Below are 57,405 nucleotides of genomic sequence, written 5' to 3'. Positions count from 1 at the left end.
CTGTCACACGAGAGCGGGTTGAACAGCAACAACACGAAGTACGTGAAGGACACTGTCAACTCGCTGATCAGTACCGTCGTCAACTGGGACTACCTTGCTGCGGACCGCTCGACGGTGTGGAAGGCGTCGGGCCTGCTCGCGGGCGCCGAGCTCGAGCAATCGGTGCTGAAGTACAGCTTCTCCGACCAGATTCGCAGCGAACTGCTCAATCCCGAAATCTACGCGCTCATCGATATGCGGATCGCGCGCGAGTTTCGGCGCTCGCACTCGCTTGCCCTTTGGGAAAACACGGTGCGCTACGAGGGGATCGGCATCACGGCCAAGATTCCGCTGCCGAAATTCCGTGATCTCATTCTCGGTCAGGACAAAGCGTCGCAGTCGTACAAGGAATACAAGCTCTTCAAGAGCAAGGTCCTGGTGCCGTGCATTCAGGAGGTGAACGAAGTTTCCGACCATACGCTCGAGCTGATCGAACACAAGTCAGGTCGTAGCGTGGAGGCCGTGCAGTTCAAGGTGACCCGCAAGCAGAGCGCGGATACGGTCGAGGAAGGCGACGTCAAGAACGAAGCCCTCGTCGACGAGGTCGCCAAGTTCGGTATCCCGCGCTCGGAAGCGCGGCGGTTGATCACGCAATATGGTGTGCAGCGCATCAAGGCGGCAATTGCCTATACGCTCAATCGGACTACGAAGAAGAACGCAGCGCCGGTCGACAATGTGGCCGCGTATTTCCGCAAGGCTCTCACGCACGGGTATACGTTGGCCGATGGGCAGGGGACCGAAACGGCCGCGCCGGCAAAGGAATCCGCGCAGAGCAAGCAGGAACAGATTCGCGACAAATATCTGGCGGCCAAGGTCGATGAGGCCGGCGCGTATTTCCGCGAGCTGGAGATCGACGACCAGACCAAGCTGATCGAGCGCTACAACGAAACGGTGGCCGGTTCGAAAGATCTCACGCTGTCGCCGAAGAAGAAGGCGAGCAAGCTGGCGCAAACCAGCTTCTTCCGGTGGCTGGCGCTCGACACCTGGGGTGAACCGACCTCGGACGACTTGCTGGAATTCCTGCTGAAGAGCAGCCTCGCGACCAACTGATCGAGGCCTCGCTGCCTGCCACGCGGCGTGCACCGGTCTTTGTCCGGCGGCATGCCACCATGCAGGTGCGAGGCTTTGTTTTGGACCCCTTCCTTTACTTCTGTGCCGCTCCCGCCAGTTCGGCGACATAGGCGTCGATCACGGTCTTGAGTCGGTCGGCGAGCGCTTCCTGTTGGGACGCATCGACTCCCTTCAGTTGCAGATCGAGCCGCCCGTCCGGATAAGTCTTCAACTGACCGATCGCGCGTGATTCGAGCGTGAAATCGTGGCGAACGCTGTAACGCGTACGCCCCGTCTTCTTGTTGCCCTCGCTCTGCGCGCGCAGGAAGTTCTCTAGATCGCGTACCGATTTTTTCCGGTCGATCACTGCCGTGAGCAGACGGTCGGCCGCCGGTTCGCCCAGGCGCTCGAAAATCAGTTTCAGGAAGTACGCGGCCTGCAGCCCGACCACATCGTTTGCGCTCGCCATCCGTTCGAGCAGCGTGTTCGGCAGTGCGTTCAGCGACAGCGTCTTGCTGATCGACGCCTTGTCCTTGCCGATTTTCTCCGCGAGCGTGTTCTGGTCAGGGAAGACCTTTTCGTCGAGGAGACGCTTCCACGCGACCGCATCGTCGAAGATGGTCTGACGTTCGTGGTCGTGGTTGGCGCGATACGCGATCGTATAGAGCTGCTCGGGGGTGTGATCCGTTCGGAATGTCGCGTTGATCGTTTCGTCGCCGTTGATGCTCGTCGCACGCAAGCGGCGTTGTCCGTCGATCACGACGAGCTTGCCCGGAAATTCCGGCAGGCGCGTGACCTTGATCGGCTCGATCTGCCCTTCCCGCTTCAGCGTCAGTGCGAGCTCGTGCAAGCTCGACTCGGAATAGAACACGCGCGGGTTGAACGGGTTCGGGATGCAGTCCTTGACCGCAACCTTCTGCGGAGCGCCGAGATCGAGGGCGTCGGCGGGCGTGGCAGTGGCCGGGGCGACGGCAGTCGTGGCTTCGGCCGCAGGATTGGTCGTGGCCGCCGGCTCGGGCAGGCGCGTTTCCAGCGCCGCGTTTTCCTGTGCGAGCCCGCGCAGCAAGCCCGCTGCGAGATGCAGGTTGCCGGTCGGCTTCTTCTCTTTCGATGTGTCCTTAGCCATGAGCGGTTCCGGTAGCGCGCGTCGACGCGATGTATTGGGCCATTTCGGTGACCAGCCTCTCGATTTCCGCACGGGCTTCCTTCAGCCCCTTCAGATATCGATTGTGATGATGAATCGTGGTGCCGAGCGCGAACGTCTGCCGATAGACCTCACGTTGCGCGATCTGGCTGTCAAGCAGATGCTCCCCTATTTCTTCTGCTTTTAGAATTTTTAAAATTTCTTCTCGCATTTTAGTTTTTCCATTGACGCTATTCAGCATCAGCGCAGAAGATAAATTCGGGTTACGAACGGCACGCATCGACTCGATCATGCGAATCATCGCGACCGTGCTGTACAGGTCGGCCGGCGACGGCGACAGCGGCACGAGACAGAAATCGGCGACTTCGAGCACGGACGCGATACGGGGGTCTTCGAGGTTGCCGGGGCAGTCGACCACGATTACATCGAAGTTCGCATCCTGCTTCTTGATCTCGCCGCCGATACCGCGGCCGGCGGGCGCCAATGAAAGAACCGTCATCGGAAGCGTATTTTCGCCGCTCGTCACCCATCTGACCGATGTGCCTTGGGGGTCGGCATCAATCAAGGCAACTTTGTTACCGCCGGCTTCAAATGCCGCAGCGATATTGACGGAGATAGTGGTCTTTCCAGTACCACCTTTTTGATTGCTAACGGCGATCTTGAAAGCCATTAAATTCCTCCAACGAGTTTTCGTAAATATAGGGAGTTATCGCGCGAAAGTCCAGAAAAGTGTGATATGGCGAGACTGTTTTTTCCTGGATGTTGTTGTCACGTGACAAACTGGGAGCGGCTGCGGCAAGTTCTTTGAATTGACGATAAGAGAAATATAAGCAGATGGAATTTTGTTCGGGGCCAGCCGCACAGATGAGGTGCTGAGGACTTCGCCGTCGCATGCGACCTTGGGGCACTGAGCTTCGCGCGAAAAGGAGTCCGTTGTCGCGGGCAATTTCGCGTAATTTGGTGATCAGCTCGGAATTCGGCGTGGGCCACGACACCGGTTGTCACGTGACAAGTCGATCGAGTGGCCAGGATTCGACTGCTTTGGCGCGCAGATTGGGCGCGCGACGGTAACGGAGATGATGGTTTCTTCGTGGACGGTTAGTACGATGAGGTGCGTTCACAAATTGCGGTTGCCATTGCAATCGATGCCTGTTGTTACGTGACAACCAGCCGATGCGTCAGCTCCGAACATAGCCCACTGTCTCAATACGGCCGCTGGACAAGCAGAAATGTGAAGAATTGCAGGCAGCACGCGAAGTGATTATTGTTGCTTGCGACTGAACGCTGAAATACAAGTCGAGGCGTCGTTGTCACGTGACAACCAATGCGACTCTGTGGCGGAGGAGTGTTTTGATATTGGCGCGGCTTCTCTGCAACGATTTGGTGACGACGGAGAGGACGTGTCGGCGAGCCGAAATAGAGGGCCGTTATGTCGTCCGCGCAGACTTATATCGTGCGCATACTCCGCGGCGCAGCGTGCGCGCTCAATATCCAATGGCGGCAGGTATCTATGAGAATGATGTGGCCCTAATAAATGGGCCCCTATCTACCGGCGCTCGCGATGGGAAGGGAAGGGGGGCGAGATATTGATTTCGGAGTACCGCTGGCCAGCCGATGGTTCAAGTAGCAGCATCGCCTGATACAGGCTTGATGGGTTTAGGGGACTCAGATTCCGCCACATCGACGATGTGAGACGGGCAAATCAGCCCGCGTGAAACAATTCTTCTAAAACGCTAGGTGCTCGGAAACCCTTGCTGGGCAATGAGTTACGCCACTTTCTTCATGTTGTTTCACGCCAGTCAGGCACTTGCGCTCCGCGAAATAGGGGTCATGACGCCGACGACCGCTATTGGCTCACGGCGGTGACGGTTTGATCACTTTTCGTATCATATGAAACGTGTTTCGTGGTGATTGATACGCTTTAAGTGGCGGCGGGCTGTCGGGTCGAGGTGCTCAGGATCTAAAGACTTGTTCGGGGCAGGGCGGAATTCAACGGAGGCAGCGTACTCTTCGTCGCCAGTTGTCACGTGACAACGCCTCGCGCCAACAGCATCGGAATGCAAACTGCAGATGTCACGAGAAACCGAATCGTGCGCTAGGTCGACACCGAATCTACAAGCCCGCCAAAGGCAAGATTGCGCTAAGGCGAATTTGTGGACGACCGCAGATCGCCTTCGATGAATTTAACGCGTGTGCACCACAGCGCGGACGGAGCGGAAAATGCAGACTACCGGTCGAGCGGCTGATGCGCATCGCCGAAATCGTAGCGATTGTGTATCGCTCAGTCTTCGCCCGCCGTCCGCTACCCGGCGCGATTGAGCATCATTGCCGATCATCCGCGCAAAGAGCGCGCCACCAGGCCCGTTACCACGACGAAAATTCGATACTGCGGCGCCTCCTACAGGGCGCCGCCGTGGCCTGCGAACCTACTTCGTCGCCTGCGATGCGCACAATTGCAGCCACCGGCGCGTCTTCGTTGCAGGCTCCTTTACTGGCGCGTCGACCGTTCGCCACCAAGGTTCACCGCGATGCGGCACATCCAGATCGAGTCGCTCGCCCATCCGCGGTGTCGACAGTTCGACGCCGCGTACCATTGCCAGCGCCGTGACGCGCTCGAATGGTTCTTGCCAACGGTGCATCGCGAGATCGAACGTACCGTTATGAATCGGCACCAGCGTGCGACCGCGCAAATCGATGTGCGCTTGAACGGTTTCTTCCGGCTGCATGTGCACGTAGGGCCATTGCGGGTCATATGCCCCGGTCTCGATCAGCGTCACGTCGAAGGGCCCAAGCCGTTCGCCGATTGCCCGGAAACCATCGAAATAGCCGGTGTCGCCACTGAAGAACACCCGGAGATCGTCGTCGGCGATTACCCATGACGCCCAAAGCGTGCTGTTGCCGTCGAACAGGCTGCGTCCGGAGAAGTGCTGTGCCGGTGTCGCGGTCAGCGTCAGGCCATCGACGTCGACACTCTGCCACCAGTCGAGCTGACGTACTTTTTTCGCGTCGATACCCCATTCGATCAGGCGGTCGCCGACGCCCAGCGTCGTGACGAACACGCTGGTGGTGGCCGCAAGCGTTAGCACCGTGTCGCGGTCGAGGTGATCGTAGTGATCGTGCGACAGGATCACGCCACGCAACGGCGGGAGGTCCTCGAGCGTGATCGGCGGTGCATGGAAACGCTTCGGGCCGACGCGCCGGAACGGCGATGCGCGTTCTGCAAATACCGGGTCGGTCAGCCAGAATTCGCCGCGTAGTTTCAGTAGCAGCGTGGAGTGCCCCAGCCGATACAGGCTGCGATCGGGCGCCGCGTCGAGCTGCTCGCGAGTCAGTGAATCGATAGGCAATGCGCCCGTCGGAACCGTGTTGCTTGGTTTGTTGACCAGCATGTTCCACGCGATGCTGAGCGTCTTGCCGAAACCTTCGGCAGGCCGCGGCGCAACGTTGCTGAAGCGCATGCCGTTGTGCTGCGGCGACTCGCCGGACAATGTGCGGCCGCGCCTGGCGGCGGCGAAACCCAATACGCGGTGAAGAAATACGAGAGGCGAAGCCATGTCGATTCGTCCGGAAGAGAAAGTACACCGGGCAGTGTAGTTTATCCGTGGGAAAAGTAAACTGACGGGTGTAAAATTTTTCAATGGACACGAGCACTTCCCCTCAACGGCTGACCGACCGAAAGCGTGCGGCGATACTCGCCGCGGCGATCGACGAATTCCTCGCGGCCGGCTACGACGCGACCAGCATGGACCGCATCGCCGCGCGTGCGGACGTATCGAAGCGCACCGTCTACAACCACTTCGCAGGAAAGGAGGCGTTGTTCGCGGCAATCCTGCATCAGCTATGGGACACAACGCTGACCGCCGCCGCGCCGGCCTTCCGTGCCGACGTGCCGCTGCGCGACCAACTGCTTGCACTACTGGACCGCAAGTTGCGGTTGCTGAGCGACGAAGCGTTTCTTGCACTCGCCCGCGTTGCGATCGGTGCAGTCATCCACTCGCCGGAACGCGCACGCGACATGGTCGAGCGCATGGGCGAGCGCGAAGAAGACGTGACGATCTGGATTCGTGCGGCCGCGGCGGCTGGCCGATTGTCGGTGACCGATCCCGTATTCGCCGCGCATCAACTGCATGGGCTCGTGAAGGCATTCGCGTTCTGGCCGCAGGTGACGATGGGCCAGCCACCACTCGGGGCCCAGGAACAACGGAAGGTCGCGGAAACGGCTGCCGACATGTTTCTTGCGTACTACGCGCGCGCCGATCACGCTGGTATGCCGCGTATCGCGCAGGACTGATGGCGCGTCGTGCGAGGCGCGACGCAGAACAGTTGTCGACATCCGTAGCACGAGCCCATCCTCTCCCTCGAAAAAGCGCCGCACTTGCACACACGTCGACGTAGCCGGATTGAACCGTACCGACGCGTGTGGCAAGTGCAAATCAAACCGACCGCGAGCGAAAACCGATGAAGACGTTGTTGATCGTCTATCACACTATGACCGGAGGCACGCAGCAGATGGCCGAAGCGGCTGCGGATGCCGCGCGCGAGCAACCCGGCGTCGACGTCAGGTTGCAATGCGCAGATGCGACCAGCGCGGACGACGTGCTAGCCGCCGACGCCTACCTGTTCGCTACGCCGGAAAATCTCGCTGCGATGTCCGGGCTGATGAAGGACTTCTTCGATCGCTGTTACTACGCCGCGCTCGATCGCGTGAACGGTCGCCCTTATGCGGCGATGATTTGTGCCGGCAGCGATGGACAGAACGCGCTGCGCCAGATCGACAGGATCGCGACCGGATGGCGGCTCAAGAATGTGGCGCCGGGCCTGATCGTCTGCACCCATGCGCAAACCCCTGAGCGGATCCTCGCGCCGAAGACTATCGGCAGCGACGATCTCGCGCGTTGCGCGGAGGTCGGAGCAGGGCTTGCTGCGGGTCTTGCGCTCGGCGTGTTTTGACTGCCGGTAATCAAGCCGACCGAAGCCGAGCCGCGGACGTGCACAATGACCGGAGCGCGACACTCGTCGTGCGGCACCTGATTGCAGTGAATTTCGGAGCACACACTGTTCGATTCGGCGCCGATGCGCGGCCCGCCGATCGCCCAAAGCGTGTCGCCGCCTCACGAACATCGTGCATAAGGGCGCGGCTTGATGAACCTGGATACCGTCCCGCAGGCATGTCGGTGTCGAAGACCAGCGTCGCGCGGAGGTTGTGATAACGGTTGTACGATCGACGATAGATGTGGACGCAACTAATAGAATGCGCGACGGCAATCGAGCAAACCTGCCACGCCGCACGAATCGTATGTGCGAGCCGGAACTCTCGGAGATGCGGGCAGCGCATATCGCGTCTTCGCTATCCGCGTCCATTGCTTACCATTTCGTACTGTGGAACAACCGACGCGTCGCGTGATCGGTGCAGGATGGCCGAAATCCCGCCATTAACGACACTACGTAACGCGACGGTCGATGCACCGCGAAAACGCAGCGATAATGCGCAGCACGACCGCGCGGACGCATTGCGGTTGCCCCGGATTCGTCAAATGCGAACCGGTGAGTCAGCCGACGGCCGCGCGTACCGGTATACTTCCACTCCTGCCTTTGTCCGGCATCGTGGCCGGTGCCTGAAACAGTGGTGGTGGCGATGCGGCCCCGCAATGATCCGCGTCGGTGGCAGACGAGCCGCAGGCGATGCGGCAAACGCCGATGTGCGGAATGGCTGCACGAACCACACCTTATATTCCTGGTGGATTGAATTTATGGGTTTTGAACAACTTGCCGAATTGCGGGCGCAGCTCGCAGCAAAGGCCAAGCAGGAGCGCAACGCGAAGCGACCGGCTACGCAACCGGAAGCGGGCGCGAAGCCGAAGTCCGGCGATCGGCCCGCTCGCGGGGCCAAACCGGCGGCGGCGGCCAAGGCGTCGTCCGGCGCGAAGCCCGCTTCGACGAAGCCGTCGACACCGGTCGATCCGGTCATCGTCGCGATCGGCAAACTGCAGCGCCGCTTCCCGCGTGCGTTCCCGAAGAATCCGGCCCCGAAGGTGCCGCTGAAGGTCGGTATCTGGGACGACCTCGCGCGCGAGGCACAAGCCATCGGCCTGAGCGAGGCCGAACTGCGCGACGCGATGTCGACGTGGTGCCGCGGCAATCGTTACTGGTCGTGTCTGGTCGAAGACGCGGTGCGGGTCGATCTGCAAGGTAATGAAGCGGGACGCGTGACGCACGATGACGCGGCGCGTGCGCGCCGGCTGAAGTCGCGCCGTCCGGGCAACAAGGGCGGTGCGCAGGCGGCGAAGGGTGCACCGCAGCAGCCGAAGGCGGAAACGCCGGCCGACGCAGCGCCGTCGCAGCCGGCGACGGCGGAAGCACCGGCCGACGCAGCACCGCAGTCCGAGCAGCAAACGGCCGCGAGCGAGTAATACGCGATGTGTCGCCGCGCGACGCGTGGCGACGGCCTGCCTGCACCATGCATGCAGCGCATCCCATGACAGACCGACCAGTCCTCCGGGACAGGTCGGGACTGCCTCCGCTGGCGGCACAGCCAGTCAGCCTCACGAAATCCCCTCGAACTGCCGATCGAACTCCACGACGAAAGCATGTCGGCGGATGCCGTGTGTGCAAGGTATCGTCCAGCGGGTATGCATGGCGACGGCATATCGATCAGGGGCGGCATGCATCCCGACGAACGTTGCGTAGACCAGCGTCGAGCACGGCTGCGCATCGACGCTTGCGCGTGGCTGGCCGACGCGTGTGTCATTGTGTCGGCGGTCCAGTCAATTCGCCCTTCTTTCGCCGCAGTAATTCGTATTCCTAATGTAGCTGGATGTCAGATGGAACCCGGATTCGCACCCGCGATTGCCACCTCCGTTGGCGGCCCGTGACACACACGCGATAATCTCACCAGCACGCATCGTCGGGCCGGCACATTGGCGGTAACGCATGACGCGACGGGAACCAGAACGCCAGCGCGATTCACCCGACATTCAGCGAATTTGAAAGGCACTGCACCGGCAAAAACCGAACGCGTTACCGCATCACACGAAGCCTGCCGATTCCGTACGCACAACGCACAACGCACAACGCACAACGCACAACGCACAACGCACAACGCACAACGCACAACGCACAACGCACAACGCACAACGCACAACGCACAACGCACAACGCACAACGCATAGACCGCATCATGAACCCGAGAAATGGCGCGATTCTCGTCGCACTCACCGCCGCTGCGCTGTTCGGTGCCGCGACGCCGCTGGCGAAGGTACTGATCGGCGCGATGTCGCCGTTCATGGTTGCCGGCCTGTTCTATCTCGGCAGCGGGATCGGCCTCGGCGTCGGGATCCTGCTGCGCGGGTTGCGTCGCGCCCGCAAGCCAGCCGCGGACGCCGCCCCGCTGCAACGCTCCGACCTGCCGTGGCTCGCCGGCGCGATCGCGGCCGGCGGCGTCGCGGGACCAGCGCTGCTGATGCTCGGGCTGTCGAGTACACCGGCTGCAACGAGTGCGTTGCTGCTCAATCTCGAAGGCATGCTGACGGCGGTCATCGCGTGGGTCGTGTTTCGCGAGAACGTGGATCTCCAGGTGTTTCTCGGCATGGGCGCGATCGTCGCGGGCGGCACGCTGCTGTCGTGGAGCCCGGGGCACGCGGGCTTGCCGGTCGGCGCGTTGCTGATTGCCGGCGCATGCCTGTGCTGGGCCATCGACAACAACCTGACCCGCAAGGTCGCCGCGAACGATGCGATGGTCATCGCGTGCGCGAAAGGCCTCGTGGCCGGCCCCGTGAACATCGGTATCGCGCTCGCGACCGGCGCAACGCTGCCTGCTGTTCCGGCCATGGCCGCCGCGATGTTGACAGGCCTCGGTGGCTACGGGATCAGTCTCGTGTTGTTCGTCGTCGCGCTGCGCCATCTCGGCAGTGCGCGCACGGGCGCATATTTTTCGGTGGCGCCGCTGTTCGGCGTCGTGCTGTCGTTGCTGATCTGGCCGGCGCTGCCGTCCGTCACGTTCTGGATCGCGGCCGCGCTGATGGCGTGCGGTATCTGGCTGCATGTGCGCGAACGGCACGAACACGAGCACGCGCATGAACGGCTCGAGCATACGCACCGGCATCGGCACGATGAACATCATCAGCACGCGCACGATTTTCCGTACGACGGCGAAGAGCCGCACTCGCATCCTCACGTGCATCTGCCGATCACGCACAGTCACGCACATTTCCCGGACATTCATCACCGCCATCGTCATTGACCGCGCGGCGCAAGGCGTACGACGGACAGCCGTTGCAATGTGCGTCGCAAGGTATCCGTTTATGGGGCGTCGTTTCGTATTTGCCGCAACCTCGCGGTACGGGGCGCTTCAGTCGTCCGTCTGGATCAATCGAATCAAAGAGCCGTCCGGGTCAATCAGCGCGCCGACGCTGCCGCCCCATGCTTCGCGTTTCGGCCGATGTGCGCGCGGCCAACCGGTCGCCTGCTCCGGCACGCCGGCCGCGATTACCTCGTCGAAGAACGCGGCGACGTCGGCGAGCCGGAAACAACAGCTGAACCAGCTCGTGGCCGGGTCGAGGCCGGGATGCGGAAAGAATTCCAGCAACAGGTCGCCGCGTCGCAGGATCATCCAGCCATCGTCGCGCCACGTTTCGACGAAGCCGAGCTTCGCGTAGAACAGCGACGTGGTTTCGAAATCGCGCGAGGGGAGATTGGGACTCGCGAAGTCAGCCACGGTTGTGTCTCCGGTGAGCGTTGACGATTGAATGAAGGCGCGGACAGGTGTCACGCATGATCGGTCAAACGATGCGTGCCCGCAAGCCACACACGCCGCCGTCGTCAATATTGTTGCCGGGGGAAGCAGAATCCGAAGTCCTCGCAGCCGGGACATCCCGGCGCGGGCCCGGCGGGCAGGCCGAGCGATGCAGCGACTTGCTGCGCGAGGAATTTCTTCCAGCGCAACTGCGCGACATTGCGCGCGGCGAGCGCGGGGAAATAGCGTTCGAGCATCGCGGATACCGCGTCGCGTCCATCGAGGCCGAGATCGCGCCACAGGTGATCGGGGCGCAGGCACGCATGCGAGATGATCGTCGCGACGCAGTCGGCATCGTCCGGTGAGACGGCGGGGTGCGCATTCCGCATCAGCAGCGCGTGCAGTGTCGCAACGAACTGCGCGTGCGCGGCCGGCAGCGGCGCGACGGCGGCAGCGGCCGATGCGAGCGCGGCGGCCTCGGTGGAATGCAAGCGCGGAAACTGGCGAGCGAGCAGACCGCTCAACCGTACGGAAGACAGGCCGAGCAGCGCAAGTTCGTTGCGGCATGCGCGTGCCGCGATCAGCGCGCCGAACAGACGCGCATCCGCGCAATCGGCATCGGTCGCTCCGGCCAGCAGCGATTGAAACATGCGTTGATGCGCGTGCTCCAGCGCGGACGTCATCGTGCGCGCCTGCACGCAGTGCGAGCGTTGCGCGCGTTGCGCGGGCGCGGCGAACGACGGGGCGACATTGCAATCACCTGCACGGTCGGTCGATCATTCGACGCCGATGATCACGCTCGATGCCTTGAAGATCGCGGACGCCGGCTTGCCGCTCGCGAGGCCGAGACGATCGACGCTGTCGTTGGTGACGATCGCGACGATTTCCGCACCGCCCGCAGCCTTGACCACGACTTCCGAATTGACCGCGCCCTTCGCGATCGACGACACGGTGGCCGCGACGCAGTTGCGCGCCGACACCTTGCTGCTGTCGACGTCGACCATCACGATCACCGACGATGCCTTGACGAGCGCGAATGCCTTCGTGCCGGCAGCGAGACCGAGCGATGCGGCGCTCCCATGCGTGATCACGGCGACGATGTCGAGGCCGTCTTGCGTGCGCAGCGTGATTTCGTCGTTGACGGCACCGGGCTTGACGGCGCCGATCTGGCCGACGAATTGATTGCGGGCGCTGGTGCGCATGATGATTCTCCAGGAAATGGGCCGCCGGCGGGTGGCCGGCGAACGACGGAAACCGCGGATGAGTTTACCGGCAATGCAGGTGAAGCGCGACGTCGGCAGCGACATACCGCACATGTGAAACGACGTACGATGCTGCGCGACAGCAGGGGCGTCGTGCACGCCGTGCCGCCGCGATCGCGCTTACTTTGCAGCCGCCGACGCAGCAGCCGGTACGCCCGCCGCCGTCTTCTGCTGCGTCGCAGCGGCCTTCATATCGCTTTCCCATCCGCCGCCGAGCGCGAGGAACAACTTCACCTGGTCGGCGGCGACCTGGCCTTCGGCCGCAGCGACTTGCGCACGCACGCTCGTCAGCGTGCGCGTCGCATCGAGATCCGAAATGAACGACTCGCGGCCGGCCATGTAGAGGCGATGCGTTTCGTCAGCGGAACTGCGCGCCGATTCGTAGGCCGTGTGCAGCGCGTCGGTGCGCTGCACGTCGGCTGCATAGGTCGCGAGGCTCGACTGCGTTTCGCGCAGCGCGTTCAGCACGACGCCGTCGAAGTGCGCGAGCGCACCACCGGTCGCCGCTTCCGCTTCGCGCACGCGCGCGCGCTGGCCGTTGACGGGGAATGACCAGCTGATCAGTGGTCCGAACGACCAGCGATTCGTGGTGGAAGAGAACAGGTCGGCCGCGACGCCGACCGACCCGGCGGACGCGCCGATGCTGATCGACGGATAAAGCGCGGCGGTCGCGACGCCGATCCGTGCGGTCGACGCGGCGAGCTGACGCTCGGCTTCGCGAATGTCGGGCCGGCGGCGCAGCAGCGCGGCACCGTCGCCGATCGGAATCGGCTGGCGCAGCTTCGGCAGGCGTTCGCATTCGGCGACCGCTTTCGGCAGGTCGGCGGGCGAACGCGCGAGCAGCGCGGCGAGCTGGTATTGCGCAATCTTGCGGCGGCTTTCGAAGCGCGGGATGTCGGCCGCGAGCGTGCGCACCTGCGTGACGCCGCGCGTGACGTCGGTCTGGTTGCCGCGTCCCGCATCGCGCAGGCGCTGCGACAGTTTCACACGCTGCTGTTGCAGCGCGAGCGACTGCTTCGCGATCGCGAGTTCGTCCCCAGCCGAGCATGATTCGACGTACGCACGCACGACGTCCGCGACGACGGTGATGCGCGCGAGATCGGCCGCCGCCTGCACGGCTTCGCTGTCCGCGCGCGCGGCCTCGACGCCGCGCCGCAGCTTGCCGAACAGATCGAGCTCGTATGACACGCTGATGCCCACCATCCCTTCGTTGACGACGGGCAGCTTGTTTTCGAGCAGATATTGCTCGGCCGACTCCTGCGCGCGCTGCACGGCTGCTTCCGCGCTGCCGGAGAAGCCGCCCTGTTCATTCGCCACTTCGAGCGCCGCGCGCGAACGTGCGAGGTTGGCCGCGGCGACGCGCAGGTCGGTGTTGGATTTGAGCGCACTGCGCACGAGTTCGTCGAGCACGGGATCGTCGTACAGCTGCCACCAGTTGCCGGGCACCGCATCGCGCGACACGAGCGAGCCGTTTGCGTCGTCGAACGCATGGTTCGCGAGCGGCGCATTCACGTACGCCTGCTGCGGCAGCTTGTAGTCGGGGCCGACGGATTTGCACGCGCCGAGTGCGAACGCGAGCGGCGCCAGTGCCGCCGCGAGGCGCAGGCCGTGCCGCTTCATTGCGATGCTCCCGTCGCGCTGCCCGCCAAAGCTGCGGAGGTTGCGGGCGGCACGGCTGCCGTGGAGGCACCGGCGGCCGGCTTCGCATTGTCGTTGCGGCGCGTGTCGCTGCGTACCGCGACGGTCGCGGTGCGCCCGGCGATCATCCGGAAGTCGTCGGGCACCTCGTCGAGCACGACACGCACCGGCACGCGCTGCGCGAGCCGCACCCAGCTGAATGCCGGATTCACGTTCGGCAGCAGGTTCGCGCCCTGCGTGCGGTCGCGATCCTCGATCGCGGCGACGATGCTCTGGACATGGCCGCGCAGCGGATGCGGCTCGCCCATCACGACGATGTCGACCGGCTGGCCGATATGGATGCCGCGCAGCTTGGTTTCCTCGAAGTAGCCGTCGACGCGGAACGAATTGCGGTCGACGACCGACAGCACCGCGCGGCCGGCCGGCACGTATTCGCCGACGCGCGGCGCGCGGTCGTTCAGGTAGCCGTCGACGGGGCTCACGATCGTCGTGCGCTGCAGATTGAGCTTCGCGGTGTCGAGCGATACCTGCGCATCGGCGACAGCGGCTTCGCCCTGCTCGACGCGCGTGCGGCTTTCCTCGACCTGCTCGCTGGCGACCAGATTGCCGAGCTGCAGGTTGCGCGCATATTCGCGCCTGGCCTGGGCGAGCGTCGCGCGGCGCTGTGCGAGCGTGGCTTCGGCCAGCCGTTCCGCGAGCGTGTAGCGCGCCTGGTCGATGACGAACAGCACCTGGCCGCGCTTCACCTCCTGGTTGTCGGCGACCTGCACCGCGGTGATGAGGCCCGACACGTCGGGCGCGACCTGGATCACGTCGGCACGCACGTGGCCGTCGCGTGTCCACGGCGAGAACATGTAGTAGTTGATGATCCGCCACAGGACGAGGGCGGCCACGACGACGACGATCAGGGTGAGCAGGATCTGACCTGCCGAGAGCCAGGTTTTTTTCACGGTTAGCTAGCCACGAGATGGTGAGACACGATGACGACGGCGGCAAGCACGAACACGTAGATGCCGAGGTCGAAGATCGAACGGTGCCAGACGAGGCGGTAAAAGCCGACGCGTTCGAGCAGCGCGCGCACGACGATGTTGATCAGGTAGGCGATCAGCATCAGCACGAGCGGAGCCGGCACGAATACGCCGAAGATGTCGATTTCGCCGATCATGGTCGCGGTCGGAAAGACGGGTTGGAAAGCGGGATCATGCACGCGCGCCGTCCGGTGCGGCATGCGGCGGCTGCGCGGACGCAGCCGGGTACAGCGACAGGCGCAGACCGACGAGCGCATGCAGCGTATCGCGCAGCCAGCGGTGTGTCGCGGGCGTGGCTGGTGCCGCGGGAGCGGCTTGCGCGGCGCCGCCGTCCGCGGATGTGGCGGACGTGCCGGGCAGGTTGCGGCCGGCCACGCGCTGCAGCGCGTCGTCGATCGATGCGAGCAGCGCCGGCGGCACAGGCTGTCGCGCATTCGCGGCCGCGCAGCGCGTGTAGTGCTCGGTGACACCGGCCAGCACGCGGTCGATCGCGTCGGGCACGTCGCCCGTCAGCTTGCGGCGCGAGCGGCGCAGATCGAGCGCGTTCAGCGCGATGCGCAGGTCGCGGAAGCTCTCGATCGACGGATGACGATGATCGTCCGACGCGCCGAGGCGCGGCAGCAGTTGCGTGACGCGATCGAGCATGCGCGATGCGTGGTTGCGCTGGTCGTCGAGCGGCTGCGTCGACGCGGAGCGTGCGACGTCCTCCCAGCCCGAGCGCAGCAGGCGCCGCACCGCGAGTTCCGCGCCGAACGGACGCGTCGCGCGCGTCCACACGTACGCGAACAGCAGCCCGGCGACGCCGGCGAGGTTGCTGTTCAGGAACACGAAGAAATCGGCGTCGTACGCGCTCTGGATGCTGATGAAGGTGGCGGTGTTCACCGCGACGAGCATCGTCACCATGTTGAACTGCGGACGCGGCAGCAGCGTGCCGATCAGCACGAACGGCCCCGCGAACATCAGCACGAGCATCGGGAAGTCGTGCACGTGCGGCAGCACGACGAACAGGTACAGCCCGGCGAACACGACACTCGCGGCCGTCGACAGGAAGAACTTGAACACCAGCGGTGCCGGTTCGTCGAGCGCGGCGAAGAAGCTGCACGACACGGCTACGAGCGTGACGGCCGCGGCGCCGTCGTGCCAACCCGACGAGATCCACAGCCAGCACGCGAACACGATCGCGAGCACGACGGTCAGCGTCGAGAACAGCATCATCCCGCGATCGAAGAAGCGTTCGGTGCCGCCGAGCCGCCAGTGCCGGTAGCGCGGCTGCCAGATGCCCGACTCGTTCGCGATCAGCGCGCGCAGCGAGCGGCAGTCCTGCCAGATGTCGATGACCTGACGCAGCCGCCACAGTGCGTTCGACAGCAGCGCGCCGTCCCAGCTCGCGAGCGCACTGTCGGACGGCTGCAGCGACGCGATGCGCTCACGCAGATCGTCGGCGACCGGATCGTGCGCCATCTCGCCGTCGTTGTCTGCCTTCACGGTCGGCAACGGCGCGTCGAACCACTTTGCCGCGTCGGCGAGCAGCGCGTCGAGTGCCGGCGGTCGCACGTGCAGGTCGCGCATCAGTGCGATCAGCGGATCGGCGAGCGACGACATCAGCGGCAGGAACAGCTGCATGCGGCCTGCGAGCGCCTGCGCACGGGCGAGCACACGCGGGTGCGCATGATCGTAGCTCAGCTGGCTCAGCAGGAATTCGAGGCCGGTGATGGTCGCGGCGAGACGTTGCCGGCATGCCGACAGCGCCTTGCCCGCGATGTGCCCCGACAGCGTTTCGCGGCCGTAGAACGCCGCGTCCTTGAACCAGGCGTCGGTGCGCTCGATCAGCGTCGGCGCGAGCCGGTTCGGGAACACCGCGCTGCCGACCACGCTCGCGCACACGATGCCGAGCACGATTTCCTCGGTTCGCGCGATCGCGACGTCGAAGATCGTCGACGGATCGGTCACCGTCGGCAGCGCGACCAGCGGCATCGTATAGCCGGCAAGCATGAACACGTAGCTGCGCGCGGTGCGGTCGGAGATCGCGAGGTAGAGCAGCGTGCCGCACCACGTCGCGACGATGACGCTGAACAGGAACGGCGTCTCGACGAACGGCGGGACGAACAGGATCGCCGCGGCGGCGCCAAGCGCGGTGCCGAGTGCGCGATACAGCGCCTTGGAGCGCGTCGCGCCGACGAATGGGTTCGACACGATGTAGACGCTCGCCATCGCCCAGTAAGGGCGCGGCAACTGGAAATACAGGCCGAGGTACAACGCCAGCATCGACGCGGCGAAGGTCTTGCCCGAGAACAGCCAGTCGCGAAGGCTCGGATAGGTCATGACGCGGGCCCGGCGGAGTGAGGCGGACGCGGCGCCGGATGTTGCGCATCGGCCGCGTTGAACGCGTTCAGTACGCGCAGCGTCGCTTCGAGATCGGCGCGCGTGACGCCCTTGAGCACCTCGGCGCGCAGCGCGCGCAGGTCTTCCTCCATCTTCGCGGTGACGGCGCGACCGGCGGCCGTCAGCGAGATCGTCTTCGCGCGGCGGTCGTGCGGATCCTCGTCGCGGCGAGCGAGGCCGGCCGCGCACAGCTGGTCGAGCAGGCGCACGAGCGACGGCCCCTCGATGCCGACGTGCTCGGCGAGCGTGCCCTGGCGCACGCCTTCGCCGAGGCGGCCGGCAATCAGCAACGGCGTCGCGCAGGCTTCGGATACGTTGTACGCGGTCAGCACGGCATCGCTCGTGCGGCGCCATTTGCGCGCGGTGAGCACCAGCTGGCTGCTGACGGCGAGACGGAGGTCGTGCAGGTTGGTCATGGGCGAGATGATAGGGGCAAAAACATTTGGTAGCAAACTATCGTTTTTGTCACCCGCATGTCATGTCGCACACTGGAGCATCGCCCTGCAACGAGCAATTTAGGTGGTCGATCCGGGGCTGGTCAAGCCGTCAGGGGGCGGCGTGCGGCCGATCCCTATACATATATGGCGTGCAATCCGGCCCGAACGCAGCGATCACACGTGGCGGCTCGGTGGTCAGCGGAAGGATTGCAGGGAGGTTGTAAGAAATAGCCGCTCTGCATGAGCGCGTACTCGGCCATGCCGACCGATCGGACCGCAACGCGCGCCGCAGCGTCCTGGTTCCGCACGCGATTGCACTAGGACAATAATTTCCGGGTGTCTTTCTGAGCGACCATGTGGAAGCAACGACGGAGACATCGAGATGGGACGGACCGAGGTATCGGCGCGCTGGCACGACGCGATCGGCGCGGTGCACGGCATCGAGTCGAAATACAAGCGGCTCGTGAAGGCGATCGCCGCCGACATCGACAGCGGCGCGCTCGCACCAGGCGCGCGGCTCGCGCCGCAACGCGACGTGGCGTCGAGCCTCGGTGTGAGCGTGCAGACCGTCACCAATGCCTACAAGGAACTCGAAAGACAGGGCCTGATCCGCTGCGAAGTCGGGCGCGGCAGTTTCGTGGCCGCGCGCGTGACCGAATCGATGTCGAACTACATTCTCGACACGGCCGAGCGCGAGCTCGTCGACTTCTCGATCGCGCGCATCGTGCACACGCCGGAGCACGACGCCGCGTGGCGGGCCGTGTGCGCGGCGCTCGCCGCTGCCGACGACCAGCCGTGGATTCGCTCGTTCCGTCCGATCGCGGGGCTCGATGCGCATCGCGAGGCCGGCGCCGCGTGGCTCGCGTCGCTGAATCTGCCGGTCCATCCCGAATCGCTGCTGATCACGAACGGTGCCGCGCACGGCATCTTTCTCGCGCTCGCGTCGATCGTCGGGCCGGGCGATACCGTGCTGTGCGAGAGCCTGACCGACCACGGCGTGATCGGCTCCGCGAACGTGCTCGGGTTTACGCTCAAGGGGCTCGAGATGGACGAACACGGGATCCGTCCCGAACATTTCGAGGAAATGTGCGACGGCGAGCGAATCAGTGCGCTTGTCTGCACGCCGACCCTCAATAACCCGACCGTATCGATGATGTCGGATTCGCGCCGCAAGTCGATCGCGCGCATTGCGTCGCGCTACGGCGTGTACGTGATCGAGGACGACGTATACGGCCCGCTGCCCGCGAAGACGGCAACGCCGATCGCGAGCCTGATTCCGGAGCTCGGCTTCTATTGCACGAGCATGACGAAATCGGTGCTGACCGGGCTGCGCACCGGCTATCTCGCGATGCCGAGGCGGCTCGCGCTGCGCGTGGAAAGCGTGCTGCGCGTGAGCAGCTGGATGGCGACGTCGCCGATCGCGGAGATCGCGACGCGCTGGATCGCGGACGGCACCGCGCGACGGCTCGTCGAATTGCAGCGGCAACGGCTCGCGGTGCGCCAGGACATGGTGAAGGCCACGCTCGGCCCCTACGTGCTGGGTGCGCATCCGAATGCGCTGTCGGCGTGGCTGCGCGTGCCCGACTACTGGCAGGCCGACCGGCTCGTGCGCGAATTGCGCACCCGCAAGATCGCGGTGACGTCGCCCGATCCGTTCCTCGTGGGCGGCACGGAGCGGCCGAATGCGGTGCGTGTGTGCATCGGCGCGGAGACGACCGATGCCGCGTGCAACGCCGCGCTCGCGACGATCGCGCGCGTATTCGAGCAATATCCGCACGTGCACGATTTTCACTGAAGCGCAGCGCGCGTCGTACCGGCGGCGCACAATGTATCAGGACATTCGAAAGCGCAATTTGGGACATTAGACTGGATCGCACTACATCAATGATGAGGCGTGCGATTCATGTCCTTCCTGTCGCTGTCCGACGTCTACCGCGCACGCCGATGCATCGCAGGGCATGCGTGCGTCACGCCGCTGGTCGCGTCGGCCGCGTTGTCCGCGCGGGCCGGCGCCGCCGTCCATCTGAAACTCGAAACGCTGCAGCCGACCGGCAGCTTCAAGCTGCGCGGCGCGACGAATGCGCTCGCCGAACTGGCGGCACGGCGCGTGACGCGCGTCGTCACCGCATCGACCGGCAATCACGGCCGAGCGGTCGCGTATGCGGCGCGCGCGTTCGGCATCGAGGCTGCAGTCTGCATGTCGTCGCTCGTGCCGGCGAACAAGGTGGATGCGGTCGCCGCGCTCGGTGCGCGGGTCGTGATCGCCGGCGACAGCCAGGACGACGCGCAGGCCGAGGCGCGGCGCCTCGTGCGCGACGAAGGCTATGCGTATGTGCCGCCGTTCGACGACCCGCGCATCATCGCGGGGCAGGCGACGATCGGCGTCGAGGTTCTCGAGGCGTTGCCCGATACGTCCACGCTCGTCGTGCCGCTGTCCGGCGGCGGGTTGTTCAGCGGCGTCGCGTTTGCAGCGAAGGCGATCCGGCCCGCGATCGAGGTAATCGGTGTGTCGATGGCGCGTGGTGCCGCGATGCACGCGAGCCTCGCGGCCGGACGACCGATCGACATCGACGAACAGCCGACGCTCGCCGATTCGCTCGGCGGCGGCATCGGCCTGGACAACCGCCATACGTTCGACATGACGCGCACACTGGCCGACGACGTCGTGCTGCTCGACGAGCCGGCGATCGCGCGCGGCATCGCGCACGCGTACCGCGAAGAGCGTCTGGTCGTGGAAGGCGCGGGTGCGGTCGGCATCGCCGCATTGCTGGACGAACGGATCGCGCGCCGCGATCGCGACGGCCCGATCGTCGTGATCGTCAGCGGCGCGAACATCGACATGGCCGTGCATCGCCGGCTCGTTTCGGAGAACTGACGTGGCCCATCCCGTCATGCTGCTCGGGCAGGCGCAACTGCGCGCGCTGGTCCCGCTCGATCTGGCCGCAATCGATCAGGTCGAGGCCGCGTTCGCTTCGCTCGCGACCGACGCGGTCGTCATGCCGCCGATCCTCAACCTCGCACTGCCCGCCCGTCACGGCGAGGTCGACGTGAAGACTGCTTACCTGCCGCGCTTCGACAGCTTCGCGATCAAGGTGAGCCCCGGCTTCTTCGACAACCCGTCGCTCGGGCTGCCGAGCCTGAACGGACTGATGCTCGTGCTGTCCGCGCGCACCGGCCTCACCGAAGCCGTGCTGCTCGACAACGGCTACCTGACGGCCGTGCGCACCGCCGCGGCCGGTGCGGTGGCCGCGCGCCGGCTCGCGCGCGCCGATGCACGTCGCGCGGCGATCATCGGCGCCGGCGAACAGGCGCGACTTCAGCTCGATGCGCTGACGCTGGTGCGCGACATCGAGCACGTGACCGTATGGGCGCGCAACGCCGAGCGTGCGGCGCGATTCGCGGCCGACGTGCGCGCCGCGCACGGGATCGATGCGATCGTCGCGCGTTCGGTGCATGCGGCGCTTGCCGACGCGGACGTCGCGGTCACGACCACGCCCAGCCGCGAGCCGCTCGTGCATGCCGAGGATCTGCGTCCGGGGCTGCACGTGACGGCAATGGGCGCCGACGCCGACTACAAGACCGAGCTCGCGCCGTCGGTGTTCGGCGCCGCGCGCTACTTCTGCGACCGGCTGCAGCAGACCCGCGTGGCCGGTGAACTCGCGCATGCGATCGCCGCCGGTGCGGTCGCGCCCGATGCCGTGTTCCCCGAGCTCGGCGAGGTGATCGCCGGGCAGCGCGAAGGCCGCACGCACCGCGACGACATCACGATCTGCGATCTGACCGGGACCGGCGCGCAAGACACCGCCATTGCCGTGCTCGCGCTGCAGCGCGCCCGCGCGGCCGAGGTGGGCACGATTTTTCACAACGACCTCACGACTTGAGAGGAGACAGATGGCCGCAGTCATCGAAACCCACGAAGCCGTGCCGCGTCTCGCGTTCGAGCGCAGCGAATACGCTGCGCGCATCGCGAAGACGCGCACGGCGATGCAGCAGGCCGGCATCGACCTGCTGATCGTCACCGACCCGACCAACATGGCCTGGCTTACCGGCTATGACGGCTGGTCGTTCTACGTGCACCAGTGCGTGCTGCTGCCGATGGACGGCGAGCCTGTCTGGTACGGACGCGGCCAGGACGCGAACGGCGCGAAGCGCACCGTGTTCATGGCGCACGACAACATCGTCGGCTATCCGGATCACTACGTGCAGTCGACGGCGCGTCACCCGATGGACTACCTGTCGACCGAGGTGATTGCCGCACGCGGCTGGAGCACGCTGCGCATCGGTGTCGAACTCGACAACTACTACTTCAGCGCCGCGGCGTACGCATCGCTTCGGAAGCATCTGCCGGCGGCGCGCTGGATCGATGCGACGGCGCTCGTGAACTGGCAGCGTGCGGTGAAATCGCCGCGCGAAATCGAGTACATGCGCGTCGCCGCGCGGATCGTCGAGCGCATGCACGCGCACATCGTCGACACCATCGAGCCGGGCATGAAGAAGAGCGATCTCGTCGCGCAGATCTATGCGACCGGGATCGGCGGCGCGGACGGCTTCGGCGGCGACTATCCGGCGATCGTGCCGCTGCTGCCGACGGGCGCCGACGCAGCTGCGCCGCATCTGACCTGGGACGATTCGGTGTTCGCGCGCGGCGCGGGCACCTTCTTCGAGATCGCCGGGTGCTACCGCCGCTATCACTGTCCGCTGTCGCGCACCGTCTATCTCGGCAAGCCGCCCGCCCACTTCATCGAAGGCGAGCGCGCGGTGGTCGAGGGGATCGAGGCGGGGCTCGCGGCCGCGAAGCCCGGCAACGTATGCGAGGACATCGCGAATGCATTTTTTGCGGTGCTGCGCCGCGCGGGCATCGACAAGGACAGCCGCTGCGGCTACCCGATCGGCGCGAGCTATCCGCCGGACTGGGGCGAGCGCACGATGAGCCTGCGCCCGGGCGACCGCACGGTGCTCGAACCCGGCATGACGTTCCATTTTATGCCGGGCCTGTGGCTCGACGACTGGGGGCTGGAGATCACCGAAAGCATCCTGATCACCGAAACCGGCGTGGAGACGTTCTGCAACGTGCCGCGCAAGCTGTTCGTGAAGGAGTAGGACGATGCGTGCTTCTCCGATCACGCCGACCGTCGACTTCGACGCGGACGGCGAACAGCATGGCTTCCTGAAGCTGCCTTACTCGCGCGACGATTCCGCGTGGGGCGCGATCATGATTCCGGTGACCGTCGTCAAGCGCGGCGACGGGCCGACGGTCTTGCTCACCGGCGGCAACCACGGCGACGAATACGAAGGGCCGGTCGCGCTGTCGAAGCTCGCCGGCTCGCTGAAGGCGGCCGACGTGACCGGCCGCGTGATCGTCGTGCCGTTCATGAACTACCCGGCGTTTCGCGCCGGCTGCCGCACGTCGCCGATCGATGCAGGCAATCTGAATCGCGCCTTTCCCGGGCGCCCGGACGGCACCGTCACCGAGAAGATCGCCGACTACTTCCAGCGGCATCTGCTTCCGCTCGCGACGCACGTGCTCGACATTCACGCGGGCGGCCGCACGCTTGATTTCGTGCCGTTCGCGGCGATCCACGTGCTCGACGACCGCGATCAGCAGGCACGCTGCGAGCGCGCGATGCGTGCGTTCGGCGCGCCGTACTCGATGCGCATGCTCGAACTCGACAACGTGGGTCTTTTCGACACCGCGGCGGAGGAAGCCGGCAAGGTGTTCGTGTCGACCGAGCTCGGCGGCGGCGGTTCGTCGACGGCCGCGAGCGTCGCGATCGCCGAGCGTGGCGTGTATGGATTTCTCGCGCATGCCGGGGTGATCGCGAAGGACGTGATCGACGGCAACGCGCCGCGCACGACGACGTTGCTCGACATGCCGGACGGGTCGTGCTTCACGACCAGCGAGCATCGCGGGCTGCTCGAGATGTGCCGCGATCTCGGCAGCGAGGTGAACGCCGGCGACGTGCTGGCGCGCGTGCACGACATCGACCGCACGGGTGTCGCACCGGTCGAATACGTCGCACGGCGTCGCGGGCTGCTCGCGGCCCGCCACTTCCCGGGCATCGTGCAGGCCGGCGACACGATCGCGGTGGTCGCCGACATCGTCGAGCGCAACATTCCGGTGTCCGCTTAAGGACGCGCCGCATCGTGATCAAGCTCGACCGATACGACCTCGCGATCCTGCGAATCCTCGAGCGCGACGGGCGCATCACGAAGTCGAAGCTCGCGGAGGCCGTGAACCTGTCGATTTCGCCCGCGTGGGAGCGCGTGCGCAAGCTCGAGGAAAGCGGCGTGATCCGCGGCTATCGCGCGGACGTCGACTGGATCGGTGCAGTTTCCGGCAGCCGCATCGTCGTCGAGGTGACGCTGTCGCGTCATACCGCACCCGACATGCGGCGCTTCGAGGAGCGCGTGAGCGCGGCGCCCGAAGTCGCGCAGTGCTACGCCACCGGTGGTGGCGTCGACTACGTGCTGCACGTGATCGCGCGCGACATCGATCACTACCAGCGCTTCATCGACACGTTGCTGATGGAGGATCTCGGCATCGAGCGCTACTTCACGTACATCGTGACGAAGGTCGTGAAATGCGAATCCGGCGGCGCGCCGGACTGGCTCTGAAACTTCGCGCGAACGCACGGCAATACGGAAAAAGACGCAAGAAGCGCGCGCGGAAACAGAAATTTCCGCACCCGCCGGCACGACAGAATGAAGCTCGTGCCCACCCAAACGAGGAGACGCAGGATGTTGCCCGGACACCCCGTTCTGTTCAAGTCGACGTGCTATGTCGACGGTCGCTGGATCCACAGCGACAGTGCCGCGACGGTCGCCGTCGTGAACCCCGCCGATCAGGCCGTGATCGGCCACGTGCCGATGCTCGAGCGCGCCCAGATCGTCGGCGCCGTCGACGCCGCGCAGCGAGCATTCGGCACGTGGCGCTGGACGTCGCAAGACGTGCGTAGCGCGGCGCTATCGCGCTGGCATGCGCTGATCCTGCGGCATCTCGACGATCTCGCTGCGCTCCTGTCGCTCGAACAGGGCAAGCCGCTCGCCGAATCGCGCGGGGAGATCCGCTATGCGGCGAGCTTCATCGAATGGTTCGCGAACGAGGCGAAGCGCGTCGCGGGCCGCACGATCCCGACGCACATCGACGGCGCGCATCTCGGCACGGTGATGGAGCCGGTCGGAGTCGCCGCGCTGATCACGCCGTGGAATTTCCCGGCGGCGATGATCACGCGCAAGGCGGCGGCCGCGATCGCCGTGGGCTGCACGGTGGTCGTGAAGCCCGCGCACGAAACACCGTTTTCGGCGCTCGCGCTCGCGCAGCTTGCCGACGAGGCGGGCTTTCCGGCCGGCGTGTTCAACGTCGTGCTCGGCGAACCGCAGATGGCGATGGAGACGCTCGTCGGCGATGCGCGCGTGCGTGCGGTGAGCTTCACCGGATCGACGCGCGTCGGGCGGCTCGTCACCGAAACCGCCGCGAAGGCCGGCATTCGCAAGATCGCGCTCGAACTGGGCGGGAACGCACCGTTCATCGTGACCGAGGACGCGAATCTCGAACAGGCGGTGCGGATTGCCGTCGGCGCGAAGTTCCAGACTTCCGGCCAGGACTGTTGCGCCGCGAACCGGATCTTCGTTGCGCGCCCGCTCTATGAAGCATTCGTCAGCCGCTACGCGAACGCGGTGCGTGAACTGAAGACCGGCCCCGCGTTCGAGCCGGACGTTGACGTCGGTCCCCTGATGCACCAGGCCGCGTTCGACGCGACGGTGGCACGCGTCGACGACGCACGCGTACGCGGGGCCCGGATCGTCGCGGGCGGCCGGCCGCATGCGCTCGGCGGCTGGTTCTACGAACCCACCGTGATCGCGGACGCCGCACCCGGCATGCGCGTGTACGACGAGGAGAACTTTGCGCCGATCTCGGCGGTGTGCGCGTTCGACACGCTCGACGAAGCGGTCGACAAGGCCAACGACACCGAGTACGGCCTCGCCGCCTACGTGTGCGCGACGCGCATCGACACGATCTTCCAGCTCGTGCGGCGGCTCGAGTTCGCGATGGTGTCGGTCAACGGCGTGAAATTCACCGGTGCGCCGATCCCGTTCGGCGGAATGAAGGCGTCGGGCCTCGGGCGCGAAGGCGGCGCCGAAGGGTTCGAACCGTTCACCGAAACCAAGTACTTCTGCCTCGGCAATCTCGGCCTGCCCGTCGCCGCGACGGCCTGACCACCCATTCAAAGGAGCCATCATGAAACAATCGATCGACGCACTGCTGCGCGAGGACCGCGCCCACTTCATGCATCCGTCGACTCACGCATACGACCACGAGACCGGTGCGCTGCCCGGCAAGATCGTGCGCGGCGCGCAAGGCATCCGCATCGAGGATCACGAGGGCAAGCGCTATATCGACGCGTTCGCCGGCCTCTACTGCGTGAACATCGGCTACGGCCGCACCGAAGTTGCCGAAGCGATGTACGAACAGGCGAAGCAGCTCGCGTACTACCACACGTATGTCGGCCACTCGTCGGACGCGATCATCGAGCTGTCGTCACGCATCATCGACTGGGTGCCGGCGGGGATGAAGAAGGTCTACTACGGGATGTCGGGTTCCGACGCGAACGAGACGCAGGTCAAGATCGTCTGGTACTACAACAACGTGCTCGGCCGCCCGAACAAGAAGAAGATCATCTCGCGCGAGCGCGGCTATCACGGCTCGGGCATCGTGACGGGCAGTCTCACGGGCCTGCCGAGCTTCCACCAGCATTTCGACTTGCCGATCGATCGCGTGAAGCACACGGTGTGTCCGCACTGGTATCGCAAGGCACCGGCCGGAATGAGCGAAGCGCAGTTTGTCGCGCATTGCGTCGACGAGCTCGAGAAGCTGGTCGCACGCGAAGGCGCCGACACGATCGCCGCGTTCATCGCGGAGCCGGTGATGGGCACGGGCGGCATCATCGAGCCGCCGGCCGGCTACTGGCCCGCGATTCAGGCCGTGCTGCGCAAGCACGACATCCTGCTGATCTCGGATGAAGTCGTCTGCGGATTCGGGCGCCTGGGCGCGAAGATGGGCGCGCAGCACTTCGGGATCGCCCCCGATCTCATTACGGTCGCGAAAGGGCTGACGAGCGCGTATGCGCCGCTGTCGGGCGTGATCGTCGGCGAGAAAGTCTGGGACGTGATTGCGCGCGGCTCGCAGGAGCATGGGCCGATGGGGCACGGCTGGACGTATTCGGGCCACCCTGTGTGCGCGGCCGCCGCACTCGCGAACCTTGCGATTCTCGAGCGCGAGAACCTCGTCGGCAATGCTGCCGAGGTTGGCGCGTATTTCGGCGCGAAGCTGCGTGACGCGTTCGGCGCGCATCCGCTCGTCGGCGAGGTGCGCAGTGTCGGGATGCTGGCGGCGCTCGAATTCATGGCGGACAAGGACGCGCGCACGCCGTTCGATCCGGCTTTGAAGATCGGCGCGCAGGTGTCGGCCGCGGCGCTGCAGCGTGGCGTGATCGCACGGGCAATGCCGCACGGTGACATTCTGGGTTTTGCGCCGCCGCTGGTGATGACGCGGGCGGAAGCCGACGAGATCGTCGGTATCGTGAAGGAAGCGGTGGACGAGGTCGCGGAGCGCAATCTGTCGAGCGTCGCCTGAATTTCCTGCGGGCCCGATGCGCGCGCAAGCGCGCGAAGTGACGCCGTCGCACGGGAGTGCGGCGGCGTTTTTTGCTTCACGGGGGACCTTTCGCGACAGCGGTGCCACCTGCCACGACGCATCACCATCGCTGCAAGAACTGCGGCGATTGCTCGAACATCGTCAATACGGCTCGCGTGTCGCCCGCTGCGTGCCCCGGATCGATCAGTAGTCCCACACGACCGGGACGAAGCGGAAGCCGTCGCCGTCCCTTGCAATGTGGCCTATCGACGGGAACGCGACATGCGCGGCGGCCAGCATCGCGCCGGTGTCGGCGGCTTCGTTGAACAGTGCGAGCCGGACGTCGGTGGCCGCTTGCGGGTCGTGCTCGAAGCCGTTTTGCCAGTCAGGATGGTCGAAGTTCACTTCGAAGATCGCGTCGCCCGCGAACGTCAGTCGTTCGCCGTTCGATGCGATATCGACCACGCAGTGTCCCGGCGTATGGCCGCCGGTCACGCGCACCGATACGCCGGCCGCAACTTCCACGGTGCGGTCGAACGGCACGATGTGCTCGCGATACAGCTCCACGAATCGCGCCGCGGCCTTGCGTAGCGCGGGCGGGACTGTTTCCGGCATCACCGTCTTGCTGAAGTCCGGATTCTTCCAGAACGCCAGTTCCGCGGCCGACACGTGAATGCGCACGTCGGGATTCAGCCGCGCCTTGACGCCGTCGACGTTCAGCCCGCCGACGTGATCCATATGCATGTGGGTGATCACGATGTCGGTGATCGCGGCGAGATCGATGCCCGCGGACTCGAGACGCATCACCGACCGTCCCGCGCGCGTGAAGTATTCGAAGCCGTCGCCCACGCCCGAGTCGATGAGGATCAGGCGTTCGGCGCTGCGCACCAGCGCGATATTCAGCGCCCAGTCGAACGTGTCGCGTTGCAGGAAGCGTCCGTCGAACCATTCGTTGCGGTCCGCTTCGCTCACGTTGGTGGACATCGTGGATGTCGGCAGCGGCAGGACGCCGTCGCTGATCAGCACGACGTCGACGTCGCCGATGCGCACCGCGTAGCGGGATGGAACGAGTTCACCAGCCGCTTCCTTGCCAAGGCGGGTCGTTACCGGCCGCACGTTGTGGATTGATCCGTTCATGTTGAATCGTCCTTTCATCGAGTTGGGGGTTCTCCGCGCTGCGCAGCACGGTTCGCGCGCGACCGTGCACGACGCGCCTTTCGTATCGCGTGCATGCCGATCGAGCATGTCGGCGATTGTAGGGAGGCCCGGCGAACGCCTGAAGCACCGCACCTGCGAACATCGTGTTGTCCTCGCGACAACAATCCGCCGGCCGGTTCACGGTACCGAAATGCACATCGCCCGCGGTCCGTTTCCGGACCGCGGGCGATGCAAGGGTTGCCGTTCATGGGGCGACGAGTGCCGCCCCGGTTGGCGTCAGCCCGGTTGTCCCGGCACGGTTTCGCCGCGCAGCGAGCATCCGCGCGTCTCGATCACGGCGGACAGCGCGACCAACCCGACCGCGCAGGCCGCCATCATGTAGTACGCAGGAATCATCGCGTTGCCGGTCTTGCCGATCAACCAGTCGTTGACGATCGGCGCGGTGCCGCCGAACAGCGACGTCGACACGTTGTATGCGATCGCCATGCCCGCATAGCGCACATGAGTCGGGAACATCGCGGGGAACATCGCGGAAATGGTCGCCAACTGCGGCACGTACAGCAGGCCGAGCACCGCGAAGCCGACGAATGCGCCGAGCACGCCGTGCGTCATCAACGCGAACATCGGGACGGCGGCGACGAACAACCCGACGAGCGAGATCCACCACATTGCCTTGCGGCCGACGCGGTCCGACAGCCAGCCGGCGAACGGCAACAGCACCATCATCGCGAGCATGCCGATCAGCGGAATCAGCAACGACATATTCTCGCTGACGCCGAGTTCCTTGTGCATGTAGGTCGGCATGTACGCGAGCAGCACGTAGTTGACGACGTTCAGCGCGACGACGAGCCCGCCGAGCAGCAACAGTGGCCGCGCATAGCGCACCAGCAGCTGACCGATCGGCAGCGCCGCGGCGGCGGTGCTCTGCTCGCGCCGCTGCGCCTGCTCCTCGAGTTCGCGGAACACGGGCGTTTCCTCGAGGCGCGAACGCAGATAGAAGCCGATCAGCCCGAGCGGTGCCGCGACGAGGAACGGCAGGCGCCATCCCCACGCATGCATCGCGGTGTCGCCGAGCAGCAGCGCGAAGCCGAGCATCAGCAGCGCGCCGAGCGAGAAGCCGGCGAGGGTCGCGAATTCGAGGAAGCTGCCGCACAGGCCACGTCGCGAATCCGGTGCGTATTCGGCGATGAAGGTCGCCGCGCCGCCGTATTCGCCGCCGGTCGAGAAGCCCTGCACCATGCGCAGCACGATCAGCGCGGCCGGCGCGAGCCAGCCGGCGCTCGCGTAGGTCGGCAGCACGCCGACGAGCAGGGTCGCGCCCGACATCGTGAGGACGGTCAGCGCAAGCACGCGCTTGCGGCCGAGGCGGTCGCCGAGCGGACCCCAGAACAGGCCGCCGAGCGGACGGATCAGGAACGAGATCGCGAAGGTGCCGAGTGCGAACAGCGTCGCGCTGGCCGTGTTGCCGGGAAACAGCGCGGCGGAGATGTAGGCGAGTCCGTACGCGTAAATGCCGTAATCGAACCATTCTGTTGCATTGCCGAGGGCCGCAGCCGCGATCGCTACCCGAGGCAGGCAGTGCGGCTCGTCGCCGCGGGAAGCCGTCTCGTCCGGAACGGACGGGGCGGCGGAAACGGAAGTCCACGATGGCACGTATCGCATGAGGGATCCTCGCTATCAGCATGCGCCCGGGCGGGCGCCGACGAGGATCAAAGTAATCCCGCCAATTACCGGCGCCCGATGTCATAGGACGATGTGGGGATCGGGGTTTTCCCGTGCCGTCCAAAGGTGGCCGGCGGAGCCCGCCGCCTCGCTCGCCGACGCACCGGCCGGCAAACGGCTGTAAGCTGCGCGCTGCCACGCGGAATTCATCGGGCCGGGCAGCGTGGCGTCCCCTTTTTCGCAATTCATCAGGAGCGCATATCGTGGCGACCTACATCGTTTTCACACGGGAAAGCACGCAGGACCAGCATGAGCTCGACGTCTACTCGAGCCAGGTCGGCGCGACCCTTGCCGGCCATCCGGTGAAGGTGCTCGCAGCATATGGGCCGCAGGAAATCCTCGAGGGTGAAGGCCCGGAAGGCGTCGTGATCGTCGAGTTCCCGTCGAAGGAGGCCGCGCACGCGTGGTATCACGGCCCCGAATACCAGAAGGTCGTCCAGCACCGGTTCAAGGGTGCCCGCTATCGCGCGGTGCTGGTCGAGGGAGTCTGAGCGCGGCCGTTATCGAATGTGCGGCAGCAACGCACGAAGCCAGTACGTGACCGCCACCGCGCCGCCGTCGGGCGTGCCGATCGCGCGTTCGCCGAGATAACTCGCTCGCCCCGCGCGCGGTGCCATGCCGGCCGTTCGTTGCGCGCCGTGTTCCGCCGCCTCGACGACTTGCGCCCACGCGTCGGCGGGGGCGCGCCCATCATCCAGCGCGCGATCGAACGCATCGGCGGCCGGCACCAGCGCATCGAGCATCGTGCGATCGCCGGCGCGTGCGCCGCCCAGTTCGGAGATCGCATCGACCGCGCAGCGCAATGCCGCGGCCCAGTCGCGTGCCGACGGCGCGACGGGGTCAGCGGCCTCGGCGACGCGCCGCGATGCGCGCAGCAGCGCGGTCGCATAGAACGGTCCCGAGCTGCCCGCGATCGCGCGGCGCAATGCGGTGCCCAGTGCCGCGAGCGCACCGGCCGGCGCGCCGTACGCGGCTTCCGGCAACGCGAGGATCGCCTGCGCGGCGCGATGCATGCTCGCGCCCAGATCGCCGTCGCCGGCGGCCGTGTCGAGTTCCGTGAGCGTCGCTTCGTTGTCGATCAACGCTTGCGCGACCGCGTGCAGCGCCGGCTGCAGGCGTGCTGCCGACGCGCGGCCGGCCGCATCGAGCGGCGCCGGCGGCTGGTCGGGCACGGCTGGCGCGGCCACCTGGATGTGCGTGTTGACCGCGCCGCCGCCGGGCCACGCGCGCGCCTGCGTCGGCGCATCGAGCAGCGCGGCGCGTTCGTCGTTCAGCCTGAGCAGCGAGATCGAGCAGCCGGGCATGTCCAGCGCCGACAGGAACGTGCCGGCCCATGCGCGCGCGACGACGATGCCGCGCCGGCTCAGGTTGTCGTACGCGGCGCGCAGCACGATCGCCAGTTCCATGTCAGGCGTCGCGCCAAGACCGTTGACGAACAGTGCGACGCGTTCGCCGCGATCCAGCACGAGGTCCGCGACGATGCTCGACAGCAGCGTCTCGACGAGCGCGTCGGCCGGCAGCGGTGCCGTGCGTTCGACGCCTTTCTCGCCGTGGATGCCGAGGCCGAGCTCGATCTCGTGATCGGCGAGGCTGAAACCCGACTTCTTGGCGCCGGGGATCGTGCAGCCGTCGAGCGCGACGCCCATCGTGCCGAGTTCGGCGGCCGCATCGCGCGCGATAGCGGCGACGCGGGCTAGCGGCAACCCGCGCGCCGCGGCCGCGCCGGCCAGCTTGTGGATCAGCACGGTGCCGGCGATCCCGCGTCGCTGCCCGCGCTCGACGCGGCCGCGCAGCGACACGTCGTCGGCCACGATCACGGTTTCCACCGGAATGCCCTCGGCGCGTGCAAGTTCGGCGGCCAACCCGAAATTGAGCCGGTCGCCGGTGTAGTTCTTCACGACGAGCAGCGCGCCGTTCGGGCCGGCGCACGCGCGGATCGCGGCGAGCACGGCATCGGTCGGCGGCGACGTGAACACCTCGCCGCAGACGGCGGCGCTCAGCATCCCTTCACCGACGAAGCCGCCGTGCGCGGGCTCGTGACCGCTGCCGCCGCCGGACAGGATCGCGACGGGGCGCTGCGATGGCTCGGGCAGCGGCTGGCGCACGAGCACCTGCTCATCGCCGAGAATCGCGACATGCGGCGACTGCCGCGCGATACCTTCGAGCATTTCGCGCACGACGTCGGACGGGTGGTTCACGAGCTTCTTCATGGCAGCGGGTTCCTGACGATGGGACGAAGCCCGGCGGCACGCATGCAGCGCCGCCGGCTTCGTACTGTGGATGGTAGGCGGCGCGCTGCGGAAAGCGGCGCGCCGCGCGGCCGGCGTTACGTAACATCGAGGCATTCGTAGCACGAATGTAACGAAAACAGCGCCGCTCGGGGGCCGAAACGTATCGATCGCGATCGCGGGGCACGCGCTCGCGCGGGTGCGCGGATGCTGGCGCGGCGGCGGGAACGCGTGTTCGCCTGGCGGCAATGGCATGGAAAATGCTGTTTCTTGTCCGGTCCTCAATCGAACATTCCATCGCCCGGACCGCGAGGAGACCACCATGTATCGAACCCGCATTGTCACGTCCGCGGCGTTGTTCGCCGCCGCCGGCATGCTGGCCGCCTGCGGCGGCACCGACGTCGCCGCGCCGGCGAGCGCCGCCGCCGCGAGCACCAGCGGCACATCCGTCTCCGGCAACACGCCCGGCAGCAACACGTCGGACGGGGGCTGGGGCACCAGCGGCACACCCGGCACGCGCGGCGTCGTGAGCACCGCCGGCGCGCTCGCGGTCGGCGTCGGCTCGACCGTCAGCGCGATGTCGCTGCCGGTACTCGGCAATACCGTGACGCGCAGCGCGGGCGACGCGATCTCGAGCATCAGCACGATTTCGCGCGCCGCGGCCGATGCGCTCAGCGACGGGCTCGGCAAGACCGGTTCGACGCCCAATCCGGTCGGTACGACGGTCGCCGGCCTCGGTGAAGTGGTCGGCGCGACCGCGAATCCGGTCGAGGGCCTTGCGCAGACCATCCGCGCGCTCGGCTTGGGGCCGCTGGCGCCGCTCGCGCCGGTGACGACACCCGTCGGCGCAGCGCTCGATACCGTGGCCGGCGGACTCGGCGCGGCAGGCAACACGGTCGGCGCGACGCTGGCGTCGGGCGCCGTCCAACAGGTCACGCAGCCGCTCAGTTCGGCCGTCACGCCGCTCGTCATCACGGCTGGCCAGACAACGCAGCAGATCGGGGCGACCACGGGCCTCGGTCAGCCGGTGGCCGGCCTGCTCGGACAGGTCGGCACCGCACTCGCGACGACGGGCTCGCGGATGGGCTCCGTTTCGTCGCAACCGGCCGTCGGCGCGGTGGGGGCGGTCGTCGGCGCGCTCGGCAATACCGTCACGAACGCGGGTGGACTCGTCAACTACAACGGCCCGAACGGCGTCGCGCCGATTCCCGGGATGATCGTGAGCCTCGCGGGCGCTTCCGTCGCCACCGTGCAGAACGGTCCGTCGAGTGGCTCGAGCGCGTCCGGCCCGCTCGGCGGCGTGCTGTCGGGGCTCGGGTCGACGCCGCTCGGGTCGCTGACCGGCGCACTCGGCGGCACGACCGGTGCCGGTGCGGCGAGCCCACTCGCGCCGGTGACGAACCTCGTGTCGACGGTTACCGGCACGCTCGGCGGCGCGGCGGGAGGCGGCGGTTCCTCGGCGAATCCGCTCGCGCCGGTGACATCGTTGCTCGGCGGCGTGACGGGCGGCGTCGGGAAATAACGGCGTACCGTACGGCACGCGGCTCGACGACGCGCCGCGTGCCGTCGCGCAGGCGAGCAGCGCATCGGCATCGCCCGTTCATGCCGTCGGTGAATTGCGACGAGCCGACGCGCGGCACCGCTTGCGGCCGCGCGATCGCGTTTCTTATTTGACCGCCGCGATCGCCTTCGCGCGAATCAGCCGCGCACGCAGCACGTTCCGGCTGATGCCGAGCAGGCGTGCGGCCTGGACCTGGTTGCGGTGACAGAAGTCGAACGCGACCCGCATCACGGTGTTCTCGATGCGTTCGAACAGGTTCTCGTGCGGCTCGTCGAACAGCGCGCACAGTGCGAGTTCGAGCGCTTCCTGACCGGGCACGCGGTCCGCCGCTTCCCGCACGCCGACAGCCACCGCCGGCACGCATGACGACGACAGGTTCAGGTCGGTGTCCTGCAGCGCATCGTGGCGGCTCACCAGCAGCGCGTGATGGATCACGTTTTCCAGTTCGCGGATATTGCCGGGCCACGAATGCGCTTCGAGCAGGCGCGCCGCGCGCGGATCGATGCTGCGCGGCCCATGGCCGACGCGGGTGCGGTATTCGTCGAAGAAGTGGCGCGCGAGCGGCAGGATGTCGCGCGGCCGTTCGCGCAACGGCGGCACGTCGAGCCGCACGACATTGAGCCGGTAGAACAGGTCGCCGCGAAACCGGCCGTCCACCACGGCCTGCTGCAGGTCGACATTCGTCGCGGCCACCACGCGCACGTCGATCGGGATGCCCGTGCGCGAGCCGAGTCGCACGACCTCGCGTTCCTGCAGCACGCGCAGCAGCTTGACCTGCATCGGCGGCGGCAGGTCGCCGATCTCGTCGAGAAACAGCGTGCCGCCGTTCGCGGCCTCGAACCAGCCGGGCTTCGTGCCGAGCGCACCCGTGAAGGCCCCTTTCTCGTGACCGAACAGTTCGCTGTCGACGAGCGTGTCGCAGAGCGCGCCGCAGTTCACGGCGACGAACGGGCCGCCGCCGCGATGGCTGGCGTCGTGCACATGGCGCGCGATCAACTCCTTGCCGGTGCCGGTCTCGCCGACGATCAGCACGTTCGCGTCGCTCGGCGCGACGCGCCGCACGCGTTCGAGCAACGCGAGCGAACGCGGATCGGCGAACACGGGCGCGCGGGCGCGGGGCGGCGCGTGGTGGGCGGGGAATGCGAGAACGGCCGCGCCGCGCGATTCATCCGGCTGCGCGGTGACGACTCGAGAACGGACCGGGTGCGGCGTTGCAGACAGGGTGGTCATGGCGATGAAAGCGTGAGTCGATCGAACGGTCGAACCAGCGCCGAGGGGCGTCGCGGTCCGGTTGCTGCCTGGTCAGCAGAGTGTTCCGCGTTTTGCTCCGTACGGGAAACATCGATTTCTGATAACGAAAGCCGGATTGCTGCGCAGGATGAAACGGCGGCGACGCTCGCTGCTGCGACAACGGATTCAACGTCATCGCGTTCGATGCGACGGCGTCCGAACCCGGCGATCCGACGAACGGAGCGCGCGAAACTGCTGATCGAGCAGCAGGCCATCAGCAATGTTGTTTCCGTCGGTTCATCTCGCCGTGGAATATCGATCCGACGCTAGTAGAGAAACGCTTTCCATTGCCAGAAATTTGGCCGCGGAAGCCATATCCGCCGGGCGATCGAAGGAAGGTTCGGGATCCAGATGATCCGCGCGATCGCTCATCCGTCGGCTATGGCACGCCCCTTGCGAACCCGACACGATACCGGCGCGGCGACGCACGGCCCGACAACGGAACGCAAGGAGCGAGCGACACCGTCGGCGTGGTCGTTCGTTTGCCCATGCTTGCCGACGTGGTCGCGCAGCCCGCCTTTCGTCTTCTCCTTCGATCAGGATTCCTCATGAGCATTCACGAACCTTCAACCGACGGTGTCAAATTCGCGTACTGGGTGCCCAACGTCAGCGGCGGTCTCGTCGTCAGCACGATCGAGCAGCGTACCGACTGGAGCCTCGAGTACAACCAGAAGCTTGCGCGCACGGCCGAGGCGGCCGGCTTCGACTACGCGCTGAGCCAGATACGCTTCACGGCCGGCTACGGCGCCGAATACCAGCACGAGTCGGTCTCGTTCAGCCATGCGCTGCTGCACGCAACGACGAAACTGAAGGTGATCGCGGCGATCCTGCCGGGGCCGTGGCATCCGGCCGTGGTCGCGAAGCAGCTCGCGACGATCGATCATGTTTCGAACGGACGCATCGCGATCAACGTCGTCAGCGGCTGGTTCAAGGGCGAATTCACGGCGATCGGCGAGCCGTGGCTCGAGCACGACGAACGCTATCGGCGCTCGAAGGAATTCATCCAGGCGCTGAAAGGCATCTGGACGCAGGACAACTTCACGTTCAAGGGCGACTTCTACCGCTTCAACGACTACACGCTCAGCCCGAAGCCCGTGCAGAAGCCGCACCCGGAGATCTTCCAGGGCGGCAGTTCGCGCGCGGCGCGCGACAACGCGGCAAGTGTGTCGGACTGGTACTTCACGAACGGCAATACGCCGGAGAACCTGAAGGCGCAGATCGACGACATCCGCGCGAAGGCCGCCGCGAACGGCCATCGCGTGCGGATCGGCGTGAACGCGTTCGTGATCGCGCGCGACACCGAGGAAGAGGCGCGGGCCGTGCTCGACGACATCGTCCGGCACGCGCACGTCGAGGCCGTGCATGCGTTCGGCGACGCGGTGAAGGAGGCCGGCAAGGCGTCACCGGAAGGCGAAGGCAACTGGGCGACCTCCACGTTCGAGGATCTCGTGCAGTACAACGACGGCTTCCGCACGAACCTGATCGGCACGCCGCAACAGATCGCCGAGCGGATCGTCGCGCTGAAGGCGGTCGGCGTCGATCTCGTGCTCGCCGGGTTCCTGCATTTCATCGAGGAAGTCGAGTACTTCGGCAAGCGCGTACTGCCGCTCGTGCGCGAGCTCGAAGCGCAGCGGCAGGCGGTTGCCGCGTGACGCATGCGCGCGCGGGCGAACGGTTGCGATCGTGAACGCCCGCGCGATCGCATGAACATCTGAACGCCTAAACGTCGCGGCCGGCGCCGGGTGCCGCCGGCCATCCAGGATCGCTGCGTCGCGAAGCGCGGCGCGGGCCGGGTGTTACCGCCTCATCGGCGCCGAGACTTGTCGAAGGCGTCACGCCATACCCGCCGTTCTCGACGCCTCGACGAGCATCTGCACGCCGAGGCCGCCGAGCACCGCGCCCATCGCCCAGCGCTGCGCGAGCAACAGCGCCGGCCGTCCATGCAGGAATTGCGCGATGCCGCTCGAGCAGATCGCGACCAGCCCGTTCGCCGACGCGAACGCCGTGATCAACAACGAACCGAGAAAGAGCGACTGGCCGAACACGCTGCCGTGCCGGTAATTGATGAACTGCGGCAGCAGCGACACGAACAGCATCGCGAGCTTCGGATTCAGCACGCTCGTCGTCGCCCCCATCGCGAGCAGGCGCAGCGGCTGCTCGTTCGGCAACGTCTTCAGCTCGAACGGCGAACGGCCGCCGGGCCGGACGGCCTGCCATGCGAGATAGAGCAGATACGCGGCGCCCACGACGCCGAGCGCGGTGCCCGCGTACGGCACGCTCATGAACAGCGTCGTGATTCCGAACGCGGCGCCGAACATGTAGAACAGATAGCCCACCATCACGCCCGCCAGCGAAATCAGGCCGGCGGTGCGCCCCTGCGCGATCGAGCGCGACATCACGTAGACCATGTTCGGCCCCGGCGTGATCGCGAGCATGCCGCCGATGACCAGAAATCCGTAGAGCGAGCCGGTGGTATGCATGATTGCTGCTTCCCGCGATGAAATCGATGGCATTCATTGTCCGGCGATGGAGGTGAACAGTAAAACGGGATAAACTGAATCGATTAATCAGATTTTCTGAATACCATGAAAAAGCTCGACCTCGATGTGCTGGCGATGGTGGTGGCCGTGACGGAGTCCGGTTCGTTCGCGCAGGGCGCGCAAGCGGTGCACCGGTCGCCGTCGGCGGTGAGCATGCAGATCAAGGCGCTTGAGGATGCGCTCGGCAAGCCGCTGTTCATTCGCGACACGCGCAATGTGACGGCCACCGACGAGGGCCGCATGCTCGCCGACTACGGCCGCCGGATGCTGGCGATGCGCGACGAGGCGTGGGCGTCGGTGGTGCGTCCGGAGATTCGCGGGCGCGTGACGATCGGCGTGCCGGACGACTACATCTCGTCGCTACTGCCGCAGGTGCTCGGCAAGTTCGCCGCGATGCATCCGCGGGTGGAAGTGCGTGTGATCGGCCAGCCGAGCAGCGCGCTCGTGCCGATGCTGAAGGACAACACGATCGACCTCGCATGCCTCACGCGCATCAAGGGCGTGACGGGCGAGCTGGTGCGGCTCGAACCGATCGTGTGGACGGGTTCCCCCAAGCGCAACGTATGGGAAGAGCGCCCGTTGCCGGTCGCGCTCTTCACGCATGGCAGCATGGCGCGCGATCACGCGATCAAGGCGCTGAACCGGCAGAAGATTCCGTTCCGGATGTCGTACGAAAGCCCGAGCTTCCTCGGGCTGATCAGCATGGTCGAGGCCGGCCTTGCGGTCGCGCCGCTCGCACGCTGCTGCATTCCCGAACATCTCGTCCAGTTGTCGCAGAACGAAGGGCTGCCGCCGCTGGATGCGCTCGAGGTCGTGCTGGCGCGCAGCGCGCAGTCGGCGCGACCGCCTTGCGATTACCTCGCCGAACAGATTCTCAATGAATGGCGCGCGTGAGCGCGCGTTCCATCCGGTCGCCCGTCAGCCCGTTAGCTCGTCAGCACGATTTCAGCAGCCATTCCCGAAACGCCACGAGCGACGGCAGCGTGTCGTTTTCCGGCGGATACACGAGGTAGTAGCTGCGCTCGCTGGTGATCGCGTCGCCGATCGACACGAGTTCGTTGCGGCTCAGCTCGTCCTCCACCAGCACCTTCGGCACGAGGCCGATTCCCATCCCGGCCCGCACGGCCTGGATCAGATGCGACGTCAGCTCGAAACTGGGGCCGATGCGCATCTCGCGATGATCGAGACCGGAACGCGAGAACCATTCGGCCCACGCATGCTGATTGCTCGTCACGCCCAGCAGCGTCTGCCCGACCGCCCACGCCGGCGCGCGCGGGCCGGCCTTGCGGCGCCCGGCCGTGTCGGGGCTCGCGATCGCGATCAGGAACTCGTTGTACAGCCGGTGCGCGCGCAGGCCGGGCCAGTCGCCCGCGCCGACGGTGATGGCCGCGTCGAGGTCGTCGGTATGGAAGTCGATGCCGCCGATCCGCGAATGCAGGTGCACGGTCACGCCCGGATGCGCGGCATAGAAATCATGCAGGTGCGGCAGCAGCCATTTCGAACCGAAGGTCGGCAAGGTCGCGAGCCGCAGCGTGCCGGCGCCGGCCTGATGCGACATCGCTTGCAGCGTCGCACCGCGGATGCGCCCGAGCGCGCCGCTCAGCTCGACGAAGTAGCGCCGCCCGACTTCCGTCAGCTTCACGGAGCGGCCCTCGCGCCGGAACAGCGCCACGCCGAGCTGATCCTCAAGTGTCTGAACCTGCCGGCTGATCGCGCTTTGGCTCAGCGACAGCTCGTCGGCCGCGCGCGTGTAGCTCTCGTGGCGCGCCGCAGCCTCGAACGCCAGCAGCAACGACATCGACGGGGTCAGGCGACGGTAATTCATGAGTTTTATGCAAGTGTTGCCGGGGAAGAATTCGTTTGTTTCTTGCGCTGATCCGCAAGATACTGGATTTCCGGCTCGCATGGAATCTTGCTGAAAACTCATGATTCTGCGCGAGGCCGAGTACCGGCTCCACCTACACCGTGCTTTTATCTCATGTCGATCGCTCCGTTGCCCCGTCCCGCCAGCCCGCCAGAGGCCCGTTATCGCGACTTCCTCGCCGCACTTCGGGCGGCCGGATTCGCAGGTGAAATCCGTGCGGACCATGCGAACCGGACCGTGCAGGCGACCGACAATTCGATCTACCAGCGCTTGCCTCAGGCGGTGGTTTGCCCCGCGCATGCGCAGGACGTGCGGCTGCTCGCGCGGCTGCTGGCCGAGCCCGCGCACCGCGACGTCGCGGTGGCGGCGCGCGGCGGCGGCACGGGCACCAACGGGCAGTCGCTGACCGACGGCGTGGTCGTCGATCTGTCGCGCAACATGAACCGGGTCCTGGAAATCAACGCGGACGAGCGCTGGGTGCGCGTGCAGGCGGGCGTCGTCAAGGATCAGCTCAACGCCGCGCTGAAGCCGCACGGGCTCTTTTTCGCGCCCGAGCTGTCGACGTCGAACCGCGCGACGGTCGGTGGGATGATCAATACCGATGCGAGCGGGCAGGGCAGTTGCACGTACGGGAAGACACGCGACCACGTGCTCGCGCTCGACTTCGTGCTGATGGGCGGCGAGCAGTTGCACAGCGACGCGCTCGCGGACGACGAGCTGGAACGCCGCTGCGCACGGCAGGACCGGATCGGCAAGGTCTATCGCACCGCGCGCCGCATCAGCGACGAAAAGGCCGCGCTGATCGACGCGAAGTTTCCGAAGCTCAATCGCTGCCTGACCGGCTACGATCTCGCGCACCTGCGCGAGGCGGACGGCCGCTTCAATCTGAACAGCGTGCTGTGCGGCGCCGAGGGCTCGCTCGGCTTCGTCGTCGAGGCGAAGCTGAACGTGCTGCCGATCCCGAAGTATTCGGTGCTCGTCAACGTGCGCTACGCCGGCTTCATGGACGCGCTGCGCGATGCGCGTGCGCTGCTCGAACTCAAGCCGCTGTCGATCGAGACGGTCGACTCGAAGGTGCTGATGCTCGCGATGAAGGATTTCGTGTGGAGCAGCGTGGCCGAGTATTTTCCGCAGGACGATGCGCGTCCGACGCTCGGCATCAACCTGATCGAATTCAGCGGCGACGATGCCGACGACGTCGATGCGCGCGTGCGAGCATTCATCGAGCATTTGCGCACCGACACGAGCGTCGAGCGGCTGGGCCACACGCTCGCGGCCGGCGACGATGCGGTGAAGCGCGTGTACGCGATGCGCAAGCGTGCGGTCGGCCTGCTCGGCAACGTGCAGGGCGAGGCGCGTCCGCAGCCGTTCGTCGAGGACACCGCGGTGCCGCCCGAAAATCTCGCCGCATACATCGCCGAATTTCGCGCGCTGCTCGATAGCCACGGGCTGCAGTACGGGATGTTCGGTCACGTCGACGCGGGCGTGCTGCACGTGCGCCCGGCGCTCGATATGAAGGATCCGAAGCAGGCCGCGCTGGTGCGGCCGGTGTCGGACGCCGTGGCCGAACTCACGCGGCGGCATGGTGGCCTGTTATGGGGCGAACACGGCAAGGGCGTGCGTTCCGAATATGCGCCGGCGTTCTTCGGCGAGTTGTATCCGTCGCTGCAACAGCTGAAGGCCGCGTTCGATCCGCACAACCAGTTCAACCCGGGCAAGATCGCGACGCCACCGGACAACACGCTGCGGCTGCTGAAGATCGACGAAGTGCCGACGCGCGGCGACCACGACCGGCAGATCGACGAGCGCGTGTGGCAGAGCTACGGCACGGCGATGCACTGCAACGGCAACGGCGCGTGCTACAACTTCGATCCGGACGACGCAATGTGCCCGTCGTGGAAGGCGACCCGCGAACGCGTGCAGTCGCCGAAGGGGCGCGCGTCGTTGATGCGCGAATGGTTGCGTCTGCAAGGACAGGCGGGCATCGACGTGGTCGCGGCGGCGCGCGCGCCGCAGCCGTTCATGCGAGGCCTCGTGACCCGCTGGCGCAACAGCCGTGCCGCGCGTGACGGCGAAACCGACTTCTCGCACGAGGTGTACGACGCGATGGCCGGCTGCCTCGCATGCAAGTCGTGTGCGGGGCAGTGCCCGGTCAAGGTCAACGTGCCCGAATTCCGCTCGCGCTTTCTCGAGCTGTATCACCAGCGCTACCTGCGCCCGCTGCGCGACTATCTGATCGGCTCGCTCGAATTCACGATGCCGTGGATGGCGCGCGTGCCCGCGCTGTACAACGGCCTGATGCGCGCCGGCTGGGTTCGCACGCTGCTCGAGCGGCACGTCGGCATGGTCGACAGCCCGCTGCTCAGCCGCTTCGACCTCGCGGCCGTGACGCGGCAGTGGAACGTGCGGCCGGCCGATCCGCGCGCGCTCGCCGCGCTGAGCGATGCGCAGCGCGCGCGCAGCGTCGTGATCGTGCAGGACACGTTCACGCGCTATTTCGACACCGAGCAACTGGCGACGCTGATCGAGCTGGCCGCGCGCATCGGCTTCCAGGTATGGCTCGCGCCACTCGCGCCGAACGGGAAGGCGCTGCATGTGCAGGGTTTCCTCCGAGCGTTCGAGCGGGCGGCGATTCGCAACGCGACGCAACTGGCCGCGCTCGCGCGCTCGGGTGTCGCGCTGGTCGGCCTCGATCCGGCAATGACGCTGACGTATCGGCAGGAATACCTGAAGGTGACGGGGCTCGCCGACGTGCCGAAGGTTGCGCTGCCGCAGGAGTGGTTGTTGCAGGCGCTGCCCGAAGCGGATGCGGGGGCGGAGGCGGTGGTTGCGTCATACCGGTTGCTTTTGCACTGCACGGAGAAAACCAACGCGCCGGATAGCGGCAAGCAATGGGCGCAGGTATTCGCGCGGCGCGGGCTGCGATTGAAGGTGCAGGCGACCGGGTGTTGCGGAATGTCGGGGACCTACGGGCACGAGGCGCGCAACCTGCAGACGTCGCGGACGATCTACACGCAATCGTGGGCCGCGCATGTCGATGCGCCGGAAGCGGAAGGTGAAGCACTCGCGACCGGGTATTCGTGCCGCAGCCAGGTGAAGCGGATGGCGTCGCGCCAGGTGCGCCACCCGCTGCAGGCGCTGCTCGATCACGTGCGGGCGGCGGCCTGACGGGCCGGCTGAGCGTGTCGCGCGGCAGCGTGCGTGACGGTATCGAGCGTGCGCCGGAGCGAACGGCACGTGCGGTGCCTGGCCCGGCGCCCGCGCTGGTTCAGGAACCGGCTTTCGTGGTCTTGCTCGCGCGCGGCTTGCGCGCCGCGGGAAACGCGCCGACGCCGCGCGGCCGTTTCGGCTCGATGCCCGTTTTACCGATCACGCGCCGAAAATCGATCTCATGCGCGGCCAGCGCGCCGATCAGCGTCGCGATGACCGCGAGGTGGGAGGGGACGGTGCCCTTGCTCGAATAGTTCGTGATGGAACTTTCGTTCATCCGGATCAAACGGGCGAATTCTCGCGCCGTCAACTGCGCTTTCTTCAACTCCTGTTGAAATTCCGCATACGCCATTGCACACATGTCGCTTCGTCTCCGCAAAACTTGAATCGGCACCGCGCGGCGCCGGCGCCGACGGGTGGCGTTCCCGTCGTGCCGGCGTCGTGGGGCGTTACATCTTCACCTGGTCGAGGAACGTCTTCTTGCCGCTCTTGTAGCCGTAGATCGAGATGATCCCGTGCGTCAGGTCGCCCTTCGCGTCGAACGTCGTCGTGCCGATCACGCCTTCGTACTTCGTCGACGGCATCGCCGCGAGGATCTTCGCCGGGTCCGTCGAGTTCGCGCGCTTCATCGCGTCGACCGCGATATAGACCGCGTCGTACGCAAACGGTGCATCGAACTTGATGCCCTGGTTGAAGCGCTTCTGGTACTTGGCGAGGAACGCTGCGCCGCCCGGCATCTTCTCGAGCGCCGCGCCGGCCTGCGAGCACAGCACGTTGTCGGCCGCCGGGCCGGCCAATTCGGCCAGCGAGTCGGTGCACACGCCGTCGCCGGACAGGATCTTCGCGCGCAGGCCGAGCTGCTTCGCCTGCTTCGCGAGCGGGCCGCCGGTGGCATCCATGCCGCCGTACATGATCGCGTCCGGGTTCTCGCCCTTCACCTTCGTCAGGATCGCGCGGAAGTCGACGGCCTTGTCGTTGGTCGCGTCGTGCGACAGCACCTTCAGGCCGAGCGCCTTCGCCTTCTTCTCGAATTCGTTCGCGAGGCCCTGGCCGTACGCGGTCGAATCGTCGATCACCGCGACGCTCTTCACGCCCTTCGACTGCGCGTAGCTCGCGAGCGCCGGGCCTTGCTGCGCATCGGTGGCGACCACGCGATACGTGGTCTTGAAGCCCTGCTGCGTGTAGGTCGGGTTCGTGGCCGACGGCGAGATCTGCACGATGCCCGCGTCGCTGTAGATCTTCGATGCCGGGATCGACGTGCCCGAGTTCAGGTGGCCGATGACGGCGACGACTTTGTCGTCGACGAGTTTCTGTGCAACCTGCGTGGCCTGGCGCGGGTCGGCTGCGTCGTCCTGCGCGTCGAGCTGCAGCGTGATCTTCTTGCCGCCGATCGTCAGGCCCTTCGCATTGATTTCCTCGACCGCGAGGCGTGCGCCGTTCTCGTTGTCCTTGCCGAGGTGCGAAATGCCACCCGTCGTCGGTTCGACGCTGCCGATCTTCACGACCTGGTCGGCCATCGCGCCCGACGCGGCCACAAATGCGGCGGCTGCCAGTGCGACGGTTGCCAGGGGTTTGCAGCGCATGCCGACAATGCTTCGTTCCATCTGCCATCTCCGTTGATTGATATTTCTAATGTCGTCCGGTGCGCGGCGCGCCCTCGTGAGGTGCTCGACGTACGTGCCGGACGCGTCTCCGACCCGTGACGGGTTCGGCTTGCGTGTCGCCTGTTGTCGAGGCCGGCGAGCGACGCCTGCGCCACGCAGTGTCCGAGCGAGCGGACGATTTCGTCTGACGACACGCAATTGGTATGAATATATCCGAACCCGTTTGTGCCCGCTTCCGCGAATTGCCCAGCCTTGCGCAAATGTGATGCGACTGCGTGGTCTCTCGTGCAGACGTGATCCTTGTGATCACCGAATGCTCCGATTATTCGACCGGGCCGCCACCGGTGACCATGGACAGTGCGCTGCAATCAATCGCGAACTGTTCGGTCGGTTTGTCTGCACACTTCCATCGTCATGCTCCGGCAAGGTCGCGAACCATTTGATGCAACTAACGGTCAAGCCCGCTCGCGACCATGAATTGGCGCGAGGCGTCGAAGCTTTCCATGTGTTCCCGTTTTGCAGTGGATGGCGCCCGGCCTGGCCGAACCGCGCAGGATCGTTCTTCGAGCGACTATCGCCGTCCGTCGAAACCGCGCGCCCGCTATGTCCGTCCGCGCAAGGCCACGAATATCACGCCGGCAATGGCCAGCAGGCCGCCGCACACGGTCTCGATGCCGGGACGCTCGCCCGTGAGCGCCATCGACAGCGCCGTCGCGACCGCCGGTGTCAGGTAGAGGAAATTGGCGGCGCGTGCCGCGCCGAAGTAGCCGAGCGCGAAGGTCCACGTCGCATAGCCGAGCGCGGCGGGAAAGATACCGAGCACGAGGACGGCGAGCGCCGTGTCGCGCGAAGCACCGCCGCCGAGCGACGCGAGCGCACCGGGCAACCACGGCGTGAGCAGCAACGCGCCGGCCAGCAGCGTGTACGCGGCGCAGGGCAGTGCGCCGTACACGGGGATCAGTCGCCGCTGCAACACGAAGTAGCTGGCCGAACACAGCGCCGCGCCGAGAATCAGCGTGCTGCCGGAGCCGAGCACGAGACCGCCGGGCTGTCCGTGCGCGATCACGGCGATGCCGGCGAGACTGACCAGTGAGCCGAGCCATCCCCAGCGATTGAAGCGTTCGCGCAGAAATATCGCGGCCAGCAGCGCCGTGAAGATCGGCAGCGTATTGACGATGAAGCTCGCCGCGCCGGCCGACACGGTCTGCTCGCCGGTATTGAGCAGCGCGTTGTAGAGCGCGATGCCGAGCAAGCCGCACGCGAGAAAGCGCAACGCGTCGCCTTTGGCAGGCATCTTCGGCCGTCGCCACGCGAGCCATGCGAGCACGAGCACGGCGGCGGTCGCGAAGCGAGCGGCCGCGAGTTGTAGCGGGGCCAGCCCGTGCAGGCCGATCCGGATGAACGGGAAGGCGGAGGCCCACGAGACGATCGTGAACGCCACCGCGCCGGCCGCGACGAGCGGCAGTCGCGCGCCGCGCGACGACGGAGGAGAGAGCGTGTTCATGCGGCAATGGTGCGGTGTGGTCAGATGTTAAGCTAGCGCACAGATCAACATGCGGGTATGAATATGGCTCACAGCTCGATGCGCGCGCGGCGGCGCGTTGCCAACGCGCTGCCGGCCGTCCCGGCACCCGGCCTGCGACCGCCGTTGGCCAGCCTGGAGACTGTCTGCCTGGTGGCGCGCCAGGGTTCGTTTCTGGCGGCCGCCGACGCCTCGGGCGTCACGCATGGCGCGATCAGCCGGCGCGTGGCGGCCGTCGAGAACTGGCTGGGCATGGCGTTGTTCGAACGTCATGCGCGCGGCGTGCGGCTGACGCCGGACGGTCAGCGCTTCGTCGGCCGGATCGAGCAGGCGTTCGCGATCATCGACGGCGCGGCCGATCAATGGCGCTCGCCGCGCACGCCGCGACTGGTCAGGATGAGCGTGGTGCCGGCATTCGCGCAGCTCTGGCTGCTCGAGCGCCAGCATGCGCTCGAGAGCGAAGCGCCGGCATTGCGCATCGAGCTCGGCATCGAGCTTCGCAACGTGGATATCGCCGGCGGCGAAGCGGATCTGTCGATCCGTTACGGGCGCGGCAACTGGCGCCAGCTCGAGACCCGCGAGTTCATGCCGGAAACGCTTTATCCGGTCGCGCATCCGCGGCTCGCGGCGCAACTGGCCGCACTGCGCCGCCGAAACGGCGACGCAGCGCTGCTCGGCATGCCGCTCTTGCACGACTCCGACGTCACCGGCTGGCGTACCTGGTTCGACGCGCTCGGCGTTCCGTTCAAACCGCGCGCGCAGGATCGCCGCTTCGAGGACTACAACCTGGTGCTCGCGGCGGCCGAAGCGGGGCTCGGCGTGGCGCTGGCGCGGGTGCCGCTCGCGAAAGCGTATCTTCGGCGCAGTGCGCTCGTGCGCGTGGGCCGGCATGAGGTCGAGTCGCTGCTCAGGTATCACTTCGTGCACGCGAAGGGCGAGAGTCGCCCGGAGGTGCTCGCGCTGATGGAGCGGATGCGGGCGGCGCTCGGGTAGGCGCCGGAAAGCCGGGGCCCGCGACGCAACGTGCGTCGGCGCCGCTGGTGCTCGACCGCGGCCATGGGATCGTCGACAATGCGACCGCGGAAAACCGCGAGACCCGAAGATGAACGAGAATCGACAGTTTTTGCAGACGTGCGGATGCAGAGGGAGAGAGTGAGTAATGAATAGACCAGACAAGTCGTCGAAAGCGCGTGCGGCGCTCGACCAGCTGTTTTCGGGCATGGCGCCCGCGGATGCGCAGCAGCGCGCGTCGCGTCCGGGCAATCCGTTCGAAGCGGCAGGCGACCCGGCCGGTGCCGACGGCCGGGTCGAAGTCACGTTGTCGACGAGAATCCAGCTGCGCGGCTATCCGGGCGCCGATGCGTTCATGAAGCGCATGGCCGAAGCCTGGGGCCTCACCTGGGGGCCGTACGACGCCGTGCGGGCGACGGCGACGCTACCGGCCGGCTGGCGCTCGCGCCGGCTGCCGGAAGTCACGCAGATCGTCGACGAACGCGACGTGCTGCGCGCGGAAAGCAGCCTGCAGGGCGGCGAGATGTCGTATCTGAAAGTGCATCCGCGTTATTACATCGATGCACGCAAGGGAGTGGGCTGGCGCAAGGCGTCGAAGGCGTCGGACGATCCGGATCTCGACGGCCCCGACTGGAACTGCTACGTGATGGATCGGGAAAAGTCCGTCGAAGTGCACGAGCTGACGACGTCGTCGTCGAAGGCCGACCTGGACAACGCGCGTGCGACGTTGCTGAAATGGCTCGACGAGCACTACCCGAAGCATCGCGATCCGTTCGCCTACTGGACGGATTGCGAACGTCCGTTGTAAGCCGCGCATGGCGGCCGGTCATCGCGGAGGTGGATGCTTGAAGCAGACCGGTGCGGTTCCGATTCTCTGGGCAGCATGCTGCGCGGCGGTTTGCTCGACGATCATCGAGTTGCTGCTCTGGCCAATTGCCGGCGAAGACGCCATTCACGATCTGCTTCGCGATGCGCGCCTGACGGCCGCCATTGTGATGGGGCGATCCATCCTCGGTGCGCCCGCGGGCTTCGATCCGACGATCATGGGCGTGGCGACGATGGTGCATGCCGTGCTGTCGCTCGCCTATACGGTCGTGCTGGCGAAGCTGGTCCGCGGCCGGTCACTCGGCGCCGCGCTGCTCGCGGGCGCCGCGTTCGGGCTCGTTCTGTACGGCATCAACCTGCACGCGTTCACCGCGATCTTCCCGTGGTTCGTCGCGGCGCGCGGCGTGATCACGCTGGTTGCCCATTTGGTATTCGGTGTCGTCGCGGCGGGCGCTTACTGCTTCGCCCGGCGGTTGCCGCGCGCGTGAGCGGCGACGGTTCTTCCTTCAGGCGCCTGCGAAAACACCTGCTGTAACAAATTGTTTCGGCGCGGCAACAGGCTCGCGTACCAGCCGACGCGGTACAGGACGCGCCGGCGTCCGTCCGGGCGGTGCGGCTCGGGCAGGCCGGGAGCGGCGGGTGGATTCGCAGGCGTCGGCCGGCGCACCGAGCATTTGTGACAAGCCGTCCTTGCCCGCGCGGCACGGCCAATCGGAACGTAACCTTCGTGCGCAGCCAATTGCACCGGGGCCCCACCCTCGGCCTCATCGACCGGGGAAGCTCGCAGGATCGATCGGTGTTGCGCGAAGCGGCAGCGCTGCCGGCGCGGCCGGCAAAGGTCGGCATGGGCCACGTTCCGTCTGTTTCCGAAGGCGGTCGGAAGGCCGATGAAACCTCCCTCACGACATGTTGCAGGACCTCTTGAATTTTCCGATTGTTGCACTAGTTTACGGATCGCTCAGGCAGTCGCGCTAAGCGCTGCGTGTTTCGATTTGTTTGTCGGCGGGGTTTCCCGTGGGCAGGCGAACTGGAGCGCGTGGTTCCGTTCGTCTCTCGCGAAGGGCCCCGGTTTCAAGGAGCCAGTCATGAGCGATCTCTTCTTCGGCACGGATCTGCTGGGCGAATTCGACCGCCTGCAACGGCAGATGGCCAGCCTCTTTGCGGGATATCCCGCCAGTCTGCGCGCTACGCGCAGCGAAACCTTCCCCGCGGTGAACATCGGCAGTACCGACGATACCGTCGAGATCGTCGCATTCGCGCCGGGGCTCGATCCGTCCGCGATCGAAGTCTCGATCGACAAGGGACTACTGACGATCAGCGGCGAGCGCAAGCCGCCCGAAGCAAATGTGGGCGACGAAACGCGCGTCTATGCGCGGGAGCGCTTCATGGGCGCGTTCCGGCGGGTGATCGAATTGCCGCAGCACGCCGATCCGGACAAAGTCAACGCGCGGTATGTGAACGGTTGCCTGACCATCAGCGTCGGACGTTCCGAGGCATCGAAACCGCGCGCCATTACCGTCCAGTGAGTGTTGATCGACGCATGAAACGAATGGAGGACATCATGAACGACAGCAACGAACTGACGACCCGGCAGGGAAGCACCGGCGTTGCCGGCCCGGCGGGCGGGGAGCCGGCAAAGCAGGTCACCCGCGTCGCGCCCGCCGTCGATGTGTTCGAGGACAATCGCGGCATCACGCTGTACGCGGATCTGCCGGGCGTGTCCCGCGACAAGCTCGAAGTGCAGGTGCGGGACGGCAACCTGACCGTCGAAGCCGAAGCGGTCATCCCGACCCCGTCGGGGCTTCGCCTGCAGCACGGCGAAGTCCGGCATCCGCACTTCTGGCGAGCGTTCACCATCAGCCCGGATTTCGACGTGTCGCGCATCGATGCACAACTACGCGACGGCGTGCTCACGTTGACGATTCCGCGCCGCGAGGAGGCGAAGCCGCGACGCATCCCGGTGAGCGTCGAATAGACGAAAGTATCGGCGCAGATCCGGACGTACTGCGCGGCAGGCGGGACCTGCGCCGATTCGGCGGTCATTCGGGCGAAGCCACGGGCGAGGACCGAAGCGAGAGCCGGAATGCTTGCCGTATGTTCCGGCGCGGCATTTTCGGGTGCAAAACCGCGCGTGTTGGACGCCCGGAAGAGTCGTTCGCGGGTTGACGCTTTCGATGCGATGCGCGTCGTCTCGGCGACAGGACACGGGGCGTGCATCCGGCGACGAACGTGCGCGCGACATGCGCCATCGACAGCGGTCTTGCGCGTAGTCGTCCGGCCTACCGTTTCATCGTCGACTGGAGACGAAGATGCTCGGTCCACACGAATTCGCAACATTGATGTTGGTCCGCGAAGCGCCGGACCAGATCGACATGAACAGGACCGAACTCGATGCACTGCTCGTGCGCCAACTGGTCATGCTCGAGCATTGCACACCCGGAAGGCGCGTTGCACACCTGACGCACAAGGGACGATGGATGCTCGATGCCCTTCGAACTTCCCCTTCGGCGGATACAAGCAGTCGGGCAACGGTCGCGACAAATCATTGCACGCGCTCGACAAGTACACCGAACTGAACTCGACGATCGTGCGGTTGTAACGCCAGCGCGGCAGGCCGTCGTGTGCGTGCCGCGCTTGCCTGAACATCACTGCTCGGCGCCTTCAGCGTCCGCCGTCTCGCCGAGGAACCCGCCGCTCTGGTGCGCCCAGAGCGCCGCGTAGATGCCGCCGGCCTGAAGCAGTTCCAGATGCGTGCCTTTCTCGACGATGCGCCCTTCGTCGAGCACGATCAGCCGGTCCAGCGCCGCGATCGTCGACAGCCGGTGCGCGATGGCGATCACAGTCTTGCCGTGCATCAGGGTGTCGAGGCTGCGCTGGATCGCGACTTCCACTTCGGAATCGAGCGCGCTCGTCGCTTCGTCGAGCACGAGGATCGGTGCATCCTTGAGCATCACGCGCGCGATCGCGACGCGCTGCCGCTGGCCGCCCGACAGCTTCACGCCGCGCTCGCCGACCTCGACGTCGTAGCCGCTACGCCCATGCCGGTCGCGCAGCCGCTCGATGAAGTCGGACGCTTCAGCACGCACGGCTGCGTCGCGCATCTCGTCTTCGGTCGCGTCGGGGCGGCCGTACAGGATGTTCTCCCGCATCGTCCGGTGCAGCAGCGACGTATCCTGCGTGACCATCCCGATCGCCGCGCGCAGGCTGTCCTGCGTCACGTGCGCGATGTCCTGCCCGTCGATCCGGATCGCGCCGCCGTCGACGTCGTAGAAGCGCAGCAGCAGGTTCACGAGCGTCGACTTGCCGGCGCCCGAGCGGCCGATGAGGCCGATCCGCTCGCCGGGCCGGATCGTCAGGTTCAGCCCGTCGAACACGGGCGTGTCGTTGTCCTCGTGCGCGAAACGCACGTTATCGAACACGATGCCGCCGCGCTGCACGGTGAGCGTCTTCGCATCGGGTGCGTCGACCACGCTGCGCACCTTCGTCAGCGTGTTGATGCCGTCCTGGATCGTGCCGACGTTCTCGAACAGTTCGGTCATCTCCCACATGATCCAGTGCGAGTAGCTCGACAGGCGCAGCGCCATCGCGACCACGGCCGCGACCACGCCCGCGCTCGCCTCGCCGTGCAGCCACAGATAAAGCGCGACGCCGGTCGAGCCGATCAGCAGCAGCGTCGACAGCAGATGGTTGACGACCTCGAACGCGCTGACCAGCCGCATTTGCGCATCGCCGGTCACCTTGAACGCCTCCATCGCGCGCCGCGCGTGGTCGGCTTCCCGGCGCGTGTGCGAGAACAGCTTCACGGTCGTGATGTTCGAATAGGCGTCGGTGATGCGGCCTGTCATCAGCGCGCGCGCGTCGGCCTGCCGGCTGCCCACAGCGCCCAGGCGCGGCACGAAATACGCGCACGCGACGCCGTAGCCGAGCGCCCACAGCGCGAGCGGAATCATCAGCCGCCAGTCGAAGCTCGCCGCGAGCGCGAGGATGCCGATCAGGTACGCGCCGACGCCGATCACGACGTCGACCGACATGAACAGCGCGTCGCGCACGGCGAGCGCGGTCTGCATGATCTTCGTCGTCACGCGGCCCGCGAACTCGTTCGCGTAGAACGACAGGCTCTGGTCGAGCATCAGCCGGTGAAACAGCCAGCGCAGCCGCATCGGGAAGTTGATCGCGAGCACCTGATGCTTGACCATCGTATGCAGCGCGATCAGCAATGCGCTGCCCGCGAGGATCGCGGCGAAGCCGGCGAGCGTGCCGAAGTGGCGGACGCCGAAGTCGGCCGGCGTGGCCGACGACAGCCAGTCGACCACGCGTCCCATCATCGCGAACAGCGCCGCCTCGTAAGCGGCGAGCGCGGCCGACGTCAGCGCGATCAGCAGAAGCCAGCTGCGCGCGCCTTTCGTGCACGCCCAGACGAACGAGAAGAATCCCTTCGGCGGGGTGGCGGGATCCTCGAGCGGGAATGTCGGCAGGCGCCGTTCAAACCACGAAAACATCGAACCTTCTCCTTGATGCGGCGAGGGCAGGTGGCCGCCCCGTGATGCATGTTTCATGTGCGTCGTGCGGTACGCATTCGCTGCGAGCGAATCGATGACGCGATCGCGCCGAGCGTATGCGACGCCTCATCTTGCGCGACGATTGCGTCGTTTTCGCATCGTCCGGCGGCAAGTGTCGCATCGATTCGATCCGGCTGCAGGGCGGTTGCCCGCGGTCGCGCGCCACGCCGGCGGCCCGGCCGTCGGCCTTTGTTGATACGATCGCGCGTATCGTCCACGCCGGCGCGGCAAGCCGCCGGCTCATCGGCCGCGCGCCTGCACGATCGCGCGGCCACGTTCGGGAGAAGCTTCATGCTGCAGGCATTCGCGGTGTTGCTGACCTTCCAGTGTCTCGGGGAAGGGGTGTCCTATCTGTTCGGCCTGCCGGTGCCGGGCCCGGTGATCGGCATGCTGCTGCTGTTCGGCTTCGTGATGCTGCGCCCGCGGGTGGCCGACGCGATCGAGCCGACCGCACTCGAGTTGCTGCGCCATCTGTCGCTGCTGTTCGTGCCGGCCGGCGTCGGCATCATGGTGTCGGCCGACCGCGTGCGCGGCGATGCGCTCGCGGTGGTCGTCGCGCTGGCGGTGAGCACATCGCTCGCGATCGCCGTGACCGCACTCGTCACGCGTGCATTGCTGCGGCGCCAGCGGCGCGCGGACGGCATGGCGGAGGGCACGCGATGACGGCCTTCCCGAAGCTCGGCGCGATCTGGGTCTACCTCGCGGCCACGCCGCTGCTCGGCCTGACGATCACGTTGATCGCGTACCTGATCGCACAGGCGGCCTATGCACGCGCGCGCTTCAACCCGCTCGCGAACCCGGTGCTGATCGCGGTCGCGCTGATCGTCGTGCTGCTGACGATCACGCGCACGCCGTATCCGACGTATTTCGAAGGCGCGCAGTTCGTCCACTTCCTGCTCGGCCCGGCGACCGTCGCGCTGGCGCTGCCGCTGTACCGCCAGTGGTCGAAGCTGCGGCGCGCCGCGGTGCCGTTGCTCGTCGGGCTGCTCGCGGGCTCGCTGACCGCGATCGTGTCGGCGGTCGGGATCGCCGCGCTGTTCGGCGCGTCGCACCAGACGATCGCGTCGCTCGCGCCGAAATCCGCGACGACGCCGATCGCGATGGCCGTCGCGCAGGAAATCGGCGGCATTCCGTCGCTGACCGCCGTGCTGGTGATCTCGACCGGGATCTTCGGCGCCGTGTGCGCCCGTGCGATCCTGAACACGCTGCGTATCGAGGAGCCGGCGGTGCGCGGTTTCGCGCTCGGCGTCGCGTCGCACGGGATCGGCACCGCGCGCGCGTTCCAGGTCAGCGAGGAGGCCGGCGCGTTCGCGGGCCTCGGGATGGGAATGAACGGCGTGCTGACCGCGTTCGTCGTGCCGGTCCTGCTGCCGATGCTGTCGCGCTGGATCTGAGCGGCGCTGCGCGGCGCCGCCCGGCCGCGCGATGCTATCGGTTTCCCTGATGGCACGCGCGCCGCGCCGGCGGGCCGGGCGCCTGCCGCGCATGTATCGTTGCCGTTATCAGGAGAATTCAGGAACCGGCACGGACATTTGCGCGGCGATCGGCTAACGTTGCATCGGCGCCGTGGTCGCACGCCGACGTCCGTCGCGTGCGTGCCGGCGTTCGACCCACAACCAACATCGACAAGGAGATCCGGCCATGACGAAGTCTCGCGTGGTTTCGGTGGCAGTGGCAGTAACGGCGTCGTTCGGTCTGCTGTTGACCGCCGCGCCGGCGGCATACGCGCAGGATCCGGCGTCCGCACCGACGCAGAAGCAGCTCGACAAGGCGCAGAAGAAGGCAGCCCGCAAGGCCGCCCGCGCGCGCCACGCGAAGGACCTGAAGGCGATCGGCACGGGCACCGGCTACCGGCTGACCAACGATCAGAGCAATTATCCGCAGAACGCGGTGGAGAAGGCGCCCGCGACGAAGGCGGCGCCGGCACCCGCTCCGGCCGCGCCGGCATCGGGCCAGTAACGGGCCAGTAACGGGCCAGTAACAGCCGGCGCTCGCGCGCCGGAAAGCGGCGCCGGGTCGACCGGCGCCGTGCTTTCTCGTGCGTGCCGCGCACCGGCGGCACGCGCCGCCCCGCCCGGGTGTCCCGGGGCGGGCGGCGCCCGCGTTACGACGCGAGCTTCGCGGCGAGTTCCGCGACGTGCTTGCCCTGGTAGCGCGCGATGTCGAGTTCGTTCGCGCTCGGCTGACGGCTGCCGTCCGCGCCCGCGAGCGTGGTCGCGCCGTACGGCGTGCCGCCCGTGATTTCGTTCATGTTGACGAGCCCGCTGCACGCATAGGGCACGCCCACGATCACCATCCCGTGATGCAGCAGCGTCGTGTGGAACGACGTGATGGTCGTTTCCTGGCCGCCGTGCTGCGTGCCGGTCGACGCGAACACGCTGCCGATCTTGCCGACGAGCGCACCCTTCATCCACAGGCCGCCCGTCTGGTCGAGGAACGTGCGCATCTGGCCGGCCATGTTGCCGAAGCGGGTCGGGGTGCCGAAGATGATCGCGTCGTAGCCCGCGAGTTCGTCCACGGTGGCGACGGGTGCGGCCTGGTCGACCTTGATGCCGATCGCCTTCGCCTGGTCGACGGGAATGGTTTCAGGCACGCGCTTGAGCGTGACCTCGACGCCGGGCACCGATTTCGCGCCTTCCGCGACGTGCTGCGCCATCGTTTCGATGTGCCCGTAGGACGAGTAGTAGAGAACGAGTACCTTGGCCATGTTGCGAATCTCCGATTGAGAAGGCCCCGCTTCAGCGGGGCTCGATGTTCCGAACGGGCGTCATGCCCACTCGGCCGTCACTTCGACCGGACGCAGGTCGAATACCAGCACTTCGGCATCCTTGCCGTCCGCGAACGTGAGCGACTGCTCGTTGCGGATCCGTGCGCCGTCGCCTTCGCCGAGCGTCACGCCGTTGACCGTCACGCTGCCGCGTGCGACATGCACGTAGGCGAAGCGATCCGGCGCCAGTTCGAGCGTGGCGCGTTCATCGCCGTCGAACAGGCCCGCGTAGATCCGCGTGTCCTGGCGGATCTTCAGCGAACCGCCGCTACCGTCGGGCGACACGATCGGCGTGAGCTTGCCGCGCTTGTCGTCTGCCGCGATGTTCGTCTGCTGATAGCGCGGCTCGGCGCCCTTTTCGGCCGGCCCGATCCAGATCTGCAGGAAGTGGACCGGCGTCTCGTGCGAGTGGTTGAACTCGCTGTGACGCACGCCCGTACCCGCGCTCATCAGCTGGACGTCGCCCGGCACGATCACCGAGCCGGTCCCCATCGAATCCTTGTGCTCCAGCGCGCCGTCGAGCACGTACGACAGGATTTCCATGTCTCGGTGCGGGTGCGTGCCGAAGCCTCGGCCCGGCGCGACGCGGTCGTCATTGATCACCAGCAGGTCGGAGAAGCCGACTTGCTTCGGATCGTAGTAATTCGCGAAAGAAAACGTGTGACGGGAGCTGAGCCAGCCATGCTCGGCATGGCCACGTTGGTCTGCTGCACGAGTCTCGATCATGATTTTTTCCTGAATATCGCCGGTCCTCGGAAGTGGGCCCGGCCGTTCGTTGAGATGAATCTTAGGTCAATCGATTTGACAAATAAATGGCTGTAGTGATAATGACTGTCACTCTGAGGTGGACAATATGGAATTCAACGACCTGAGGATCTTCGTCGCGACCGTCGATGCGGGTAGCTTCACGGCGGCGGCCGATCAACTGATGCTGTCCAAGCAGTTCGTGAGCCGGCGCACGATGGCGCTCGAGGCCGCGCTGGGCGTGCGTTTGCTCCATCGCAATACACGCAATCTCGCGGTCACGGAATCGGGGCAGGAGTTCTATGCGCGCGCGCAGCGGATCCTGGCCGAAGTCGCGGACGCCGAGCAGGCGATGTCGGTGCGCAGCACCGAGCTGCACGGTTCGCTGAAGATCAGCGCGCCGCTGTCGTTCGGGATCACGCACGTGTCGCCGCTGATCGCCGAATTCCTGTCCGCGCATCCGGCCGTGCGGCTCAACGTCGACCTGACCGACCGGCGTGTCGACCTGATCGGCGAGGGCTTCGATCTCGTGCTGCGGATCGGCACGCTCGAGGATTCGACGCTGATTGCGCGGCCGCTGGCCGCCTGGGAAATGATCGCGTGCGCGAGCCCCGCGTATCTGAAGCGACAGGGCGCGCCTGCGACGCCGGCCGACCTTGCCGGCCATACGTGCCTGATGTACGGGCGCGAGCGGCGTGTGGGCTGGGAATTCCGGGTCGACGGCGCCGCGCGCACGTTCGACGTGCAAGGTCCGCTCGTCGCGAACAACGGCGAAGTCGTGCGCGACGCGGCGATCGCGGGGCTCGGCATCGCGCTGCTGCCGCATTTCATCGTCGGCTCGGCGCTCGACAGTGGCGCGCTCGTGCCGGTGCTCGATGCATATGCGCCGTCGCCGATCACGTTGAACGCGGTGTTTCCGCAGCACCGTGAAGGGTTCGTCACGCTGCGCACGTTCATCGGGTTTCTGGCCGAACGGTTGGGCGCGCGGGCGTAGCGGGCGCGGTGCGCTGCGCGACGTTCTTTTGACCCGATGAAGGCGAGGTTGCACGCGCGGTGGACGCCGCGACGGCTTTCGTCGAGCGGCAGGGCGCGTCGCGCGGGCGCATCGGTGGGCGGCGTGCCGCTTGATGTATTCAGCGTCGCGATGGTCTCGTCTCGGCATTCGTGTGCCGGTATCGCAGGGGCTTTCCATGCGCGCGTCCCCGGTGCTGCGCGGCGTTGATCGACGACGCGCATTCGCGTTAGGCTTCGCCGGGGGCGACGGCCGGCGTCGCATGCCGGACCGGGTGTTTTTACCTCGAACCGCATCGGCCACGTAGCTTCTACTCCCCGCCATCCACGACGAGTCCAGTCCAATGACAACGAAGAACCGATCGAATGCTCGCGCGGGCGAGCGAGAGGCAGCCGCGCGTTACGGCCGGCATGCGCGGAGCGCGAACCTGCGATCCGTCATGA

At 66.4% G+C, this 57,405-nt stretch carries 52 protein-coding genes (2 of these 52 running past the window's edge); 29 read left to right on the top strand and 23 right to left on the bottom strand.

The features are described 5' to 3' along the window. Positions 1-1,089: the 3' portion of a replication initiation protein gene (locus tag WS51_RS29795; RefSeq protein ID WP_059451727.1), read on the top strand. Its footprint begins 228 nt before the window's first position; the window shows 1,089 of its 1,317 coding nt (coding positions 229-1,317); its start codon lies beyond the left edge, outside the window; it ends in the stop codon at positions 1,087-1,089. 94 nt (positions 1,090-1,183) lie between these two features. On the opposite strand, the gene WS51_RS29790 is transcribed toward WS51_RS29795, so the two are convergent. From WS51_RS29790 to WS51_RS29780, 3 genes are all read right to left on the bottom strand, one after another. Further along, positions 1,184-2,215, bottom strand: a complete 1,032-nt coding sequence (locus WS51_RS29790; protein ID WP_059505885.1) for a ParB/RepB/Spo0J family partition protein — start codon at positions 2,213-2,215, stop codon at positions 1,184-1,186. Continuing rightward, positions 2,208-2,903, bottom strand: coding sequence for a ParA family protein (locus tag WS51_RS29785; protein ID WP_059451725.1), 696 nt, complete (start codon positions 2,901-2,903; stop codon positions 2,208-2,210). The genes WS51_RS29790 and WS51_RS29785 overlap by 8 nt, the downstream gene beginning before the upstream one ends. Before the next feature lie 1,756 nt (positions 2,904-4,659). Beyond that, positions 4,660-5,787 carry an MBL fold metallo-hydrolase gene (locus WS51_RS29780; RefSeq protein ID WP_069230318.1) on the bottom strand — a complete coding sequence of 376 codons (1,128 nt, stop codon included), beginning with the start codon at positions 5,785-5,787 and terminating at the stop codon, positions 4,660-4,662. An 83-nt stretch (positions 5,788-5,870) separates the two neighbouring features. Here WS51_RS29780 and WS51_RS29775 point away from each other — a divergent pair, with 83 nt between their 5' ends. The 4 genes from WS51_RS29775 to WS51_RS29760 all read left to right on the top strand — a co-directional run bounded on the left by WS51_RS29775 (position 5,871) and on the right by WS51_RS29760 (position 10,472). After that, a complete protein-coding gene (locus WS51_RS29775) occupies positions 5,871-6,524 on the top strand; it encodes a TetR/AcrR family transcriptional regulator (protein ID WP_059541534.1) in 654 nt (217 codons plus the stop codon). Positions 6,525-6,691: 167 nt separating this feature from the next. Then, on the top strand, positions 6,692-7,183 hold the full coding sequence (locus tag WS51_RS29770; protein WP_069230317.1) for a flavodoxin family protein: 492 nt from the start codon (positions 6,692-6,694) through the stop codon (positions 7,181-7,183). Positions 7,184-7,983: 800 nt separating this feature from the next. Next, positions 7,984-8,643: a ProQ/FinO family protein gene (locus WS51_RS29765; RefSeq protein WP_069230316.1), complete on the top strand. Its 660-nt coding sequence runs from the start codon at positions 7,984-7,986 to the stop codon at positions 8,641-8,643. 767 nt (positions 8,644-9,410) lie between these two features. Beyond that, positions 9,411-10,472 (top strand): DMT family transporter, encoded by a 1,062-nt coding sequence (locus WS51_RS29760; RefSeq protein ID WP_069230315.1) that lies wholly within the window; start codon positions 9,411-9,413, stop codon positions 10,470-10,472. Positions 10,473-10,580: 108 nt separating this feature from the next. Here WS51_RS29760 and WS51_RS29755 read toward each other — a convergent pair whose 3' ends face one another. The 8 genes from WS51_RS29755 to WS51_RS29720 all read right to left on the bottom strand — a co-directional run bounded on the left by WS51_RS29755 (position 10,581) and on the right by WS51_RS29720 (position 17,690). Beyond that, positions 10,581-10,946: a bleomycin resistance protein gene (locus WS51_RS29755; RefSeq protein WP_060338447.1), complete on the bottom strand. Its 366-nt coding sequence runs from the start codon at positions 10,944-10,946 to the stop codon at positions 10,581-10,583. A 104-nt stretch (positions 10,947-11,050) separates the two neighbouring features. Next, the gene (locus tag WS51_RS29750) at positions 11,051-11,647 is read right to left on the bottom strand and encodes a nitrogen fixation protein NifQ (RefSeq protein WP_069230391.1); all 597 of its coding nucleotides are present in this window, start codon (positions 11,645-11,647) and stop codon (positions 11,051-11,053) included. 93 nt (positions 11,648-11,740) lie between these two features. Continuing rightward, a complete protein-coding gene (locus WS51_RS29745) occupies positions 11,741-12,166 on the bottom strand; it encodes a TOBE domain-containing protein (protein ID WP_069230314.1) in 426 nt (141 codons plus the stop codon). Between the two features lie 180 nt (positions 12,167-12,346). Beyond that, positions 12,347-13,846 (bottom strand): efflux transporter outer membrane subunit, encoded by a 1,500-nt coding sequence (locus tag WS51_RS29740; protein WP_069230313.1) that lies wholly within the window; start codon positions 13,844-13,846, stop codon positions 12,347-12,349. Beyond that, entirely contained in the window at positions 13,843-14,814 is a 972-nt protein-coding gene (locus tag WS51_RS29735) for an efflux RND transporter periplasmic adaptor subunit (protein WP_059505870.1), read from the bottom strand. Before WS51_RS29735 ends, WS51_RS29740 begins: the two co-directional genes overlap by 4 nt. 2 nt (positions 14,815-14,816) lie before the next feature. After that, entirely contained in the window at positions 14,817-15,029 is a 213-nt protein-coding gene (locus tag WS51_RS29730; protein WP_044849171.1) for a DUF1656 domain-containing protein, read from the bottom strand. 34 nt (positions 15,030-15,063) lie between these two features. After that, positions 15,064-17,214 (bottom strand): FUSC family protein, encoded by a 2,151-nt coding sequence (locus WS51_RS29725; protein ID WP_059505869.1) that lies wholly within the window; start codon positions 17,212-17,214, stop codon positions 15,064-15,066. Then, entirely contained in the window at positions 17,211-17,690 is a 480-nt protein-coding gene (locus tag WS51_RS29720) for a MarR family winged helix-turn-helix transcriptional regulator (RefSeq protein WP_059451714.1), read from the bottom strand. Before WS51_RS29720 ends, WS51_RS29725 begins: the two co-directional genes overlap by 4 nt. Positions 17,691-18,093: 403 nt before the next feature. Between WS51_RS29720 and ehuR the strand changes: the two genes are divergently transcribed. From ehuR to WS51_RS29680, 8 genes are all read left to right on the top strand, one after another. Then, positions 18,094-19,506 (top strand): MocR-like ectoine utilization transcription factor EhuR, encoded by a 1,413-nt coding sequence (ehuR, locus tag WS51_RS29715; protein ID WP_069230312.1) that lies wholly within the window; start codon positions 18,094-18,096, stop codon positions 19,504-19,506. 108 nt (positions 19,507-19,614) lie between these two features. Then, positions 19,615-20,586, top strand: a complete 972-nt coding sequence (eutB, locus tag WS51_RS29710; RefSeq protein WP_060338455.1) for a hydroxyectoine utilization dehydratase EutB — start codon at positions 19,615-19,617, stop codon at positions 20,584-20,586. 1 nt (position 20,587) lies between these two features. Further along, positions 20,588-21,592, top strand: a complete 1,005-nt coding sequence (locus WS51_RS29705) for a cyclodeaminase (RefSeq protein WP_059505863.1) — start codon at positions 20,588-20,590, stop codon at positions 21,590-21,592. 10 nt (positions 21,593-21,602) lie between these two features. After that, entirely contained in the window at positions 21,603-22,811 is a 1,209-nt protein-coding gene (gene doeA / locus WS51_RS29700; protein ID WP_059804538.1) for an ectoine hydrolase DoeA, read from the top strand. Positions 22,812-22,815: 4 nt separating this feature from the next. Beyond that, positions 22,816-23,841: a N(2)-acetyl-L-2,4-diaminobutanoate deacetylase DoeB gene (gene doeB, locus WS51_RS29695; protein ID WP_059505859.1), complete on the top strand. Its 1,026-nt coding sequence runs from the start codon at positions 22,816-22,818 to the stop codon at positions 23,839-23,841. Between the two features lie 14 nt (positions 23,842-23,855). Continuing rightward, complete coding sequence (locus tag WS51_RS29690; RefSeq protein WP_059505857.1) at positions 23,856-24,326, top strand: Lrp/AsnC family transcriptional regulator; 471 nt, start codon at positions 23,856-23,858, stop codon at positions 24,324-24,326. A 123-nt stretch (positions 24,327-24,449) separates the two neighbouring features. Continuing rightward, positions 24,450-25,928, top strand: coding sequence for an NAD-dependent succinate-semialdehyde dehydrogenase (locus WS51_RS29685; protein ID WP_069230311.1), 1,479 nt, complete (start codon positions 24,450-24,452; stop codon positions 25,926-25,928). A gap of 22 nt (positions 25,929-25,950) precedes the next feature. After that, complete coding sequence (locus tag WS51_RS29680; protein ID WP_069230310.1) at positions 25,951-27,345, top strand: aspartate aminotransferase family protein; 1,395 nt, start codon at positions 25,951-25,953, stop codon at positions 27,343-27,345. Positions 27,346-27,549: 204 nt separating this feature from the next. Here WS51_RS29680 and WS51_RS29675 read toward each other — a convergent pair whose 3' ends face one another. Both WS51_RS29675 and WS51_RS29670 read right to left on the bottom strand, forming a co-directional pair. Beyond that, a complete protein-coding gene (locus tag WS51_RS29675) occupies positions 27,550-28,482 on the bottom strand; it encodes an MBL fold metallo-hydrolase (protein ID WP_059505917.1) in 933 nt (310 codons plus the stop codon). A 297-nt stretch (positions 28,483-28,779) separates the two neighbouring features. Then, positions 28,780-30,165, bottom strand: coding sequence for an MFS transporter (locus tag WS51_RS29670; protein WP_059505851.1), 1,386 nt, complete (start codon positions 30,163-30,165; stop codon positions 28,780-28,782). A gap of 263 nt (positions 30,166-30,428) precedes the next feature. Between WS51_RS29670 and WS51_RS29665 the strand changes: the two genes are divergently transcribed. Continuing rightward, positions 30,429-30,716 carry a DUF1330 domain-containing protein gene (locus WS51_RS29665; protein ID WP_059451704.1) on the top strand — a complete coding sequence of 96 codons (288 nt, stop codon included), beginning with the start codon at positions 30,429-30,431 and terminating at the stop codon, positions 30,714-30,716. 9 nt (positions 30,717-30,725) lie between these two features. On the opposite strand, the gene WS51_RS29660 is transcribed toward WS51_RS29665, so the two are convergent. After that, positions 30,726-32,435 carry a dihydroxyacetone kinase family protein gene (locus WS51_RS29660; RefSeq protein WP_069230309.1) on the bottom strand — a complete coding sequence of 570 codons (1,710 nt, stop codon included), beginning with the start codon at positions 32,433-32,435 and terminating at the stop codon, positions 30,726-30,728. A 340-nt stretch (positions 32,436-32,775) separates the two neighbouring features. Between WS51_RS29660 and WS51_RS29655 the strand changes: the two genes are divergently transcribed. Beyond that, positions 32,776-33,975 (top strand): collagen-like triple helix repeat-containing protein, encoded by a 1,200-nt coding sequence (locus tag WS51_RS29655; protein WP_069230308.1) that lies wholly within the window; start codon positions 32,776-32,778, stop codon positions 33,973-33,975. A 144-nt stretch (positions 33,976-34,119) separates the two neighbouring features. On the opposite strand, the gene WS51_RS29650 is transcribed toward WS51_RS29655, so the two are convergent. Further along, positions 34,120-35,244, bottom strand: a complete 1,125-nt coding sequence (locus tag WS51_RS29650; RefSeq protein ID WP_081060568.1) for a sigma-54 interaction domain-containing protein — start codon at positions 35,242-35,244, stop codon at positions 34,120-34,122. Positions 35,245-35,852: 608 nt separating this feature from the next. Between WS51_RS29650 and sfnG the strand changes: the two genes are divergently transcribed. Further along, positions 35,853-36,956, top strand: coding sequence for a dimethylsulfone monooxygenase SfnG (sfnG, locus tag WS51_RS29645; protein WP_059505846.1), 1,104 nt, complete (start codon positions 35,853-35,855; stop codon positions 36,954-36,956). A gap of 180 nt (positions 36,957-37,136) precedes the next feature. Here the strand turns inward: sfnG and WS51_RS29640 are convergent, their stop codons facing one another. Then, positions 37,137-37,784 carry a LysE family translocator gene (locus WS51_RS29640; protein WP_069230307.1) on the bottom strand — a complete coding sequence of 216 codons (648 nt, stop codon included), beginning with the start codon at positions 37,782-37,784 and terminating at the stop codon, positions 37,137-37,139. A gap of 105 nt (positions 37,785-37,889) precedes the next feature. On the opposite strand from WS51_RS29640, the gene WS51_RS29635 reads away from it, so the two are divergent. Continuing rightward, the gene (locus tag WS51_RS29635; RefSeq protein ID WP_059451698.1) at positions 37,890-38,738 is read left to right on the top strand and encodes a LysR substrate-binding domain-containing protein; all 849 of its coding nucleotides are present in this window, start codon (positions 37,890-37,892) and stop codon (positions 38,736-38,738) included. A gap of 40 nt (positions 38,739-38,778) precedes the next feature. Here the strand turns inward: WS51_RS29635 and WS51_RS29630 are convergent, their stop codons facing one another. Then, on the bottom strand, positions 38,779-39,669 hold the full coding sequence (locus WS51_RS29630; RefSeq protein WP_069230306.1) for a LysR substrate-binding domain-containing protein: 891 nt from the start codon (positions 39,667-39,669) through the stop codon (positions 38,779-38,781). A gap of 153 nt (positions 39,670-39,822) precedes the next feature. Between WS51_RS29630 and ydiJ the strand changes: the two genes are divergently transcribed. Continuing rightward, on the top strand, positions 39,823-42,876 hold the full coding sequence (gene ydiJ / locus WS51_RS29625) for a D-2-hydroxyglutarate dehydrogenase YdiJ (protein WP_069230305.1): 3,054 nt from the start codon (positions 39,823-39,825) through the stop codon (positions 42,874-42,876). A 100-nt stretch (positions 42,877-42,976) separates the two neighbouring features. Here the strand turns inward: ydiJ and WS51_RS29620 are convergent, their stop codons facing one another. From WS51_RS29620 to WS51_RS29610, 3 genes are all read right to left on the bottom strand, one after another. Continuing rightward, positions 42,977-43,279 carry a hypothetical protein gene (locus WS51_RS29620; RefSeq protein WP_059451695.1) on the bottom strand — a complete coding sequence of 101 codons (303 nt, stop codon included), beginning with the start codon at positions 43,277-43,279 and terminating at the stop codon, positions 42,977-42,979. 88 nt (positions 43,280-43,367) lie between these two features. Then, positions 43,368-44,522, bottom strand: a complete 1,155-nt coding sequence (locus WS51_RS29615) for a branched-chain amino acid ABC transporter substrate-binding protein (RefSeq protein ID WP_059505836.1) — start codon at positions 44,520-44,522, stop codon at positions 43,368-43,370. 601 nt (positions 44,523-45,123) lie between these two features. Beyond that, on the bottom strand, positions 45,124-46,026 hold the full coding sequence (locus WS51_RS29610; protein WP_059943775.1) for a DMT family transporter: 903 nt from the start codon (positions 46,024-46,026) through the stop codon (positions 45,124-45,126). Positions 46,027-46,083: 57 nt separating this feature from the next. Here WS51_RS29610 and WS51_RS29605 point away from each other — a divergent pair, with 57 nt between their 5' ends. The 6 genes from WS51_RS29605 to WS51_RS31775 all read left to right on the top strand — a co-directional run bounded on the left by WS51_RS29605 (position 46,084) and on the right by WS51_RS31775 (position 50,456). Beyond that, positions 46,084-47,037 (top strand): LysR substrate-binding domain-containing protein, encoded by a 954-nt coding sequence (locus WS51_RS29605; RefSeq protein ID WP_069230304.1) that lies wholly within the window; start codon positions 46,084-46,086, stop codon positions 47,035-47,037. Positions 47,038-47,203: 166 nt separating this feature from the next. Beyond that, complete coding sequence (locus WS51_RS29600; RefSeq protein WP_059505829.1) at positions 47,204-47,863, top strand: hypothetical protein; 660 nt, start codon at positions 47,204-47,206, stop codon at positions 47,861-47,863. Positions 47,864-47,900: 37 nt separating this feature from the next. Further along, positions 47,901-48,368 carry a sodium:proline symporter gene (locus WS51_RS29595; RefSeq protein WP_069230303.1) on the top strand — a complete coding sequence of 156 codons (468 nt, stop codon included), beginning with the start codon at positions 47,901-47,903 and terminating at the stop codon, positions 48,366-48,368. 597 nt (positions 48,369-48,965) lie between these two features. Continuing rightward, complete coding sequence (locus tag WS51_RS29590; RefSeq protein ID WP_059451689.1) at positions 48,966-49,406, top strand: Hsp20/alpha crystallin family protein; 441 nt, start codon at positions 48,966-48,968, stop codon at positions 49,404-49,406. 35 nt (positions 49,407-49,441) lie between these two features. Next, positions 49,442-49,855: an Hsp20/alpha crystallin family protein gene (locus tag WS51_RS29585; RefSeq protein ID WP_059451739.1), complete on the top strand. Its 414-nt coding sequence runs from the start codon at positions 49,442-49,444 to the stop codon at positions 49,853-49,855. 334 nt (positions 49,856-50,189) lie between these two features. Further along, a complete protein-coding gene (locus tag WS51_RS31775; protein ID WP_081053713.1) occupies positions 50,190-50,456 on the top strand; it encodes a hypothetical protein in 267 nt (88 codons plus the stop codon). 69 nt (positions 50,457-50,525) lie between these two features. Here WS51_RS31775 and WS51_RS29580 read toward each other — a convergent pair whose 3' ends face one another. Next, positions 50,526-52,379, bottom strand: coding sequence for an ABC transporter ATP-binding protein (locus tag WS51_RS29580; RefSeq protein ID WP_069230302.1), 1,854 nt, complete (start codon positions 52,377-52,379; stop codon positions 50,526-50,528). A gap of 351 nt (positions 52,380-52,730) precedes the next feature. On the opposite strand from WS51_RS29580, the gene WS51_RS29575 reads away from it, so the two are divergent. The 3 genes from WS51_RS29575 (at position 52,731) to WS51_RS29565 (ending at position 54,398) form a co-directional block, all read left to right on the top strand. Next, the gene (locus tag WS51_RS29575) at positions 52,731-53,102 is read left to right on the top strand and encodes a CidA/LrgA family protein (RefSeq protein WP_059505825.1); all 372 of its coding nucleotides are present in this window, start codon (positions 52,731-52,733) and stop codon (positions 53,100-53,102) included. Further along, positions 53,099-53,833 carry an LrgB family protein gene (locus WS51_RS29570; RefSeq protein WP_069230301.1) on the top strand — a complete coding sequence of 245 codons (735 nt, stop codon included), beginning with the start codon at positions 53,099-53,101 and terminating at the stop codon, positions 53,831-53,833. The genes WS51_RS29575 and WS51_RS29570 overlap by 4 nt, the downstream gene beginning before the upstream one ends. 247 nt (positions 53,834-54,080) lie before the next feature. Then, entirely contained in the window at positions 54,081-54,398 is a 318-nt protein-coding gene (locus WS51_RS29565) for a hypothetical protein (protein ID WP_059595666.1), read from the top strand. Positions 54,399-54,543: 145 nt separating this feature from the next. Here the strand turns inward: WS51_RS29565 and wrbA are convergent, their stop codons facing one another. Together wrbA and WS51_RS29555 are read right to left on the bottom strand one after the other, a co-directional pair. After that, positions 54,544-55,146: an NAD(P)H:quinone oxidoreductase gene (gene wrbA / locus WS51_RS29560; protein WP_059449247.1), complete on the bottom strand. Its 603-nt coding sequence runs from the start codon at positions 55,144-55,146 to the stop codon at positions 54,544-54,546. A gap of 60 nt (positions 55,147-55,206) precedes the next feature. Then, entirely contained in the window at positions 55,207-55,932 is a 726-nt protein-coding gene (locus WS51_RS29555; RefSeq protein WP_069230300.1) for a pirin family protein, read from the bottom strand. Between the two features lie 127 nt (positions 55,933-56,059). Between WS51_RS29555 and WS51_RS29550 the strand changes: the two genes are divergently transcribed. After that, complete coding sequence (locus WS51_RS29550; protein ID WP_059943769.1) at positions 56,060-56,944, top strand: LysR family transcriptional regulator; 885 nt, start codon at positions 56,060-56,062, stop codon at positions 56,942-56,944. Between the two features lie 457 nt (positions 56,945-57,401). Beyond that, a protein-coding gene (locus WS51_RS29545; RefSeq protein WP_069230390.1) for a lysozyme inhibitor LprI family protein crosses the window boundary here: on the top strand, positions 57,402-57,405 show its start. Its footprint extends 980 nt past the window's final position; 4 of the gene's 984 nt are visible here — the first part of the coding sequence; its start codon is at positions 57,402-57,404; its stop codon lies off the right edge, out of view.

The sequence above is a fragment of the Burkholderia territorii genome (genome assembly GCF_001718335.1).
In the GTDB taxonomy this organism is placed as follows: Bacteria; Pseudomonadota; Gammaproteobacteria; order Burkholderiales; family Burkholderiaceae; genus Burkholderia; species Burkholderia territorii.
Note: the sequence above shows the minus strand (reverse complement) of the source record. Positions and strands in the feature narration are given on the sequence as shown.

Coding starts and splice junctions, on each gene's coding strand:
- WS51_RS29790 (WP_059505885.1), bottom strand. CDS start 2,215: ATGGCTAAGGACACATCGAAAGAGAAGAAGCCGACCGGCAACCTGCAT.
- WS51_RS29785 (WP_059451725.1), bottom strand. CDS start 2,903: ATGGCTTTCAAGATCGCCGTTAGCAATCAAAAAGGTGGTACTGGAAAG.
- WS51_RS29780 (WP_069230318.1), bottom strand. CDS start 5,787: ATGGCTTCGCCTCTCGTATTTCTTCACCGCGTATTGGGTTTCGCCGCC.
- WS51_RS29775 (WP_059541534.1), top strand. CDS start 5,871: ATGGACACGAGCACTTCCCCTCAACGGCTGACCGACCGAAAGCGTGCG.
- WS51_RS29770 (WP_069230317.1), top strand. CDS start 6,692: ATGAAGACGTTGTTGATCGTCTATCACACTATGACCGGAGGCACGCAG.
- WS51_RS29765 (WP_069230316.1), top strand. CDS start 7,984: ATGGGTTTTGAACAACTTGCCGAATTGCGGGCGCAGCTCGCAGCAAAG.
- WS51_RS29760 (WP_069230315.1), top strand. CDS start 9,411: ATGAACCCGAGAAATGGCGCGATTCTCGTCGCACTCACCGCCGCTGCG.
- WS51_RS29750 (WP_069230391.1), bottom strand. CDS start 11,647: ATGACGTCCGCGCTGGAGCACGCGCATCAACGCATGTTTCAATCGCTG.
- WS51_RS29745 (WP_069230314.1), bottom strand. CDS start 12,166: ATGCGCACCAGCGCCCGCAATCAATTCGTCGGCCAGATCGGCGCCGTC.
- WS51_RS29740 (WP_069230313.1), bottom strand. CDS start 13,846: ATGAAGCGGCACGGCCTGCGCCTCGCGGCGGCACTGGCGCCGCTCGCG.
- WS51_RS29730 (WP_044849171.1), bottom strand. CDS start 15,029: ATGATCGGCGAAATCGACATCTTCGGCGTATTCGTGCCGGCTCCGCTC.
- WS51_RS29725 (WP_059505869.1), bottom strand. CDS start 17,214: ATGACCTATCCGAGCCTTCGCGACTGGCTGTTCTCGGGCAAGACCTTC.
- WS51_RS29720 (WP_059451714.1), bottom strand. CDS start 17,690: ATGACCAACCTGCACGACCTCCGTCTCGCCGTCAGCAGCCAGCTGGTG.
- ehuR (WP_069230312.1), top strand. CDS start 18,094: ATGGGACGGACCGAGGTATCGGCGCGCTGGCACGACGCGATCGGCGCG.
- eutB (WP_060338455.1), top strand. CDS start 19,615: ATGTCCTTCCTGTCGCTGTCCGACGTCTACCGCGCACGCCGATGCATC.
- doeA (WP_059804538.1), top strand. CDS start 21,603: ATGGCCGCAGTCATCGAAACCCACGAAGCCGTGCCGCGTCTCGCGTTC.
- doeB (WP_059505859.1), top strand. CDS start 22,816: ATGCGTGCTTCTCCGATCACGCCGACCGTCGACTTCGACGCGGACGGC.
- WS51_RS29685 (WP_069230311.1), top strand. CDS start 24,450: ATGTTGCCCGGACACCCCGTTCTGTTCAAGTCGACGTGCTATGTCGAC.
- WS51_RS29680 (WP_069230310.1), top strand. CDS start 25,951: ATGAAACAATCGATCGACGCACTGCTGCGCGAGGACCGCGCCCACTTC.
- WS51_RS29675 (WP_059505917.1), bottom strand. CDS start 28,482: ATGAACGGATCAATCCACAACGTGCGGCCGGTAACGACCCGCCTTGGC.
- WS51_RS29670 (WP_059505851.1), bottom strand. CDS start 30,165: ATGCGATACGTGCCATCGTGGACTTCCGTTTCCGCCGCCCCGTCCGTT.
- WS51_RS29660 (WP_069230309.1), bottom strand. CDS start 32,435: ATGAAGAAGCTCGTGAACCACCCGTCCGACGTCGTGCGCGAAATGCTC.
- WS51_RS29655 (WP_069230308.1), top strand. CDS start 32,776: ATGTATCGAACCCGCATTGTCACGTCCGCGGCGTTGTTCGCCGCCGCC.
- WS51_RS29650 (WP_081060568.1), bottom strand. CDS start 35,244: ATGACCACCCTGTCTGCAACGCCGCACCCGGTCCGTTCTCGAGTCGTC.
- sfnG (WP_059505846.1), top strand. CDS start 35,853: ATGAGCATTCACGAACCTTCAACCGACGGTGTCAAATTCGCGTACTGG.
- WS51_RS29640 (WP_069230307.1), bottom strand. CDS start 37,784: ATGCATACCACCGGCTCGCTCTACGGATTTCTGGTCATCGGCGGCATG.
- WS51_RS29635 (WP_059451698.1), top strand. CDS start 37,890: ATGAAAAAGCTCGACCTCGATGTGCTGGCGATGGTGGTGGCCGTGACG.
- WS51_RS29630 (WP_069230306.1), bottom strand. CDS start 39,669: ATGAATTACCGTCGCCTGACCCCGTCGATGTCGTTGCTGCTGGCGTTC.
- ydiJ (WP_069230305.1), top strand. CDS start 39,823: ATGTCGATCGCTCCGTTGCCCCGTCCCGCCAGCCCGCCAGAGGCCCGT.
- WS51_RS29620 (WP_059451695.1), bottom strand. CDS start 43,279: ATGTGTGCAATGGCGTATGCGGAATTTCAACAGGAGTTGAAGAAAGCG.
- WS51_RS29615 (WP_059505836.1), bottom strand. CDS start 44,522: ATGGAACGAAGCATTGTCGGCATGCGCTGCAAACCCCTGGCAACCGTC.
- WS51_RS29610 (WP_059943775.1), bottom strand. CDS start 46,026: ATGAACACGCTCTCTCCTCCGTCGTCGCGCGGCGCGCGACTGCCGCTC.
- WS51_RS29605 (WP_069230304.1), top strand. CDS start 46,084: ATGAATATGGCTCACAGCTCGATGCGCGCGCGGCGGCGCGTTGCCAAC.
- WS51_RS29600 (WP_059505829.1), top strand. CDS start 47,204: ATGAATAGACCAGACAAGTCGTCGAAAGCGCGTGCGGCGCTCGACCAG.
- WS51_RS29590 (WP_059451689.1), top strand. CDS start 48,966: ATGAGCGATCTCTTCTTCGGCACGGATCTGCTGGGCGAATTCGACCGC.
- WS51_RS29585 (WP_059451739.1), top strand. CDS start 49,442: ATGAACGACAGCAACGAACTGACGACCCGGCAGGGAAGCACCGGCGTT.
- WS51_RS31775 (WP_081053713.1), top strand. CDS start 50,190: ATGCTCGGTCCACACGAATTCGCAACATTGATGTTGGTCCGCGAAGCG.
- WS51_RS29580 (WP_069230302.1), bottom strand. CDS start 52,379: ATGTTTTCGTGGTTTGAACGGCGCCTGCCGACATTCCCGCTCGAGGAT.
- WS51_RS29575 (WP_059505825.1), top strand. CDS start 52,731: ATGCTGCAGGCATTCGCGGTGTTGCTGACCTTCCAGTGTCTCGGGGAA.
- WS51_RS29570 (WP_069230301.1), top strand. CDS start 53,099: ATGACGGCCTTCCCGAAGCTCGGCGCGATCTGGGTCTACCTCGCGGCC.
- WS51_RS29565 (WP_059595666.1), top strand. CDS start 54,081: ATGACGAAGTCTCGCGTGGTTTCGGTGGCAGTGGCAGTAACGGCGTCG.
- wrbA (WP_059449247.1), bottom strand. CDS start 55,146: ATGGCCAAGGTACTCGTTCTCTACTACTCGTCCTACGGGCACATCGAA.
- WS51_RS29555 (WP_069230300.1), bottom strand. CDS start 55,932: ATGATCGAGACTCGTGCAGCAGACCAACGTGGCCATGCCGAGCATGGC.
- WS51_RS29550 (WP_059943769.1), top strand. CDS start 56,060: ATGGAATTCAACGACCTGAGGATCTTCGTCGCGACCGTCGATGCGGGT.